The sequence below is a fragment of the Sphingobium sp. HDIP04 genome, assembly GCF_000445085.1.
Classification (GTDB): Bacteria; Pseudomonadota; Alphaproteobacteria; order Sphingomonadales; family Sphingomonadaceae; genus Sphingobium; species Sphingobium indicum.
Genome location: NZ_ATDO01000088.1, coordinates 1 through 55225, shown reverse-complemented (window position 1 = coordinate 55225; position 55225 = coordinate 1). Strand labels below are relative to the sequence as shown.

59 protein-coding genes (1 of these 59 cut by a window edge) are annotated in these 55225 nt (G+C 66.5%); 49 read left to right on the top strand and 10 right to left on the bottom strand.

Annotated elements, in window-relative coordinates; translation table 11 throughout:
- The 4 genes from rsmI to L286_RS36965 all read left to right on the top strand — a co-directional run.
- A protein-coding gene (gene rsmI, locus L286_RS36980; protein ID WP_021223530.1) for a 16S rRNA (cytidine(1402)-2'-O)-methyltransferase crosses the window boundary here: on the top strand, positions 1-417 show its 3' end. Its footprint begins 441 nt before the window's first position; 417 of the gene's 858 nt are visible here — the last part of the coding sequence; the start codon falls outside the window, past its left edge; it ends in the stop codon at positions 415-417.
- Positions 414-767, top strand: coding sequence for a YraN family protein (locus L286_RS36975; RefSeq protein ID WP_007685502.1), 354 nt, complete (start codon positions 414-416; stop codon positions 765-767). Before rsmI ends, L286_RS36975 begins: the two co-directional genes overlap by 4 nt.
- A gap of 141 nt (positions 768-908) precedes the next feature.
- Positions 909-1883, top strand: a complete 975-nt coding sequence (gene gshB, locus L286_RS36970) for a glutathione synthase (RefSeq protein ID WP_021223529.1) — start codon at positions 909-911, stop codon at positions 1881-1883.
- A 13-nt stretch (positions 1884-1896) separates the two neighbouring features.
- The gene (locus tag L286_RS36965; protein ID WP_021223528.1) at positions 1897-2496 is read left to right on the top strand and encodes a DedA family protein; all 600 of its coding nucleotides are present in this window, start codon (positions 1897-1899) and stop codon (positions 2494-2496) included.
- Between the two features lie 60 nt (positions 2497-2556).
- On the opposite strand, the gene L286_RS36960 is transcribed toward L286_RS36965, so the two are convergent.
- Complete coding sequence (locus L286_RS36960; RefSeq protein ID WP_021223527.1) at positions 2557-3450, bottom strand: tyrosine recombinase XerC; 894 nt, start codon at positions 3448-3450, stop codon at positions 2557-2559.
- 65 nt (positions 3451-3515) lie between these two features.
- On the opposite strand from L286_RS36960, the gene L286_RS36955 reads away from it, so the two are divergent.
- The 4 genes from L286_RS36955 (at position 3516) to nadC (ending at position 6748) form a co-directional block, all read left to right on the top strand.
- Positions 3516-4394 (top strand): MBL fold metallo-hydrolase, encoded by an 879-nt coding sequence (locus L286_RS36955; RefSeq protein WP_037445172.1) that lies wholly within the window; start codon positions 3516-3518, stop codon positions 4392-4394.
- A 133-nt stretch (positions 4395-4527) separates the two neighbouring features.
- Positions 4528-5517, top strand: a complete 990-nt coding sequence (nadA, locus tag L286_RS36950) for a quinolinate synthase NadA (RefSeq protein ID WP_021223526.1) — start codon at positions 4528-4530, stop codon at positions 5515-5517.
- Entirely contained in the window at positions 5514-5903 is a 390-nt protein-coding gene (locus tag L286_RS48560; protein WP_152522346.1) for a hypothetical protein, read from the top strand. Before nadA ends, L286_RS48560 begins: the two co-directional genes overlap by 4 nt.
- Entirely contained in the window at positions 5900-6748 is an 849-nt protein-coding gene (nadC, locus tag L286_RS36945) for a carboxylating nicotinate-nucleotide diphosphorylase (protein WP_021223525.1), read from the top strand. Before L286_RS48560 ends, nadC begins: the two co-directional genes overlap by 4 nt.
- Before the next feature lie 75 nt (positions 6749-6823).
- Here the strand turns inward: nadC and L286_RS36940 are convergent, their stop codons facing one another.
- A complete protein-coding gene (locus L286_RS36940; RefSeq protein ID WP_007685512.1) occupies positions 6824-7246 on the bottom strand; it encodes a DUF4112 domain-containing protein in 423 nt (140 codons plus the stop codon).
- Between the two features lie 32 nt (positions 7247-7278).
- Positions 7279-8793: an ABC transporter substrate-binding protein gene (locus tag L286_RS36935; RefSeq protein ID WP_031293335.1), complete on the bottom strand. Its 1515-nt coding sequence runs from the start codon at positions 8791-8793 to the stop codon at positions 7279-7281.
- 199 nt (positions 8794-8992) lie between these two features.
- On the opposite strand from L286_RS36935, the gene L286_RS36930 reads away from it, so the two are divergent.
- Both L286_RS36930 and L286_RS36925 read left to right on the top strand, forming a co-directional pair.
- Positions 8993-9931: a right-handed parallel beta-helix repeat-containing protein gene (locus L286_RS36930; protein ID WP_021223522.1), complete on the top strand. Its 939-nt coding sequence runs from the start codon at positions 8993-8995 to the stop codon at positions 9929-9931.
- Positions 9932-10029: 98 nt separating this feature from the next.
- Entirely contained in the window at positions 10030-10233 is a 204-nt protein-coding gene (locus L286_RS36925) for a hypothetical protein (protein WP_013040978.1), read from the top strand.
- A 248-nt stretch (positions 10234-10481) separates the two neighbouring features.
- On the opposite strand, the gene L286_RS36920 is transcribed toward L286_RS36925, so the two are convergent.
- Positions 10482-11879, bottom strand: a complete 1398-nt coding sequence (locus tag L286_RS36920) for a helix-turn-helix domain-containing protein (protein ID WP_021223521.1) — start codon at positions 11877-11879, stop codon at positions 10482-10484.
- Between the two features lie 150 nt (positions 11880-12029).
- Here L286_RS36920 and L286_RS36915 point away from each other — a divergent pair, with 150 nt between their 5' ends.
- From L286_RS36915 to L286_RS36875, 9 genes are all read left to right on the top strand, one after another.
- Positions 12030-13622: an isocitrate lyase gene (locus tag L286_RS36915; RefSeq protein WP_021223520.1), complete on the top strand. Its 1593-nt coding sequence runs from the start codon at positions 12030-12032 to the stop codon at positions 13620-13622.
- Between the two features lie 220 nt (positions 13623-13842).
- Positions 13843-14529 carry a glutathione S-transferase family protein gene (locus L286_RS36910; protein WP_021223519.1) on the top strand — a complete coding sequence of 229 codons (687 nt, stop codon included), beginning with the start codon at positions 13843-13845 and terminating at the stop codon, positions 14527-14529.
- A 102-nt stretch (positions 14530-14631) separates the two neighbouring features.
- A complete protein-coding gene (leuC, locus tag L286_RS36905) occupies positions 14632-16086 on the top strand; it encodes a 3-isopropylmalate dehydratase large subunit (protein ID WP_021223518.1) in 1455 nt (484 codons plus the stop codon).
- A 109-nt stretch (positions 16087-16195) separates the two neighbouring features.
- Entirely contained in the window at positions 16196-16789 is a 594-nt protein-coding gene (leuD, locus tag L286_RS36900) for a 3-isopropylmalate dehydratase small subunit (RefSeq protein WP_021223517.1), read from the top strand.
- A 60-nt stretch (positions 16790-16849) separates the two neighbouring features.
- Positions 16850-17173, top strand: a complete 324-nt coding sequence (locus L286_RS36895) for a DUF1476 domain-containing protein (protein ID WP_007685532.1) — start codon at positions 16850-16852, stop codon at positions 17171-17173.
- A 19-nt stretch (positions 17174-17192) separates the two neighbouring features.
- A complete protein-coding gene (locus L286_RS36890) occupies positions 17193-17426 on the top strand; it encodes a BolA/IbaG family iron-sulfur metabolism protein (protein WP_007685534.1) in 234 nt (77 codons plus the stop codon).
- 55 nt (positions 17427-17481) lie between these two features.
- Positions 17482-17814 (top strand): Grx4 family monothiol glutaredoxin, encoded by a 333-nt coding sequence (grxD, locus tag L286_RS36885; protein WP_007685536.1) that lies wholly within the window; start codon positions 17482-17484, stop codon positions 17812-17814.
- 367 nt (positions 17815-18181) lie between these two features.
- Positions 18182-18559: a BlaI/MecI/CopY family transcriptional regulator gene (locus L286_RS36880; RefSeq protein WP_021223515.1), complete on the top strand. Its 378-nt coding sequence runs from the start codon at positions 18182-18184 to the stop codon at positions 18557-18559.
- Complete coding sequence (locus L286_RS36875) at positions 18556-20061, top strand: M56 family metallopeptidase (protein WP_021223514.1); 1506 nt, start codon at positions 18556-18558, stop codon at positions 20059-20061. The genes L286_RS36880 and L286_RS36875 overlap by 4 nt, the downstream gene beginning before the upstream one ends.
- Positions 20062-20129: 68 nt before the next feature.
- Here L286_RS36875 and hemW read toward each other — a convergent pair whose 3' ends face one another.
- The gene (hemW, locus tag L286_RS36870; protein WP_021223513.1) at positions 20130-21305 is read right to left on the bottom strand and encodes a radical SAM family heme chaperone HemW; all 1176 of its coding nucleotides are present in this window, start codon (positions 21303-21305) and stop codon (positions 20130-20132) included.
- Here hemW and L286_RS36865 point away from each other — a divergent pair.
- On the top strand, positions 21304-21939 hold the full coding sequence (locus tag L286_RS36865; protein WP_013040969.1) for a CAP domain-containing protein: 636 nt from the start codon (positions 21304-21306) through the stop codon (positions 21937-21939). The genes hemW and L286_RS36865 overlap by 2 nt on opposite strands.
- Positions 21940-21951: 12 nt before the next feature.
- Here L286_RS36865 and rnhA read toward each other — a convergent pair whose 3' ends face one another.
- Genes rnhA through ispH form a run of 3 tightly spaced genes read right to left on the bottom strand, consistent with a single transcriptional unit; the run spans position 21952 to position 24339 of the window.
- Positions 21952-22398, bottom strand: coding sequence for a ribonuclease HI (gene rnhA / locus L286_RS36860; RefSeq protein WP_007685546.1), 447 nt, complete (start codon positions 22396-22398; stop codon positions 21952-21954).
- A complete protein-coding gene (gene thrB, locus L286_RS36855; RefSeq protein ID WP_007685547.1) occupies positions 22395-23387 on the bottom strand; it encodes a homoserine kinase in 993 nt (330 codons plus the stop codon). The genes rnhA and thrB overlap by 4 nt, the downstream gene beginning before the upstream one ends.
- A gap of 4 nt (positions 23388-23391) precedes the next feature.
- Positions 23392-24339: a 4-hydroxy-3-methylbut-2-enyl diphosphate reductase gene (ispH, locus tag L286_RS36850; RefSeq protein WP_021223512.1), complete on the bottom strand. Its 948-nt coding sequence runs from the start codon at positions 24337-24339 to the stop codon at positions 23392-23394.
- A gap of 154 nt (positions 24340-24493) precedes the next feature.
- On the opposite strand from ispH, the gene L286_RS36845 reads away from it, so the two are divergent.
- The 9 genes from L286_RS36845 (at position 24494) to tatC (ending at position 31868) form a co-directional block, all read left to right on the top strand.
- Entirely contained in the window at positions 24494-25102 is a 609-nt protein-coding gene (locus L286_RS36845; RefSeq protein WP_021223511.1) for a hypothetical protein, read from the top strand.
- A gap of 115 nt (positions 25103-25217) precedes the next feature.
- The gene (argS, locus tag L286_RS36840) at positions 25218-26945 is read left to right on the top strand and encodes an arginine--tRNA ligase (protein ID WP_021223510.1); all 1728 of its coding nucleotides are present in this window, start codon (positions 25218-25220) and stop codon (positions 26943-26945) included.
- A gap of 19 nt (positions 26946-26964) precedes the next feature.
- A complete protein-coding gene (locus tag L286_RS36835; protein WP_031293333.1) occupies positions 26965-27681 on the top strand; it encodes an SPOR domain-containing protein in 717 nt (238 codons plus the stop codon).
- Between the two features lie 257 nt (positions 27682-27938).
- Positions 27939-28952, top strand: coding sequence for a beta-N-acetylhexosaminidase (gene nagZ, locus L286_RS36830; RefSeq protein WP_021223508.1), 1014 nt, complete (start codon positions 27939-27941; stop codon positions 28950-28952).
- A gap of 37 nt (positions 28953-28989) precedes the next feature.
- The gene (locus tag L286_RS36825; protein WP_007685561.1) at positions 28990-29772 is read left to right on the top strand and encodes a segregation and condensation protein A; all 783 of its coding nucleotides are present in this window, start codon (positions 28990-28992) and stop codon (positions 29770-29772) included.
- Positions 29769-30362: an SMC-Scp complex subunit ScpB gene (gene scpB, locus L286_RS36820; protein WP_013040963.1), complete on the top strand. Its 594-nt coding sequence runs from the start codon at positions 29769-29771 to the stop codon at positions 30360-30362. The genes L286_RS36825 and scpB overlap by 4 nt, the downstream gene beginning before the upstream one ends.
- 29 nt (positions 30363-30391) lie before the next feature.
- Positions 30392-30622: a twin-arginine translocase TatA/TatE family subunit gene (locus tag L286_RS36815; protein WP_007685564.1), complete on the top strand. Its 231-nt coding sequence runs from the start codon at positions 30392-30394 to the stop codon at positions 30620-30622.
- A 29-nt stretch (positions 30623-30651) separates the two neighbouring features.
- Positions 30652-31086: a Sec-independent protein translocase protein TatB gene (gene tatB, locus L286_RS36810; RefSeq protein ID WP_021223506.1), complete on the top strand. Its 435-nt coding sequence runs from the start codon at positions 30652-30654 to the stop codon at positions 31084-31086.
- The gene (gene tatC / locus L286_RS36805) at positions 31083-31868 is read left to right on the top strand and encodes a twin-arginine translocase subunit TatC (protein WP_021223505.1); all 786 of its coding nucleotides are present in this window, start codon (positions 31083-31085) and stop codon (positions 31866-31868) included. The genes tatB and tatC overlap by 4 nt, the downstream gene beginning before the upstream one ends.
- Before the next feature lie 40 nt (positions 31869-31908).
- Here tatC and L286_RS36800 read toward each other — a convergent pair whose 3' ends face one another.
- Together L286_RS36800 and L286_RS36795 are read right to left on the bottom strand one after the other, a co-directional pair.
- Entirely contained in the window at positions 31909-32037 is a 129-nt protein-coding gene (locus L286_RS36800; protein WP_025160740.1) for an entericidin A/B family lipoprotein, read from the bottom strand.
- A gap of 390 nt (positions 32038-32427) precedes the next feature.
- On the bottom strand, positions 32428-33396 hold the full coding sequence (locus L286_RS36795) for a cell wall hydrolase (protein WP_031293331.1): 969 nt from the start codon (positions 33394-33396) through the stop codon (positions 32428-32430).
- A 174-nt stretch (positions 33397-33570) separates the two neighbouring features.
- On the opposite strand from L286_RS36795, the gene L286_RS36790 reads away from it, so the two are divergent.
- The 20 genes from L286_RS36790 to ftsZ form a co-directional block, all read left to right on the top strand.
- Entirely contained in the window at positions 33571-34566 is a 996-nt protein-coding gene (locus L286_RS36790; protein WP_013040959.1) for a cysteine synthase A, read from the top strand.
- A gap of 42 nt (positions 34567-34608) precedes the next feature.
- On the top strand, positions 34609-34914 hold the full coding sequence (locus tag L286_RS36785; RefSeq protein WP_020821203.1) for a hypothetical protein: 306 nt from the start codon (positions 34609-34611) through the stop codon (positions 34912-34914).
- A 51-nt stretch (positions 34915-34965) separates the two neighbouring features.
- Entirely contained in the window at positions 34966-36297 is a 1332-nt protein-coding gene (locus L286_RS0124700) for a Gldg family protein (RefSeq protein WP_238559316.1), read from the top strand.
- A gap of 185 nt (positions 36298-36482) precedes the next feature.
- Entirely contained in the window at positions 36483-36980 is a 498-nt protein-coding gene (locus L286_RS36780; protein ID WP_007685575.1) for a division/cell wall cluster transcriptional repressor MraZ, read from the top strand.
- A complete protein-coding gene (gene rsmH / locus L286_RS36775) occupies positions 36977-37957 on the top strand; it encodes a 16S rRNA (cytosine(1402)-N(4))-methyltransferase RsmH (protein WP_031293326.1) in 981 nt (326 codons plus the stop codon). The genes L286_RS36780 and rsmH overlap by 4 nt, the downstream gene beginning before the upstream one ends.
- On the top strand, positions 37954-38607 hold the full coding sequence (locus tag L286_RS36770) for a hypothetical protein (RefSeq protein WP_013040954.1): 654 nt from the start codon (positions 37954-37956) through the stop codon (positions 38605-38607). Before rsmH ends, L286_RS36770 begins: the two co-directional genes overlap by 4 nt.
- On the top strand, positions 38608-40308 hold the full coding sequence (locus L286_RS36765; protein WP_021223500.1) for a peptidoglycan D,D-transpeptidase FtsI family protein: 1701 nt from the start codon (positions 38608-38610) through the stop codon (positions 40306-40308).
- Positions 40308-41750 (top strand): UDP-N-acetylmuramoyl-L-alanyl-D-glutamate--2,6-diaminopimelate ligase, encoded by a 1443-nt coding sequence (locus L286_RS36760; RefSeq protein ID WP_021223499.1) that lies wholly within the window; start codon positions 40308-40310, stop codon positions 41748-41750. Before L286_RS36765 ends, L286_RS36760 begins: the two co-directional genes overlap by 1 nt.
- Positions 41751-41859: 109 nt before the next feature.
- Positions 41860-43236 carry a UDP-N-acetylmuramoyl-tripeptide--D-alanyl-D-alanine ligase gene (locus tag L286_RS36755; RefSeq protein WP_021223498.1) on the top strand — a complete coding sequence of 459 codons (1377 nt, stop codon included), beginning with the start codon at positions 41860-41862 and terminating at the stop codon, positions 43234-43236.
- Positions 43236-44309 (top strand): phospho-N-acetylmuramoyl-pentapeptide-transferase, encoded by a 1074-nt coding sequence (gene mraY, locus L286_RS36750; RefSeq protein WP_007685584.1) that lies wholly within the window; start codon positions 43236-43238, stop codon positions 44307-44309. The genes L286_RS36755 and mraY overlap by 1 nt, the downstream gene beginning before the upstream one ends.
- Positions 44310-44314: 5 nt before the next feature.
- Positions 44315-45703, top strand: a complete 1389-nt coding sequence (gene murD, locus L286_RS36745; RefSeq protein ID WP_021223496.1) for a UDP-N-acetylmuramoyl-L-alanine--D-glutamate ligase — start codon at positions 44315-44317, stop codon at positions 45701-45703.
- 25 nt (positions 45704-45728) lie between these two features.
- Positions 45729-46931 carry an FtsW/RodA/SpoVE family cell cycle protein gene (locus L286_RS36740; RefSeq protein ID WP_007685587.1) on the top strand — a complete coding sequence of 401 codons (1203 nt, stop codon included), beginning with the start codon at positions 45729-45731 and terminating at the stop codon, positions 46929-46931.
- Positions 46928-48094 carry an undecaprenyldiphospho-muramoylpentapeptide beta-N-acetylglucosaminyltransferase gene (gene murG, locus L286_RS36735; RefSeq protein ID WP_031293324.1) on the top strand — a complete coding sequence of 389 codons (1167 nt, stop codon included), beginning with the start codon at positions 46928-46930 and terminating at the stop codon, positions 48092-48094. The genes L286_RS36740 and murG overlap by 4 nt, the downstream gene beginning before the upstream one ends.
- A gap of 139 nt (positions 48095-48233) precedes the next feature.
- The gene (gene murC / locus L286_RS36730; protein WP_021223494.1) at positions 48234-49655 is read left to right on the top strand and encodes a UDP-N-acetylmuramate--L-alanine ligase; all 1422 of its coding nucleotides are present in this window, start codon (positions 48234-48236) and stop codon (positions 49653-49655) included.
- Positions 49655-49852, top strand: coding sequence for a hypothetical protein (locus L286_RS36725; protein WP_013040947.1), 198 nt, complete (start codon positions 49655-49657; stop codon positions 49850-49852). The genes murC and L286_RS36725 overlap by 1 nt, the downstream gene beginning before the upstream one ends.
- A complete protein-coding gene (gene murB, locus L286_RS36720) occupies positions 49849-50796 on the top strand; it encodes a UDP-N-acetylmuramate dehydrogenase (RefSeq protein ID WP_021223493.1) in 948 nt (315 codons plus the stop codon). The genes L286_RS36725 and murB overlap by 4 nt, the downstream gene beginning before the upstream one ends.
- Positions 50793-51758: a D-alanine--D-alanine ligase gene (locus L286_RS36715; protein ID WP_021223492.1), complete on the top strand. Its 966-nt coding sequence runs from the start codon at positions 50793-50795 to the stop codon at positions 51756-51758. Before murB ends, L286_RS36715 begins: the two co-directional genes overlap by 4 nt.
- Entirely contained in the window at positions 51751-52698 is a 948-nt protein-coding gene (locus tag L286_RS36710; RefSeq protein WP_007685597.1) for a cell division protein FtsQ/DivIB, read from the top strand. Before L286_RS36715 ends, L286_RS36710 begins: the two co-directional genes overlap by 8 nt.
- A gap of 6 nt (positions 52699-52704) precedes the next feature.
- Positions 52705-53991: a cell division protein FtsA gene (ftsA, locus tag L286_RS36705; RefSeq protein WP_007685600.1), complete on the top strand. Its 1287-nt coding sequence runs from the start codon at positions 52705-52707 to the stop codon at positions 53989-53991.
- A gap of 111 nt (positions 53992-54102) precedes the next feature.
- A partial coding sequence (gene ftsZ / locus L286_RS36700) for a cell division protein FtsZ (protein WP_021223491.1) occupies positions 54103-55225 on the top strand: 1123 nt, incomplete at its 3' end.

Here is a 55225-nt window from a genome sequence, read left to right as displayed (position 1 = left end):
CCGTCCAAGCAGAAGGCGCGGGGCGATGCGCTGGCTGAGGTCGCCGCGCTGCGCGCCACGCTGGTCTTCTACGAAAGCGGCCAGCGCCTGTCGGAAAGCCTGGCCGCCATGGCCGAGCATCTGGGCGACCGCGAGGCCGCCGTCTCCCGCGAGATCAGCAAGGCGTTCGAGGAAACCGCCACCGGCACCCTTACCCAACTGTCCGCCCGCTATGCCGACGCCCCGCCCAAGGGAGAAATCGTCGTCATCGTCGGCCCGCCCGGCGAAGCCCCGCCCGCCAGCGCGGAGGATGCCGACGCCGCGCTGCTCGAAGCCATGGAACGCCTCCCCGTCTCCAAGGCGGCGGGGGAGGTGGCCAAGAAACTCGGCCTCGACCGCCGCGCCCTCTACGACCGGGCGCTGGAACTCAAGGCGTGAGGCGACAGGCCGCCGAAAAACGCGGGCGGCAGGCGGAACGGATCGCCGGCTGGTGGCTGCGCCTGAAGGGTTGGCAGATCGTCGGCCGCCGGATGCGCACGCCCGCCGGAGAGGTCGATCTGGTCGCCCGGCGCGGTGGGATGCTCGCCTTTGTCGAGGTGAAGGCCCGCGCCACCGGCGCCGATCTCGACCTCGCCATCGACGAACGCCGCCTTTCGCGGGTCGCCGCGGCGGCGGAAATCCTGTTCCACGACCTCGCGAAACCGGGCGACGACATGCGAATCGACGTGATGCTCCTTGCACCGGGCCGCCCGCCGCGCCATCTGGCGAATGTCTGGCATGGGGGCTGACTCGACCTCCGTTCGCCCTGAGTAGCCCCTGAGCTTGGCGAAGGGGCGTATCGAAGGGCGGGTGCGGGACGGTGCTTCGATACGGGACTTCGACAAGCTCAGCCCTACTCAGCACGAACGGAAGAAGAGGAAAAGATTGCAGTGACCCAGCTCAACCCGCTCACCGTCGCCGTGCAGATGGACCCGATGGAGGGGATCAGGATCGGCGGCGATTCGACCTTCCACATCATGCTGGCGGGGCAGGCGCGGGGGCACCGGCTCTATCATTATCTCGCCCCCGACCTCACCTATCGCGACGGCCGCGTGCTGGCCAAGGCGCGCCCGGTGAAGGTGCAGAAGGTCGAGGGCGACCATTTCGTCTTCGGCGAGCCGGAGATGCTGGACCTGGGACGGGACGTCGACGTGGTGCTGATGCGGCAGGATCCGCCCTTCGACCTCAGCTACATCACCGCCACCCACCTTCTGGAGCGGGTGCAGGAGGAGACGCTGGTGGTGAACGACCCCGCCTCCGTCCGCAACGCGCCGGAAAAGCTGTTCGTGCTGGATTATGCACGCTTCATGCCGCCCACCATGATCACCCGCGACCTGGAGCAGGTGAAGTCCTTTCTCGCCCAGCATGGCGAGATCGTGGTGAAGCCGCTTTACGGCAATGCGGGCAACGCCGTCTTCCATGTCGGGCGGTCCGGCGCGAATCTGTCCGCGCTGGTGGAACTGTTCAACGCATCCTGGGTCGAACCGTTCATGGTCCAGGCCTTTATTCCCGGCGTCGCGGAGGGCGACAAGCGCATCGTGCTGGTCGACGGCGAAGTCGCGGGCGCGGTCAATCGCATTCCCGGCGCGGGCGAGATCCGCTCCAACCTCGCCGTCGGCGGATCGGCGGCCAAGACCGTCCTCACTGAACGCGAAATGGAAATCTGCGAAGCCCTTGGCCCGGAACTCAAGCGGCGCGGGCTTCTTTTCGTCGGGATCGACGTGATCGGCGGCGAATGGCTGACGGAAATCAACGTGACCTCGCCCACCGGCATCGTTTCCATCGACGCCTTCAACGGCACCGACACGGGCGGCATGATCTGGGACGCGATCGACGCCCGGCTGGCGGCGCGGGCGGCCGCCTGAGCCACGTCGCATCATGACCGACTGGGTTCTCCGCCTGATCGACGCGGGCGGCTATTGGGGCATTTTCGCCCTGATGGTGATCGAGAACATATTTCCGCCGATCCCGTCCGAGCTCATCATGGGCATCGGCGGCATCCGCGTCGGCCAGGGCCGGATGGAGATGGGATGGCTGCTGTTCGCGGGCACCGTCGGCACCACCGTCGGCAATTATTTCTGGTATCTGGTCGGCCATATATTGGGCTTCGGCCGGTTGAAGCCGCTCGTCGACCGCTATGGCCGTTGGGCGACGCTGGAGTGGAAGGATGTCGAGGCGCTCGACCATATCTTCGGCAAATATGGGCAGATCGTGGTGTTCGTCTTCCGCTTCATGCCCGCCTTCCGCACGATGATCTCGCTGCCCGCCGGTCTGTTCCGCATGGGGCATGTCCGCTTCCTGCTGTGGACCAGCGGCGGGGCGCTGGTGTGGAATATCGTCCTTGCCTATGCGGGCTACATACTCGGACAGAATTTCCGCGACATCGACAAATATGTGGGGCCGGTTGCCACGGCCTGCGTGGTGGGGGCGGTCCTCTTCTACCTCTGGCGGCTGGCGACCTGGAAACCCAGGGGCTGATCCGGGGATATCCCGTGTTCCTGCGAAGGCAGGAACCCAGTTCAGACGAGGGAATGGACTTCACGCCCGCGGATGCGCGTTCCGGTAAACGTCAAGCAGATGCGCGGCATCCACCTGCGTATAGATTTGCGTGGAGGACAGGCTGGCATGGCCCAGCAACTCCTGCAACGACCGCAGATCCGCCCCGCGCCCCAGCAGGTGCGTCGCGAAGCTGTGCCGCAAGGCATGGGGCGTCGTCCGGTCGGACAGCCCCAGCCTCCCTCGCGCCCCCTGCACGGCCCGGCGGATCAACGCAGGCGACAGCGGCCCGCCCCGCGCCCCCCGGAACAGCGGCGCGTCCTTCTCCTGCCCGAAGGGGCAGAGCGCCACATAGGCCTCCATCGCTTTCCGCACCTGGGGCAATAAAGGCACGATCCGCGTCTTGCCCCGCTTGCCGGTGACGCGCAAAGTCTCTCCCAGGGGCAGCGCCGCGCCGGTCAGCGCCATCGCCTCCCCGATGCGCAGTCCTGCCCCGTAAAGCAGCAGCAGCACCGCCCAGTCCCTGGCGCCGATCCATTCCTCCCGCGCCGTTTCGGCGATGTCCCCGGCCAGCGCCACCGCCTCGTCGGGCGAGACAGGGCGGGGCAGGCCGCGCTTCACGCGAGGCCCCTTCAGCATCGGCACTCGCGCATCCTCCCCGCCGACGAAGCGCAGGAAACCCCGCACCGCCGACAATTCCCGCGCCGCCGAGACATTGCCGATCCCGTCCAGCCGCCGCACCGTCAGGAAGGCGCGCAGGTCGGCCTGTTCGATCCCCGCCAGCATCGCCGCCGTCGCCGCTTCGCCGCGATGCTCCTCCAGGAAGGCCAGCAATCGCTCGGCGGTCGCCACATAGGCGCGCACCGTATGCACCGAGCGCCGCCGGTCGAGCGCCAGATGCCGCCGCCACTGCTCGCAAAGATCGTCCGCCGCCATGGCGCCATGATAGGGCAGGGGATCGCCCTTGAAAACCGCCCGGAAATGGGCACATGGGATGGGACATGGCAACTCCCTTCGATCTGGCCGACCTTCCGACCGGCGCGCTGATGCGGCTTTCCCCGCTGGTGGGGCGCGTGCTGGCGCCCAATCCGTCGCCCTTCACCTATACGGGCACGCAGACCTATCTGGTGGGCGCGGAGGATGTGGCGGTGATCGATCCCGGTCCGGACGATCCGGCGCATCTGGCCGCGCTGATCGAGGCGATAGGGGGGCGTCCGGTGACGGCGATCCTCTGCACCCACACCCATCGCGACCACAGCCCCGCCGCCGCGCCGCTGGGCGAGCGGACCGGCGCGCCGGTCATCGGTTGCGCGCCGCTGACGCTGGAGGATGATGGCCCCCGCGCCGACGCCGCCTTCGACGCGGCCTATCGCCCGGACCGCGTGCTGGCGGACGGCGAACGGATCGGCGGCCGGGGCTGGACGCTCGCCGCCGTGGCCACGCCCGGCCACACCTCCAACCATCTCTGCTTCGCCCTGCTGGAGGAAAAGGCCCTGTTCACCGGCGATCATGTGATGGGCTGGTCCACCAGCATCGTTTCCCCGCCCGACGGCGACATGGCGGCCTATATGGCCTCGATGCAGCGGCTGCTCGACCGGACCGACACCGTCTATTATCCGGCGCATGGCGATCCGGTCGACAATCCGCAGCGGCTGGTGCGCGGCATGATGGGCCATCGCAAGCAGCGGGAGGGCCAGATACTGCGCTTCCTGGAACGCAACGGCGCGTCGGAAATCCCCGACATGGTCGTGGAAATGTACAAGGGCGTCGACCCGCGCCTGCACAGCGCGGCGGGGCGTTCGGTGCTGGCGCATCTCATCGACCTCGACGGGCGCGGCATCGCCGCCGCGACGGGGGACGGGCGATGGCGGTTGCGCTGAGGCGCTTCACCTGGCGGACCGCAACCGGGACCGATGGGACGTGACGGCGGCCATCAACGAGGTACTGGCCAACAGGCGCAACGCCCGTTAGGGGGGCGCTGGATGAAGGCCCTTCAAGGAGCAGGGTAGGGACATGAACGCCATCACCGGAATCCCGCAGGGGATCGACCTGCGCGCGGAGATCGACCGGCTGCGCAAGGAACGCAACGCCGTCATCCTCGGCCATTATTACCAGAAGCCGGAAATCCAGGACCTGTCCGATTTCGTGGGCGATTCCCTGGAACTCTCGCGCAAGGCGGCGGAGACGGACGCGGACGTCATCGCCTTCTGCGGCGTGCGCTTCATGGCGGAAACGGCGAAAATCCTCTCGCCGGAAAAGATCGTGATCCTGCCCGACATGGACGCGGGATGCAGTCTGGAGGACAGTTGCCCGCCCGCCCAGTTCAAGGCCTTCCGGGAGGCGCATCCCGACCATATCGCGCTCAGCTACATCAACTGCTCGGCGGAGGTGAAGGCGCTTTCCGACATCATCGTCACCTCCTCCTCGGCGGAAAAGATCCTGGCGCAGATTCCGAAGGAGCAGAAGATCATCTTCGGCCCCGACAAGCATCTGGGCGGCTATCTGAAGCGCAAGCTCGGCCGCGACATGCTGCTCTGGCCGGGCGTCTGCATCGTGCATGAGGCGTTCAGCGAAACCGAACTGCTGAAGCTGAAGGCCCAGCATCCCGGCGCGCCCGTGGCGGCGCATCCGGAATGCCCGCCGCACATCGTCGACCACGCCGACTATATCGGCTCCACCAGCGGCATATTGGAATTTTCCAAGACCATGGCCGGCGACACGCTGATCGTCGCCACCGAACCGCACATCATCCACCAGATGCAGAAGGCGGTGCCGGAAAAGACCTTCATCGGCGCGCCCGGCGCGGACGGCAACTGCAACTGCAACATCTGCCCCTATATGGCGCTCAACACGATGGAAAAGCTCTATCTGGCGCTGCGCGACCTCCAGCCGCGCATCGAGATGGAGGAGGGGCTGCGCCTCGCCGCGAAGAAAAGCCTCGACCGCATGCTCGAAATGGCGAGCGGCACGGTCGGGCAGGGCGATCTGGGCGCGCGCTCGTGAAATACGGAGAGGCGTTCGGCAAGCTTGGATACAATCTAAGACTTCCTCGACTTCACTGGAGCGCTGCTGCGGAACATGGTGTTTGCGTAACGCTGTGGCATTGTGAAATCGATTGGCCTACTTTGAGCCTAAATTCGCTTTTAAACTGTGGCCCGATTGAGAACTGGAATGCAGCCGGTAAAAATAAAAGAGAAGAACATTTCCGGATGGCGGCTAGAAATTTTGATAATTGGTTGGATGCCATAGTAGTTAAAGGCGTACCGGGTCAGGGTGTTGAATCTGCATCTCCATGGGTTGTTAAAGAACGTAAAGGGCTGCGGTGGCGTTTGATGGCTTTTGATGAGACGACTGGCCATTTTGAGCTGAAGGCGCTTTCGTACTTATGACCTTCTCTCTCCCCGGCTTCGATCTCGACGCCTTCATCGCCTCCACCCTGGCGGAGGATCTTGGCCCGGACGGCCGCGACGTCACCAGCGAGGCGGTGATTCCCGCCGACGCGATGTTCGACGGCGTGATGGACAGCCGCGACGCCGTGACGCTGGCGGGCCTGCCCATCGCCGCCGCCTTCTTCCGCGCGCTCGATCCGGATGTGGAGATCGAACTGCTCCGGCAGGATGGCGACCGCGTGGCGGCGGGCACCGACATCATGCGCATCCGGGGCAAGGCCCGCGCCATGCTGACGGCCGAGCGGTCCGCGCTCAACACCGTCCAGCACCTGACCGGCATCGCCACCATGGCCCGCGCCTATGTCGACGCGATCCTGGGCACCGGCGCGACGCTGCTCGACACGCGCAAGACCATTCCGGGCCTTCGCGTGCTGGAAAAATATGCGACCCGCATGGGCGGCGCGACCAATCACCGCATGGGGCTTTGGGACGCGGCGATGATCAAGGACAATCATGTCGCCGTCGCCGGATCGGTGGAGGAGGCCGTCCGCCGCGCCGCCGCCGCCGGGATCGCCAGCATCATCGTGGAGGTCGACCGCGTCGACCAGATCGAACCCGCGCTTGCCGCCGGGGCCACGCACCTCCTGCTCGACAATATGGACGCGCCCACCCTGCGCGGGGCGGTGACGCTGGTCGGCGGGCGCGTCCCCACCGAAGCGTCTGGCGGCGTCACGCTGGACAGCATCCGCGCCAAGGCGGAAACCGGCGTCACCTATATCAGCGTCGGCCGCCTCACCCAGTCGGCCCCGGCCGCCGACATCGGCCTCGATTTCGCCTTTGCCTGAAGTCGCGCATGCGCCGCGGCGCTTGCCCACCGCTAGGCGCATTTGCAGGCCGCCAGGGCTGCATGTCGATACAGCCTAACCCTCGACGATCACCGTCGAAGGATGATGCCGGTCCAGATGCCTGCGGATGATGCGCAGATTCTTGCTGTTGGACTTGTAGAAGAAATCGAAAACGTCCCCGGCAAAGGGAATGGCGCCGATCAGCGTGTCGAAGCCGACATTGGCCGCCATGCGCGTGAGCTGCCATTTCGACATGCCCAGGTTCCGCGCTTCCCACACGATCCACGCCCCCATGGCGGCCGTGGCGAAATCGCCCACCACGGGGATCAGCCCCACCAGACTGTCCAGCCCGACCCGCCGGTTGGTGCCGGGAAGGACGAACAGCCCCTCCAGCATCGCCTCCATCATCTCGATCCGCCTGCGCACCGAAGCCGGATCGCGGCCGAATCCGGGCATGTCGCGCACGATCCGGTCGAACTGGTCCTGCGAAATCGCCATCATCCGTCCTCCAAGCATCGGCTTTCGATGCTCTAGTTGGTGCTCCTGAACAGATGGTTCAATGGGTGCCGCGCCCTGGGCGACGCCATGAAGCCGGTCAGCCGCCGCGCCACCAGAGACCAGCGCACCGGCGCGCCCAGCGCGATGAAGCCGTTATGCGCCTGCATCAGCGCCTCTGCCTGCGCCACGCGGGCCATGCGCTCGTCCAGGCTGGCGGCAAGGCTCGCCGCCTGCAATTGCGCCTCCGCCTCCGCCGAGCAATGCACCTTCCGCGCGCAGCCGATCCGCCCCAGATACCAGAGCGCGCTGTCATAGGCCGCGACCTCGTCGACCAGCCGCAGATCGGCGTCGGCCGTCAGGTCGACCCGCTCGACCGCCAGGCCGATCATGCCCAGGTCATGCCGCACCAGCCCGAACAGCAGGGTGGAGCCCGGCCCCCTGGGCAGGGCCACGCGCAAAACCGGCGGGTCGCCATGCTCGCTGCGCCAGCGCTTCATGACCGCCTGTCCCTGCGCCCAGCGTTCCTCCTGCGGCAGGCCGGACCAATCCGGCGCGGCGGGCGGTCCGGGCAGGTCGATCTGTCCCGGCACGATCTGCTCGGTCGTGGCCCAGCCGCCGACGGGGAACATCACCGGCAGGCGGCTGCGGTCGATCGCCATGTTGATCGCCCGCCGCACGCCGTCATCCTCCAGCAGCTTGCCGCTCGCCCCGCTCCGGCCCGTCACCGCCAGTCCCAGCAGCCCCTGCACCGGATCGATCCGCACATCGTCGCGGTCGACCCCCGCCGGCACCAGCAGCGGCAGGTCGGAAAAGCGCCCGCCCAGCACGAGCGCGGCCTTGCCCTGCTGGAAACGGGTGATGGCGAGCGCCGCCCGCTCCGCCCGGACGATCCGGGTCTGCCAGGCGGGCACCGGCAGTTCGTCGCCGGATTCGTTCGTGGCCCGCTCCACCGGCGTCAGCACCAGCGCCTTGTCCGGAATGCCGCCCCGGTTCTCCCGCCGATAGGGGCCGGTCCCGCCTTCCCGCGACAGGATCGCCATCTGCGGCTGGGCCAGCATCTGCAACACATAGGGGCGCGGCGCCGCCAGCCTGATCTCGATCACCTCGCCCGTCATCGCGACCACGTCCTGCACCGCATCCAGCGGCCCGGCGGGGTCCAGCCGGCGCAGCGCCTCTATCCGCGCCATCAGCAGCCGCCCGACATCCTTCGCCAGCACCTTGCGGCCGTCCGGCCAGAACGCCCGGCGCAGGCGGAAGATGTAGCTGCGGCCATCGTCCTCGACGATCCAGCGCTGGGCCAGGGCGGGCAATATCTCCCCCCCGGCGTCGAACGCCACCAGCCCCTGCGCGGTGGCTTCCAGAAACAGCTTCGATCCGGGATCGGGCAGATTTTCGAGCGGCTTGGCGAAATCGGCGGGGCTGCCGATCACGCTGACCGTGACCGGGCCGCTCCCCTCATTCGAGCAGCTTCCCGACATCGCCGCCATCAGGGCGGCTCCGCCAAGGGTCAGCCAGGCTGGAAAGGGACGGGAAGGGGCGGAAATCATGTCCGGACAAGGCTTAACCCGCAACCGCGCCTGCGCCAACCGTCATGATGCGCATTTGCGCGGCGCGGCCAAAGTCGCGGAATCGCGGGCGACGCGCCAAATGCAAGAGGCCTTTGCCCGCTGTCCCATAGCGGAACAAGATTTCGTTAACCATGACTCCGCATTGGCCGGGAAAGCGCCTTCTTCTATATCCTTCGATATGCGCCTTTTTTCCACCATCCTGCTGATCTCCGCCGCCGTGACGGCAACCGCGCTGGCGCAGGGCGTGACCTCGCCCTTCACCGTGGCGGAAAGCGGGCGAAGCTATGCGACGCTGGGGGAGGCGATCAGGGCGATCGGCGACGGCCGCGGCACGGTTCTGGTGGCGCCGGGCAGCTATGCGCAATGCGCGGTGCAGCAGGGCGGCGACGTCACCATCCGCGCGCAGAAGCCGGGCACCGCGATCCTGGACGGCGTGGCCTGCGAGGAGAAGGCGGCGCTGGTGCTGCGCGGACGGTCGAGCAGCATCGACGGCCTCATCTTCCAGAACCTGCGCGTGCCCGACGGCAACGGCGCGGGCATCCGGCTGGAAAGCGGCGACCTGACCGTCACCAACAGCCTGTTCCGCAACAGCGAGGAAGGGATCTTGACCGGCGACGCGCCGGGCAACGCGATCAGCATCGACAGGTCGACCTTCCGCCATCTGGGGCGCTGCGACCGCGCCCTCGCCTGCGCCCACGGCATCTATGCGGGCCGCTATGGCAGCCTGTCGGTCACGCGCTCGCGCTTCGACCAGGGCGATGGCGGCCATTATCTGAAAACCCGCACGCCCCGCGTCACCATCACCGACAACAGCTTCGACGACAGCGGCGGGCGGCTCACCAACTATATGATCGACCTGTCCAACGGGGCGAGCGGCACGATCAGCGGCAACGAGATGGTGCAGGGGCGCGACAAGGACAATTACAGCGCCTTCATCACCGTGGCGCCGGAGGGGCGGGAACAGGACAGCACGAACCTTTCCATCGCGAACAACAGCGCCTCCTTCGTACCGGGACTGCAGCGCAACAGCAGCTTCGTCGCCAATTTCACCGACGATGCGGTGAAGATCGGCCCGAACCGCCTGGCGAGCGGGATCAAGGTGACGGACCGGCGCTGACGGTTCCTGGATCGATTTCCAGGCGATCGGAAGGCATGTCCGCCCCGACCCGACGCATCCCGCTTGCATGCCGGCGCCGCGGCGCCGATAATCGTCCCATGCGCACCACCTATGGCTCAGCCACCGTCCGCCTCTACCACCTCAGCGACGCCGATGGCGGCGGCGGTGCGACGACGCTGTTCTACGGTCCCCTGAGCGAAGCCCTGCGCATCGCGGAGCGGCAGCCGCAGGACATGCAGGACGGCCTGTTCCTTGCCACCGACAATGATGTCGTCGCCTATCTCGACCTGATCGAGGGATAGGCGGCGTGGAAGACTCACGATCCGCCGGACCGGGCGATTTGGGTGGATTGCGGACGTTCCCCTATTCGTCACCCCTCCCCCCTATTCGTCACCCCGGACTTGATCCGGGGTCCCGCTGCCTTGGGCTGGGCGCGGTGTAGAGGCAAAAGCGGGACCCCGAATCAAGTCCGGGGTGACGAAAAACTAATGTCCGCTCATGGCCATTCCCGACATTTCCAAATTTGTCCGCATTGCCTGGCCCGGCCGCCTCAACCGTCCGCGAAGCCGAACGGCGCGTGGGTCCGCCGGAAATCCTCCGGCAGCATATCGCGCCCGATCGGCGGCGCGGACCGCGCCATGCACTGGCTGCGATGGCACAGGCGGCACGTCACCCCGATCGGCGTAGGCTCCGGCGGCGCTTCCCCCGCCGCATAGATCAGCCGATGCGCATGCTCCGCCGCGCAGCACAGCGCGATGGCCCGCTCGATCTTCGGCGCGCCCCAACCGCCGCCGCCCGCCGTCACCGTCCGCGCGATGGAGAAGAATCGCTGCCCGTCCGGCAGTTCCAGCCACTGCGTCAGCACCTCGCGGGGCCGCTCGAACGCATGATGCACCGACCAGAGCGGACAGGAACCGCCATGACGCGCAAAGGGAAAGCCCGCGCCGTCCAGCCGCTTGCTGACATTGCCCGCATGGTCGACCCGCAGGAAGAAGAAGGGGATGCGCTCCTGCCCCGGCTTCTGCAGCGTGGTCAGACGATGTGCGGTCTGCTCGAAACTCGCGCCGAACTGCCGGGCCAGCGCCTCCACATCGTAACGCCGCGCCTCCACCGCCCTGGCGAAGACGGTATAGGGCATCACTATCGCCGCCGCGCCATAGCTGGCCAGCGCCCGCCGCGTCAGCCGCCGCCCGCTCTCGCTGGCGAACTGGCCGTCCTTCAGCAGCGCGTCGAAATCGCGCCGCATCTCCAGATAGGCGATCTGCAAGGCAAGCTGGAACTGGGTGCTTGCCCCGTCCAGCGCGTCGTCCAGCAGCACCGCGTCGCGATGCCGGTCCAGCCGCCGCATCGACCCCGCCATCACGTCGGAGGGCAGGCGCCGGACCCGCAGGTTATGCTTCGCCTTCAGCCATCCGGCCAGGCCGCCCGCCGCCTCCACCTCCTGCGCCAGCTTCTCCCCGGCGTCGTCCAGCAGCGGAAAGCTGTTGCGCCGCGCCCCCAGGAAGCGCCGCGATTCGGCCACCGGATCGGGCGCTTCGGCGGCATCCTCCCGTTCCACCCCCCGATCCGCCAGCGCCAGTTGCTCCTCGCGATAGGCCGTGTGCAGCCGCAGCAAGGCCTCGGTGATTCCCGGATAATTGACCGCCACGTCCCCGGTCGCCAGCGCGGGCAGGTCGATGTCCGCGAACATCGGGTCTTTCAGCACCGCCTGCAACCGCGCCGTCTGCTCCGCGCCGCCGTCGCCCGCCAGTTCGCTCATGTCCATCTTGTAGGTGCGCGCCAGCCGCAACAGCATGTCGGCGGTCAGCGGCCGCTGGTTGCGCTCCAGCAGCGCGACATAGCTGGCCGAAATCTCCAGGTCCGCCGCCATGTCCGCCTGGGTCAGCCCCAGTTCCCGCCGCAGCCTGCGCAGGCGCGGCCCCATGTAAACCGGACGATCCTTGGCCATGTCGTAAAGCGCTCCTGTGCAGGCTTTACAACCTTACACGCAAATCTTGTAAACTTCTACAACTGAACTTCGCAGCCCCTGCCGCACCCGCGAAACCCCCTCTAGAAAACCGTCATCACTTCTCCACTTCGTTCATGGAATCGAGCCATCATGACCTACAGCCAGGAAATCACGAAAGCGGGCGCCACCATCGGCGGGCAAGGCCATTGGGATGGCATCGCCGCCGAATCGGTCGCCCGCATGCGCCTCCAGAACCGTTTTCACACCGGCCTCGACATCGCCCGCTACACCGCCGGCATCATGCGCCGCGACATGGCGGCCTATGATGCCGACCCGGCCAACTACACCCAGTCGCTGGGCTGCTGGCACGGCTTCATCGGCCAGCAGAAGATGATCAGCATCAAAAAGCATTTCGGCACCACCAAGGGCCGTTATCTCTATCTGTCCGGCTGGATGGTCGCTGCCCTGCGCAGCGAATTCGGCCCGCTGCCCGACCAGTCGATGCATGAAAAGACCAGCGTCCCCGCGCTGATCGAGGAACTCTACACCTTCCTGAAGCAGGCCGACGCCCGCGAACTGGGCATGATGTTCCGCGACCTCGACGCCGCCCGCGAAGCCGGCGACGAAGTCAAGACGCAGAAGATCCAGCACGACATCGACACCTACGAAACCCATGTCGTCCCCATCGTCGCCGACATCGACGCGGGCTTCGGCAATGCCGAGGCGACCTACCTGCTCGCCAAGAAGTTCATCGAAGCGGGCGCCTGCTGCATCCAGATCGAAAACCAGGTCTCGGACGAAAAGCAGTGCGGCCACCAGGACGGCAAGGTCACCGTGCCGCATGAGGACTTCCTCGCGAAGATCCGCGCCGTCCGCTACGCCTTCCTGGAACTGGGCGTCGACGACGGCATCATCGTCGCCCGCACCGACTCGCTGGGCGCTGGCCTGACCAAGCAGATCGCCTACAGCAAGGAAGAGGGCGACCTGGGCGACCAGTATAACAGCTTCCTCGACGTCGAGGAGGTCACCGACATCACCACCCTGCGCGGCGATGTCGTGCTGGCCCGCGACGGCAAGCTGTTTCGTCCCAAGCGCCTGCCGTCCAACCTGTTCCAGTTCCGCGCTGGAACCGGCGAGGACCGCGTCGTCCTCGACTGCATCACCTCGCTCCAGAACGGCGCGGACCTGCTGTGGATCGAAACCGAAAAGCCGCATGTCGAGCAGATCGCGGGCATGGTCGACCGCATCCGCGAAGTCGTCCCCAATGCGAAGCTGGTCTACAACAATTCGCCGTCGTTCAACTGGACGCTGAACTTCCGCCAGCAGGTTTTCGACCGCTGGACCGCCGAGGGCAAGGATGTCAGCGCCTATGACCGGGCGAAGTTGATGAGCGCCGATTACGACGCGACCGAACTGGGCCTTGAGGCCGATGAGAAGATCCGCACCTTCCAAAAGGATGCGGCGGCGCGGGCCGGCATCTTCCATCACCTCATCACCCTGCCGACCTACCACACGGCCGCCCTGTCGACCGACAACCTTGCCAAGGAATATTTCGGCGAGGCGGGCATGCTCGGCTATGTCGCGGGCGTCCAGCGCAAGGAAATCCGCCAGGGCATCGCCTGCGTCAAGCACCAGAACATGTCCGGTTCGGACATTGGCGATGATCACAAGGAATATTTCGCGGGTGAAGCGGCGCTGAAGGCGGGCGGCATCCACAACACGATGAATCAGTTTGCGGCCTGACCGCCGCGGGGGAATCAGTTCGCGGCCTGAAGCCGCTAAACAGTCCGGATTGCGGGGGTGCAAGCCCCGCAATCAGGGTGGAAGGACTTGACGGCCCGGAGCTTCGCGCTCCGGGCCGTTTTTTTCATAAGCGCAGCTTGTGAACGCTCCGCCCGTTCCAGCTTTTGCCGGGAAGCGAAGGCGATTATCCTTTGCGCCGTCCAGCAAAGGGGAAAAGCCGATGTCCTACACCCTCATCACCGCCAACCGGAACTATTCAAGCTGGTCGCTGCGCCCCTGGGTGCTGATGAAGGCTCTGGGCATAGCTTTCACCGACCGGATGGAGCCGTTCGCCGCCGCCGAGAATTACGCCGCCTTCCGCGCCTTTTCGCCCACCGGCCAAGTGCCCGTGCTGATCGACGGCGAGAGGACGGTCTGGGATTCGCTGGGTATCGCGCTTTATCTGGCGGATCGGCATGCGGAGGTCTGGCCAAAGGAAGAGGCGGCGCGGGCGTGGGCGCAATCGGCCGTGGCGGAAATGCACAGCGGTTTCGCCACACTGCGCAACGATTGCCCGATGAATGTCGGCGTGCGGGTGGAGCCGCATCTGCCCTCGCCCGCGCTCAACCGGAATATCGCCCGGCTCGCGGAAATGTGGGGGGAGGGGCTTTCCCGTTTCGGCGGGCCGTTTCTGGCCGGGTCCGCCTTTACCGCGGGCGACGCCTTTTACGCGCCGGTCGCTTTCCGGGTGCGCACCTATGGACTGAATGTCGGGCCGGCGGCGCAGGCCTGGGTCGATCATATGCTGGCGATCCCCGCGATGCGCGAATGGGAAAGCGCCGCCCTTGCCGAAACATGGCGGGAGGAAAGCCATGAAGCGGAAGTCGGCGCCGCCGGGCGCATCGTGGAGGACCATCGCGCCGCCTGACCGCCTGACCTTGCGCCCCCGCCGGGGCCGTCCGCGAAAAGCGGAAATTTGGCCGCTTTTCCCCTTTTCCCCTGTCCTGTCTGGGTCTAGGGGGAAATCACTATGGTCAAGCCTCGCACGCTCTATGAAAAGATTTGGGACGCGCATGTCGTCGAACGCCGTCCCGATGGCACCTGCCTGATCTATATCGATCGCCATCTCGTGCATGAGGTGACGAGTCCCCAGGCGTTCGAAGGACTGCGCCTTGCGGGCCGCAAGGTGCGTCGCCCCGATCTGACGCTGGCGGTGCCCGATCATAACCTGCCGACCACGGCGCGCCGCGATGCGGCGGGCAAGCGCATCCCGATCACCGATCCGGAAAGCGCGCAGCAGCTTGCGGCGCTGGAACGGAACGCGCCGGAATTCGGCGTCCGCCTGATCGGGGACGCGGACCCGGAACAGGGCATCGTCCATGTCGTGGGGCCGGAACAGGGCTTCACCCTGCCGGGCACCACCTTGGTTTGCGGCGACAGCCATACCAGTTCGCACGGCGCGCTGGGCGCGCTGGCCTTCGGCATCGGCACGTCGGAGGTCGAGCATGTCCTCGCCACCCAGACGCTGCTTCTGAAGCAGTCGAAGACGATGGAGGTCGTGGTCGAGGGCGAGCTGGGCTATGGCGTCACGCCCAAGGATGTCGCGCTCGCGATCTGCGGCCGCATCGGGACGGCGGGCGGCACCGGCTATGTCATGGAATATCGCGGTTCCGTCTTCCGCGACATGTCGATCGAGGGTCGACTGACCGTCGCCAACATGTCGATCGAGGCGGGCGCGCGATCCGGCCTGTTCGCGCCCGACGAAAAGACCTTCGCCTATCTGGAAGGCCGCCCCATGGCCCCCAAGGGCGCGGAATGGGAGGCGGCCGTCGCCTATTGGAAGACGCTGGCGACGGACGAAGGTGCGGTGTTCGACAAGAGCGTCGTCATCGACGCCGCCGACATCGTCCCGAACGTCACATGGGGCACCAGCCCGGAGGATGTCGTGCCGGTGACGGGTGCGGTGCCCGATCCGGAGAGCTTCGCCGACGCCTCCAAGCGGGCGGCCGCGCAGAAATCGCTCGACTATATGGGGCTTTCCGCCGGGCAGCGGATGGAGGATGTAGTCATCGAACATGTCTTCATCGGCAGTTGCACCAACAGCCGGATAGAGGATCTGCGCGCCGCCGCCGCCCTGCTCAAGGGCCGCCATATCGCCAGCGGCATCAAGCATGCCATGGTTGTGCCCGGTTCCGGGCTGGTCAAGCGTCAGGCGGAAGCCGAAGGGCTGGACCGCATCTTCGTGGAGGCCGGTTTCGAATGGCGCGAGCCGGGCTGTTCCGCCTGCCTGGGCATGAACCCGGACAAGGTGCCCGCGGGCGAGCGCTGCGCCTCCACCAGCAACCGCAATTTCATGGGTCGGCAGGGGCCGGGGTCGCGGACGCACCTCGTCTCGCCCGTCATGGCGGCCGCGGCCGCCATCACCGGACATCTGACCGACGTGCGCGAATTGATGGGTGAAAAAAGGGGAGAGGCGGTCGCATGAAAAAGGTATTCTGGCTGCTGGCGCTGGGCGCGCTGGCAAGTGCCGCCATGGCGGCGACCCTGGGGCGCGCGGAAGACACGCCGCGCCCGGAGAGCAAGCAGGCGCATTGATGGACAAGCTGAATATCGTCGAAGGCCGCGCCTATCCGTTCGGGATGAAGAATGTCGACACGGACATCGTCATCCCGGCGCATTGGCTGAAGACCATTTCCCGCGCCGGCCTGGGCCGGGGCGCCTTCGAAGTGCTGCGCAAGGAGCCGGGCAATGTCTTCGACGATCCGGAATATGCGGGCAGCCCGATCCTGATCGCGGGCGACAATTTCGGCTGCGGGTCCAGCCGCGAGCATGCCGCCTGGGCGCTGGCCGACCTGGGCATCAAGGTGGTGATCGCGCCCAGCTTTTCCGACATATTCTCCGGCAACGCGTTCAAGAACGGCATATTGACGGTGGTCCTGCCGCAGGAGGCCATCGACCGGCTGATGGAGGTCGCCCGGACGGACCCGATCCATGTCGATCTGGAGCATCAGACGGTCACGACGCAGTTCCAGGACCGCTTCCAGTTCGAGATCGATCCCTTCCGCAAGCATTGCCTGCTGGGCGGTCTGGACGAGATCGGACTGACGCTGGGGCAGGCGGACGCGATCGGCGCGTTCGAGGCGAAGGACGCCGGCGCGCGTCCCTGGCTGGCGCCCGCCGTTGCGTAAGCGTCGCGATCTTCCTATTTCGGATCGGACGATCCGTTTCACCTTTTACGGGGCACAGGCATGACCACTTTCGACGACCGCGAAAAGGCCTTTGAAAACATGTTCGCGCACGACCAGGAGATGCAGTTCCGCATCCAGGCGCGGCGCAACCGGCTGCTCGGCGAATGGGCAGCGGCGAAGATGGGCCTGACGCCCGAAGAAACGGACGCCTATGCCAAGGCGGTCGTGCAGGCCGATTTCGAGGAAGCAGGCGACGAGGATGTCATCCGCAAGCTGATGGGCGACATGACCCAGGCCGGAATCGACATCGACGAAGCAGGCGTCCGCGCCGCGCTGGACGAGCAGCAGGTCATCGCCCGCCGCATGTTCATCGAAGCCCAATAAGCGTCAGGACCGTTCCGCCATGCCGATGGCTGCCGAAGAAATAGCGGACATGATCCGCGCCGCGATCCCCGATGCGCAGGTCGAGATCACCGACCTTGCCGGCGACGGCGACCATTATGCGGCGCGCGTCGTGGCGGAGAGTTTCCGGGGCATGAGCCGCATCGCGCAGCAGCGGGCGGTCTATGCCGCGCTGGACGGGCGCATGGGCGGGGTGCTCCACGCCTTGCAACTGACAACCGCCGTCCCCAATTAACCGCCATTGGACAAAGCCCGCGCCGTTTTGGCGCCTGACAGGAATGGACCAGATAATGACCGACGCCGTGCAGCAGCGGATCGCCGACATCGTGAACGGCAATGACGTCGTGCTTTTCATGAAGGGCACGCCGCTCTTTCCGCAATGCGGCTTTTCCAGCCGCGCCATTGCGATCCTGGAGCATCTGGGCGTCGCCTATGACAGCGTGGACGTCTTGCAGGATCAGGCGATCCGTCAGGGGATCAAGGCCTTTTCCGACTGGCCGACCATTCCCCAGCTTTATGTGAAGGGCGAATTCGTCGGTGGCAGCGACATTATGATGGAGATGTACGAGGCCGGCGAATTGCAGCAGTTGATGGCCGACCAGGGCGTCGCCGCAGCCAACTGAACGGCTGGACGAAACGAATGTGGCAGGCGGTCCGGGTCATACGGGCCGCCTTTTTCATGTCCTCCTGTCATTGAGGCCGCCTTTTGCGTCGCCGGTCTGGTTTGGCGCTCGCTCGACCTGAGGAAGACCGGGTGGGAGGATGCGGCGGAGACTGGTGCCGCATCCTCCCGGGCAGTCAAACGACGGGTATGGCAAAGACAACGCAAAGCCCGTGCCAGCCGTCGGGAATCAGCCCTATCAGCGTCGCGGAAAGGTTAACGCCGCCGGAGCCGGTCGTCAGGCTGTAAACCCCGCCGACGGTCCGTGACCGCACGCTTGACTACAGATGTAATCAATGCGATTACGTCTGTAGTCGATTCTGGTGCGGATGATGGTCGTGAGCGAGAAGATCAGCGAGGCGGAACTGGTGGTGATGGAGGCGCTGTGGGAGCGCGCGCCGCAGACCGCCGCCGATGTGGCGGACCGGGTCGCCGCCGGGCGCGACTGGAGCGTCCAGACCGTCAAGACGCTGCTGTCCCGGCTGATGGCCAAGGATGTCATCGCCGCCGACCAGGACGGCCGCCGCTTTTTATATCGCCCGCTCGTCGCGCGGGAGGAGTATGTTGCCAGCGAGTCGGGGCGCTTGGTGAACCGACTGTTCGGCGGGCGGGTGTCGCCTCTGGTGGCCCAGCTCGCCAGCCAGGACCAGTTGACGGCGGAGGACATCGCCGAACTTGAGGAAATCCTGAAGGGGTTGAGATCATGAGCGTGTGGATCGCCGAAACGCTGATCGCGACGACCCTGCTGATGGCGCTGGTCATGCTGCTGCGGCGTCCGGTGGCGCGCTGGCTGGGGGCGGGGGCGGCCTATTGGCTGTGGCTGCTGCCGCTCGCCCGCATGGCGTTGCCCGCCCTGCCGCGGGATGTCGCCAGCCCCTCGCCCCTGCAGCGGGCGGTCGACCAGGCGGGCCTGCCCCGCTTGCTGGATGCGGCGCCGGCGGGGCTCCCGGTCCGGTCGGAATGGAGCATTCCCTGGCTGGAGATCGCGGCCTCGCTCTGGCTTCTGGGTGTCGTCCTTTTCCTGGCGGTGCAGGCGATCGGCTATGTCCGCTTCCGCCGCTTCATCCTGAAGGGCGCGACGCCGATCGGGGAAGAGGGCCGGATACGCATCGTCAGCAGCCCGCAGGCGGGCGGACCGCTCGCCTTCGGGGTGTTCCGCCCCGTCATCGTCCTGCCCGTCGACTTCGCGCTGCGCTTCGACCCGCAGGAACAGGCCATGGCGATCGCCCATGAGCGCGCCCATCATCAGGGCGGCGACCTGGCCGCCAATATGGTCGCGCTGCTGCTGCTGGGCCTGCACTGGTGCAATCCGGTCGCCTGGATCGCCTATCGCGCCTATCGGGCGGATCAGGAGCAGGCCTGCGATGCGCGGGTCTTGTCGCTCCACGGCCGGGATCAGGCGCATGTCTATGGCCGGGCCATCCTGAAGGCCGCCGGTGGCCGCCAGTTTGCCGGCGCCTGTCATCTCAATCGCATAACCGCGCTCAAAGGGAGGCTGAAAATGCTGTCTGCCCATGAAATGTCGCTGCGCCGCATCAGTTGGGGCATGGCGGCCGTCGCCCTGGTGACGGCATCCGGCCTGGCGCTGACCGCGTCCGGCAGGCGGGCGGCGCAGCAGGTCGCCGCGATCACCGACAAGGTGGATTCGATGAACTTCGGCAGGCTGGCCGATCTGGTCGCGCAGCCCGCCTCCGCCAGCGAGATCGCGCTGCCCGAAGCGCCGGAAGTCGCCGTTCCGACGCCCTCCCCGTCCGATCCGAAGGACGCCGGGGGGATGGCCGCCCTGCCGCCTGCTCCTCCCGCGCCGCCTGCTCCTCCGGCGCCCGTGGCCGACATGGTCCCGCCTGTCCCGCCGGTTCCCCCGGCGCCGCCCGCAGGCCTGCGCGACCGGGGCGACCGCGCCCTGTCCCACGCCGTGCCGAACGAAGCGGAAATCCGCCGCATGGTGCCGCATGTCGATGTCGCCAATGGCTGCGAGAGCGGCAAGGGCGTGAGCCAGCGGGAGACGGTGGACGCCGATGGCCGCCGCCATATCCGCGTCCGCATCTGCCAGGAGGAGATCGAGGCGCAGGCCCATCGCGCCGCCCGCGCCGGATTGATCGCAGCCCGCGCCCAGATCGCCGCGGCCGCCCGGATGTCGGACAAGGTCCGGGCCGAGGTGTTGCGCGATCTGGACCGGGAGATCGCGCATATGGACGGAGAGGATTGACGGGCCGGGTCCAAGGCGCGCCGCGACCTGCCCCATGACGGCTTTGGCGCGGCTGCCGCGCCCATGGTTCAGACCGCCACGATCTCCGGCAGGATGGCGTCGAGCAGCAGCATCCCGGCAGGCTCGACGCAAAGCCGCTGACCTTCTTGCCGCACCAGGCCATGGCCGGCCAGCCGCGCTAGCGCCTCCGCATCGACCAAATCCTCCACCGGCAGGCTCGACAGCCGCGCGATCCTCTCCAACTCCACGCCCTCGGCAAGCCGCAGCCCCATCAACAGCGCTTCCCTGGCCCGGTCGCGCCCGTCGAGCGGCTCCTCGCCTTGCAGGCCATGGCCATTGCGCGCCACGGCATTCATCCAGTTTTCCGGCTTCCTGTGCCGCAGCGTCGCCAGCCCATCGCGGCGGCCATGCGCGCCGGGGCCCACGCCGACATAGTCGCCATAGCGCCAGTAGGTGAGGTTATGCCGGCTTTCCTGCCCCGGCCGGGCGTGGTTGCTGATCTCATAGGCGGGCAGGCCGGCGGCCGCGGTCATCGCCTGCGTGGCTTCATAGAGATCGGCGGCATGGTCCGGATCGGCCGGCTTCAGCCTGCCCTGCGCCGCCAGCGTCGCGAAGCGGGTGCCCGGTTCGATGGTGAGCTGGTAGAGGGAGAGATGGCCGGTGCCGAAGGACAGCCCCCGCGCCAGTTCGCTTTCCCAATCCGCCAGGCTCTGGCCGGGGCGGGCATAGATCAGGTCGAAATTCACCCGGCCAAACACTGATTGCGCTACGTCCAGCGCCGCCAACCCCTCCCGCACGTCATGGGCGCGGCCGAGGAAATGCAGCGCCTCATCCTCCAGCGCCTGAAGGCCCAGCGATACCCGGTTCACCCCGGCCGCCGCCAGGTCCGCGAAGCGGGCGGCCTCCACCGAACTGGGATTGGCTTCCAGCGTGATCTCGATGTCGTTTGTCGGCCGCCAGTGGCGCGTGGCCGCGTCGATCAGCGCCTCCACGATGTCGGGCAGCATCAGCGACGGCGTGCCCCCGCCGAAGAAGATCGAGGAGAGCGGCCGGCCGCCGCTCAGCGCCGCTTCATGGGCAAGGTCGCTCAGCAGCGCCGCGCGCCAGGCGTCGTTGTCGATCTGCGCCCGGACATGGCTGTTAAAATCGCAATAAGGACATTTGGAAACGCAAAATGGCCAATGCACATATAAGGCCAGGGGTTCATCGGGCGCGGCAGCGGAGATAAAGGGGTCGGGCGACATGAGTGGGGGCGTTCTTAAACGGCTTTGGCCTGCGCGGCTAGCGCTGCTGGGGATATTGGCGGCAGCGGCAGGGCAGGGCGGCGCGGAGCCGTCGCCTGGGGCGAGGCCGTTGCCGCCCGCCATGCCCGCTTCCTATTACGGCCTTGAGGAAGCGGACCGGGACGAGGGGCTGATGCGCGACGTCGTGCTGGGCATGCACAATGAGGAGCGCGAATCGCTGGGGCTTTCGCCATTGGCCTGGGACAGCGCCCTGGCCGCCGATGCGGCCCGCTATGCGCGGCAGATGGCGCAGACCAACATCTTCCGCCATTCCGCCCGCGCCAGCCGCGCCGTTCCCAGCGGCGAGAATCTGTGGATGGGATCGCGTGGCCTGTACGATTATGAGGTGATGGTCGGCTCCTTCCTCGATGAGAAGCGGCTGTTCCGGCGGAGCGGCAAGCTGCCCGACCTCAGCGTCACCGGCCGATGGGAGGATGTCGGCCATTACACCCAGATCATCTGGCGCGGCACCCGCAAGGTCGGCTGCGCCCTGGCCGAAGGACAGAGCTACGATTATCTCGTCTGCCGCTATTATCCGGCGGGCAATGTCTTCGGCCGCAATCCGCTGGATGGGGAGGATGGCGCCCAATCCTGACGGGACGGCGGCCTATTTCCGAAATTGCTCCGCCGCCGCGCAGGCGAGTTGGTCGGCCCGCTCATTTTCGGGGTGGCCGGCATGGCCCTTCACCCACTGCCACGTCACCTTGTGGCGCGCCGCGGCCCTGACCAGCTCCTGCCAGAGTTCCGCATTCTTCACCGGCTTCCTGTCAGCGGTCTTCCAGCCATTCTTCTGCCATCCGAAGACCCATTTCGTGATGCCGTCCATCACATATTTGCTGTCGGTATGGAGCGTCACCCGGCAGGGGCGCTTCAACGTCTCCAGCGCCTGCACGGCCGCCATCATCTCCATACGGTTGTTGGTCGTCTGGGCTTCCCCGCCGGAGATTTCCTTCTCCTTCTCCCCGAAGCGCAGCACCGCGCCCCAGCCGCCGGGGCCGGGATTGCCCTTGCACGCGCCGTCGGTGAAGATTTCGACCTGCGGAAGGTCGCTCATGCGCCGAGCAGCACGGCCGGATCGGCGCTGGCGTAGAATTCCAGGCGGCGCAGATAGGCGAGCGGATCCTTGCGCGTCACCAGCGCGTCGGCGGGCGTGTTGATCCAGTCATAGGCGCGGGTCAGCAGGAAGCGGAGCGCCGCGCCCCGGCAGAGGACGGGAAAGGCGGCGCGTTCCGCTTCGGTCAGCCCATGCGTTTCCCGATAGCCGGCGCAGAGCGCCGCCGCCCGATCCCCATGGCAGGTCGCGCCGTCATGGCTGAACGACCAGGCGCTGTGCGTGACGGCCAGGTCGTAGGCGCGGATGTCGGTGCAACTGAAATAGAAGTCGATGAGGCCCGTCACTTCATCGCCCAGCATCAGCACATTGTCGGGGAAGAGATCGGCATGGATCACCGACCGGGGCAGGTCGGCGGGCCAATGCGCGTCGAGGAAGGCCAGTTCGTCCGCCACCCGCGCACCCAGGCCGGGGGCGATCCGGTCGAAATCCTCGCCGCATTTCGCCGCCAGTTCATGCCAGCCGGGCAGGTCGAGGGCATTGCGCCGCTCGCCGGTGAAACCCTCCGCCGCGCGATGCATCTCGCCCAGCGCGGCGCCCGCTGCGCGGGCCTGGCCCACGGTCGGCTCGGTCACGGAGATGCCGGTCAGGAATTCGATCAGGCAGGCGGGGCGGCCGGCGAGCTGCTGAAGTCGCTTCCCCTCCCGATCCGCGATGAAGCGCGGGACCAGGCAGCCGCGCGCGCCCAGATGGTCGAGCAGGTCCATGAAGAAGGGCAGGTCCGCCTCGTCCACCCGCTTTTCATAGAGGGTCAGGATATAGCGGTGGCCTCCCCCGGAACCCAAGGCGCCGTCATGGCCGGTGGTTTCGAGCAGGTAGTTGCTGTTCTCCACCCCCTCCGCGATGCCCTTGGCGGAAACGAGGCGTCCGGCGTCGTAGCGGGTGAGGAAAGCGTCGATCTCTTCGGCGGGAACCTGGGTATAGACGGCCATGGAGCTACGCCGCCTCCAGTCCGCGGGGGAGCTTGAAGGCAATGCTTTCGCGGGCGGTTTCGACCTGTTCCTCGACCACGCGGAATCGCTCGCCGATCCGGCCCACCACCTCGCGCACCAGCACTTCGGGGGCGGATGCCCCGGCTGTGAGGCCCAGCGTGCCGACGCCCTCCAGCCAGGCGAAGTCGATCTCGTCAGCCCGCTGGATCAGGCGGGCCGGCGTGCCTTCGCGCTCCGCCACCTCGACCAGCCGCAGCGAATTGGAGCTGTTGGGCGCGCCGATCACATAGACGGCGTCGCATCGGGCGGCGATGGCCTTCACCGCCGCCTGCCGGTTGGAGGTGGCGTAGCAGATGTCCTCCCCCTTGGGCGCTTGGATGGCCGGGAAGCGGCGCTGGAGCGCGGCGACGATGGCGGCGGTGTCGTCGACCGACAGCGTCGTCTGCGTCAGGAAGGCGAGATTGTCGGGATCGGCAGGGGTGAAGGCCTCTGCATCCTCCACCGTTTCGATAAGGGTCATATGCCCCGGCTCGACCTGGCCGAAGGTGCCGATCACCTCCGGATGGCCCCGGTGCCCGATGAAGAGGATATGGCGTCCCGCCTCCACCTGCCGTTCGGCCTGGCGGTGAACCTTGCTGACCAGCGGGCAGGTGGCGTCCAGATAGTCGAGCCCGCGCTGCTCCGCCTGGGCCGGCACCGTCTTGGGCACGCCATGGGCGGAAAAGACCACGGGCACGCCGTCGGGAACCTGGTCCAGTTCCTCCACGAAGATCGCGCCCTTCGCCTTCAGCCCGTCGACCACATATTTGTTGTGGACGATCTCATGCCGGACATAGACCGGCGCGCCATATTTCTCGATCGCCCTTTCGACGATCACGATGGCGCGGTCGACACCGGCGCAAAAGCCGCGCGGGGCGGCGATCAGCAGCTTCATGGGCGGAAGGGCGGTCATCCCTGCCGCTTAGGCCAATGTGGCCCTGGAGGAAAGCCGCTTCCTTGCGGCCCTGTGCAGTTTGAGTTGCGTGGTGGACGGGCTATGGATAAGAAGCCCAACGCCTGTTCCCAAGGGATTGCCTGTGACCTTTTCTCGATTTGCGTTGACCGGAATGATCGCCATGGCCCTTGCGGGCTGTTCCCAGCGGGGCGAAATCGATCCCACGGGCGGCATCGTGGCCGTGCGATCGGCCTGTCCCGTCGCGGCCATCCCGGCGCAGACCGGCGACATCACCCTGTTCAACCCGGCGGGCAGCACGGATGCCCGCGCGATCGACGTGGTGGCGGAGATCACCAATCTGCGCTCGACCTGTTCGGAAGGGGACCAGCTTTACACGGAGGCGACCTTCACCGTGAACGCCCGCCGCAGCGACGCGGGCGCGGCGCGGCAGGTGATGCTGCCTTATTATTCCGCCGTGGTGCGGGGCGGCAACGCCGTCGTCGCCAAGCGCGTGGGCCAGGTGGTTCTCGACTTCCCGGCCGGGCAATATCGCGCCACCACGACCGCCAAGGCGGGCTCCTATGTGAACCGGGCCGCCGCGACGCTGCCGGCCGACATCCAGCGCAAGATCACCGAGAAGCGCAAGGCGGGGGATGCCGACGCGGCGATCGACCCCTTCGCGCAGCCGGACGTCAAGGCGGCCTTGCAGCGAACCAGCTTCGAGCTGCTCGTGGGTTTCAACCTGACCCAGGATCAGTTCCGTTACAACGCGACCCGCTAAGCTCAGTTCATTCCCCCGTTCGGGCCGAGCTTGTCGAAGCCCTTGTTTCTTGAAGAAAAAGGGCGGCCCTTCGACAGGCTCAGGGTGAACGGGTCCTGTTAGAAAGTTCGCCCCAGTGTCTCTTTACAACCGCTTCACCGTCCATCTCGACGCCGTGCTCGACGCGCTGGAGGCCGACGGCACGCTGCCCGCCGGCCTAAACCGCAAGCCGGTGACGGTCGAGCCGCCGCGCGATGCCAGCCATGGCGACCTGGCCACCAACGCCGCCATGGTGCTGGCCAAGCCCGCCGGCAGCAATCCGCGCGCGCTGGCGGAGAAGATCGTCGCCGGCCTGGAGAGGCTGGACGAGGTGGAGGGCGCGTCCATCGCCGGACCCGGCTTCATCAACCTCAGGCTGACCGACGCCACCTGGCGCGCCGAACTGGCCGCCATTCATGCCGAGGCGGAGGATTATGGCCGCTCCTCGACAGGCGCGGGCGTGACGGTGAACGTCGAATATGTCTCCGCCAATCCGACCGGACCCATGCATATGGGTCATTGCCGGGGCGCGGTGGTGGGCGACGCGCTCGCCACGCTGCTGGAGCATGTCGGGCACAAGGTGATCCGCGAATATTATATCAACGACGCGGGCGGGCAGGTGGACGTGCTCGCCCGGTCTGCGCATGTCCGCTATCGCGAGGCATTGGGCGAGACCGTGGGAGAGATTCCCGAAGGCCTCTATCCCGGCGATTATCTGGTGCCGGTGGGGCAGGCGCTGGCCGCCGAATATGGCGACAGATATGTGGGCGCGCCGGAGGGCGAATGGCTGGTCCTCTTCCGCACAAAGGCGGTCGCCGCGATGATGGAGATGATCCGCAGCGACCTGGCGCTGCTGGGCATCCATCATGACATATTCTCTTCCGAGGCCGAGTTGCAGGCGGCAGGCAAGCCCGAAGCGGCCGAAAAATGGCTGCGCGAGCATGATCTGGTCTATGACGGCGTGCTGGAAGCGCCCAAGGGCGAAACGCCGGAGGATTGGGAGCCGGTCGAGCTGCCGCTGTTCCGCTCGACCAGGTTCGGCGACGATCAGGACCGCCCGATCAGGAAGTCCAACGGAAGCTGGACCTATTTCGGCGCCGACATGGCCTATCATTACCAGAAGGCGCAGACGGCCGACCAGTTGATCGACATCTGGGGCGCCGACCATGGCGGCACGGTGAAGCGCATCCAGGCCGCCGTCGCCGCGCTGACGGAGGGCAAGGCGCGCTTCGACGTCAAGCTGATCCAGATGGTCCGCCTGCTGCGCGACGGTGAGCCGGTGAAGATGTCCAAGCGCGCCGGCAATTTCGTGACTTTGGCCGATGTGGTGCGCGAAGTCGGCAAGGATGTGGTCCGCTTCACCATGCTGACGCGCAAGGCCGATGCGCAGATGGACTTCGACTTCGCCAAGGTGGTGGAGGCGTCGAAGGACAATCCCGTCTTCTACGTGCAATATGCCCATGCGCGGATTAGCTCGCTCGGACGCCGGGCGGAGGAGGCGGGGATGGACCTGCCCGCGCCCGACCTGTCCCGCCTTGGGACGGAGGAATTGGGGCTGGTGAAGCTGACCGCGCAGTTCCCCCGCGTGGTGGAGGGGGCTGCCCTGGCCCGCGAACCGCATCGTATTGCCTTTTATCTCAACGACTTGGCCTCGGCCTTCCATGGCTGGTGGAATCTGGGCAACGACAACCCGCGGGCGCGTGTCATACTGACGGACGATCCGGCCACCACCTCTGCGCGGCTTTTCTTGAGCCGTGGAATCGGGCAGATCATCCGCAACGGGTTGGCGCTGATGGGCGTTGCGGCCCTGACAGAGATGCAATGACCGGCGGAGTTTGATCGAGATGGGCGATTATGCGCGGGGAAGGCTGGACCTGGACGACGAGGAACGTCTGCCCTGGCTGGAACCCGCCATCGAGGATGAGGAGGAGCCGGGGCTGTCGCCGTTGCGGCTGCTGGGCTTCATCCTCTTTGGCCTGGTGCTGATCGGGGCGGTCGTCGCCGGGGTCTGGCTGATCCAGAACCGGACGGGCGGCGCCGGGGGCGAGGGCAAGCTGATCGCCGCGCCTGCCGGCGACTATAAGATTCCGGCCCAGGAAGCCGACGCCAGGAAGTTCGATGGCGAGGGCGACGCCAGCTATGCCGCGAGCGAGGGCGTGGCGCGCGACGGGCGAATCGATCCGACCCGCGTGCCGGAGGCGCCGATCACGCCGACCGGGACGGCGGACAATGCGCGCCCCGCCGTAAAGGGCAAGCCGTCGCAGAGCGTCACGGCGCGAGTGGCGGACGAGACCAGCGCCAGGCCGGCGACGGCGGCTGCGCGGCCTGCGAGCGGCGGCATGATCCAGCTCGGCGCCTATGGCAACCAGGCTTTCGCCAAGGATGCGTGGAAGCGGCTGTCCAAGCGCTTCACCTATCTGGAGCCGTTGCCGATGTCGATCGAGCAGGCCGAGGTGGGCGGCAGCACCGTCTATCGCCTGCGCGCCGCGGCCGGCGGGCAGGCCAGCACGCTATGCGGCAAGCTCAAGGTCGCGGGCGAAAGCTGCATGGTGGTGAATTAGGGGGGAAGGGATTTGGCCTGAAATGGCCATGAGCGGACATCAGTTTCCGTCACCCCGGACTTGATCCGGGGTCCCGCTTTTGCCTCTACACCGCGCCTCGGCCAAGGCAGCGGGACCCCGGGTCAAGCCCGGGGTGACGAAAGGAGGATTGGCGGCTTCCCACCCCTTTGCGTCCCTTGGCCAAAATCCCGCAAATCCCGTCAATGCCGGAATAACCCCTTCGACAGGGCCTCTTTCAGCCGCTACCATCGCCCCGCATGAAACCCGTTATCTTCGGCCTTTCCGGCGAGACCCTGACTTCCGACGAACGCGCCTTCTTCGCGGACGCCGATCCGGCGGGTTACATCCTCTTCCGGCGCAATATCGTGGATCGGGCGCAGCTTCGCGCCCTGACCGACTATCTGCGCGCCTTGCATGGCCGCGACGATCTGCTCATCATGATCGACCAGGAAGGCGGCCGGGTGGCGCGGATGCAGGCGCCGGTCTGGCCCAGCTTTCCCCCCGGCGCGGCGTTCGACCGGCTCTATGAAATCGCCCCGTCCAGCGCCATCGCGGCCGCCCGCGCCAATGCGCGGGCCATTGCCGCGACATTGGCGGAAGTCGGCATCACCGTGGACGCGCTTCCGCTGCTGGACGTGCGGCAGGAAGGGGCGAGCGACATCATGGGAGACCGGACGCTGGGCGCGGAGCCGATGCGGGTCGCGGCCTTGGGGCGGGCCGTGATCGAAGGGCTGGCCGACGGCGGCGTGGTCGGCATCGTCAAGCATATGCCGGGCCATGGCCGGGCGATGGTCGACAGCCATCATGAACTGCCCATCGTCACCGCCGACGAGGATGCGCTGGCGATCGACCTCGCGCCGTTCCAGGCGTTGAAGGACGCGCCCATGGGGATGACCGCGCATGTCGTCTATACCGCCTGGGATCCCGACCTGCCGGCCAGCCTATCCCCTTCCGTGATCGAGACGATCATTCGCGGGCGGATCGGTTTCGACGGGCTGCTGATGTCCGACGACCTCGACATGAAGGCGCTCAAGGGCAGCATCCCCGAACTGGCGGCGGCGACGGTCGCGGCGGGTTGCGACCTGGCGCTCAACTGCTGGGGACGGATGGATGACATGGTCGGCATTGCCGGCCTTCTGCCGGACATCGGGGCGGCGGCGAAGGCACGGCTGGACCGGGCGATGGCGTCGAGGCGCACCCTGCCGGACGGCCCGCCGCTGGAGGAACTGATCGCCACCCGCGACGCCCTGCTGGCGATGGCGCCGGCATGAGGGGGCGCGCCGATTGCCGGAAGGCGCCGCTTTAGCGATGGAGGATTTCTTCACTCCTCCCGCTGCGTCCCGGCCCGACATGCTGACCGTCAGCTTCGAAAGCTGGGAGGGGCCGCTCGACCTGTTGCTGGCGCTGGCGCGGACGCAGAAGGTCGACCTGCGCGAAATCTCCATCCTTGCGCTGGTCGAACAATATCTCGCCTATATCGAGGGCGCGCGGAAGCTGAAGCTGGAACTGGCGGCCGACTATCTGGTGATGGCGGCGTGGCTGGCCTATCTCAAATCCTCGCTGCTGCTGCCCAGGGAGGCGCAGCCCGAACCCAGCCCGGAGGAACTGGCGCTGCGGCTGCAATTGCGGCTCCAGCGGCTTCAGGCGATGCGGGAGGCGGGCGCCCGGCTGATGGCGCGCGACCGCATCGGCCGCGACGTGTTCGTCCGCGAAAAGCCCGAGGGGTTGCGGCTCGTCCGCAAGGCGAAATGGGCGGCCGGCCTGTTCGACCTCATCCAGTCCTATGGCCAGGTCCGCGCGCGGACTCAGCCAGTGGTGCACATGGTCGCGGTGCGGCCGGTCATGACCCTGGACGAGGCGATCCAGCGCGTCGGCGCGCTGGTGGGGGCGGCGATCGACTGGACCGCGCTTGAAGCCTTCCTGCCGAGCGGGCAGGATGGGCCGATGGCACGGTCGGCGCTGGCCAGCAGTTTCGTCGCCGCGCTGGAACTGGCGCGGCAGGGACGGCTGGAAATCCAGCAGGACGGGATTTTCGAACCCATATTCCTGCGCGCCGCCGTGCCCGAAACGACTGCGGGGCGCCTATTGTGATCGAGGAACAGGATGATTTCCTTCGCGCGGTGGAGGCGGTGCTGTTCGTGTCGGAACAGCCGCTGACGCCGGGCGAATTGAAGCTCCACGTGGGGGAGGCGGGCGACCTGGCTGCCGCGCTTGCGGCATTGAGCGCCCATTATGCGGGGCGCGGCGTCAATCTGGTCGAGCGGGGCGGGCGCTGGCATTTCCAGACGGCGGGCGACCTTTCCCATATCCTTCGCCGGGAAAAGGACGAGACGCGCAAGCTGTCCCGCGCCGCCATGGAGACGCTGGCGATCATTGCCTATCACGAACCCGTCAGCCGCGCGGAGATAGAGGCCATTCGCGGCGTCCAGGTGGCGAAAGGCACGCTGGACGTGCTGATGGAGGCGGGCTGGATCAGGCCCGCTGGGCGCCGGGAGGTGCCGGGAAGGCCGCTGATCTACGCCACCACGGTGGAATTTCTGTCCCATTTCGGCCTTGGCAGCCGTCGCGACCTGCCGGGGATCGACGATCTGCGGGCTGCCGGCCTGCTCGATCCGGTCGATTTGGCGCTTGAGGGTCTGGGCGCCCAATCCGTTGTGGAAAATGACGAGGAAGACGCCTAGATAAGGCTGAGTTTCAGGAGAAAGTTAAAATGGGTTCCTTTTCGCTGATGCACTGGGTCATCGTTCTCCTGGTGGTCATGCTGCTGTTCGGCGGCGGCCGCATTTCCGGGCTGATGGGTGACGTAGCCAAGGGCATCAAGAGCTTCAAGAAGGGCATGGAGGACGACGACGTCCCCACCAAGCCCGCCACGCGCATAGAGGGCCATCGCGTGCCCGAACAGGACGCGCCCACCGCGACGGAAGAAAAGACCAAGGCCTGATTTTCCTTCGGCCGGGGCGGTAGGCAAGCATGTTTGGCATCGATTCGTCTGAACTTCTGGTGATCGTCATCATCGCGGTGATCGTCATCGGCCCGAAGGATTTGCCCCGCGCGCTTTACAAGATCGGGCAGATCGTGGGCAAGGCGCAGGGCATGGCGCGCCATTTCCGCACCGGCATCGACGCGATGGTGCGCGAGGTCGAGCTGGAGGAGCTGGAGAAGAAATGGGCCGCGCAGAACAAGCGGATCATGGAGGAGCATCCCCCGGAAACCGTCGCGGCTGAAAGCGTCGGCGAAGCCGTCGCATTGCCTGCCCCCGCCGCCGCGTCGGCAGCCGGGGAGGCGCTCTTCATCGCGGACCCGGAGCCGGCAGGCGAGGGGCCGCCCCCTATTGCTCGGCCCGCCGCGGAAGGGCCGCCCTATGTCGCGCAGGAACCCGCGCAGAAGGGCGGCGCTGCGGCATGAAGGACATCGACGACAGCAAGGCGCCTTTGCTCGACCATCTGATCGAGTTGCGCGGACGGCTGCTCAAATGCGTCTATGCGCTGTTCATCACGGGCGCGATCTGCTTCTATTTTTCCGAACAGTTGTTCGCGATCCTGGTCCATCCGCTCAAGGAAGCCTTTGGCGATGCCGGCGGGCGGCTGGTCTACACCAAGCTCTATGAAGCCTTTTTCGTTCAGGTGAAGATCGCGGTCTTCGGCGCTTTCTGCCTGTCCTTCCCGATCATCGCGAACCAGCTATGGGCCTTTGTCGCGCCGGGGCTTTACGCGAAGGAAAAGAAGGCGCTGCTGCCCTTCCTGATCGCCACGCCCTTCCTCTTCGCCATGGGCGCGTCGCTCGCCTATTTCGTGGTGATGCCGACGGCCTTCCACTTCTTCCTGGAATTCCAGGGGAACAGCAGCGGATTGCAGGTAGAGGCGCTGCCGAGCGCGGACAGCTATCTGGGGCTGGTGATGCAGTTCATCCTGGCCTTTGGCATCAGTTTCCTGATGCCGGTGCTGCTGATGCTGCTCAATCGCGCGGGTTTCGTGAGCCGGGCGCAGCTGATCGGCCTGCGCCGCTACATGATCGTGGCCGCCTTCGTGCTGGCGGCGGTGCTGACGCCGCCGGACGTGGTGTCGCAGCTCATGCTCGCGATCCCGCTGCTCGCGCTTTATGAAATCGCCATCGTCGCCATCTGGTTCACCGACCGGAAGCAGTCGAAGGATCTGGCTACCAGCGAAGCGGCGGACGCCGCGGGGTGAAGAAAAAGGCTCGCCGGGAAGCGAGCCTTTTCCATTCGGATCAGTCGGCGGCGTTCTCGACCGCCTGGCCGGCGCTCTGCACGTCCTTGCCCGCGCCCTCGACCGTGTTGCAGGCCGCGACCATCAGCGAACCTGTCAGCAGAAGGGCGGCTAATATCTTCCTGGTCATCATCGTCTCCTTTTTTCAGAGCCTGTGTCCCGCATCCCTGGCAGGATGCCTCAACCGAACCTCATGCCGGCGACCAGGGAACAACCCGCCGCCCGGAAAAGCGTTCCGAGAGCGAAAATATCCTGGATTTCCGTGGGATAGCCCAAAAAATTCTGAGCCCGGAACGCGTCGGGGGGGGGAGATGCGTTCCGGGCTCATGTTTTTTTGGATAGCAAGAGCGGGGGGCAAAAGATTTGCTATCCGCAGTGCAGAACTGCCGAAGGAAGGATTAGGTTCCCCATGCCCGAAAAAATGATCAGAAATATATTTCGTTCATTTTCAGTGAGTTGAATGATTTATGAGGCGGAAACCGTAAAATATTCGGCATTTTCCCGAAAAAAAAACGGCGCGTCAGATCAGCGGGCGACCGCTGTTGCGATATTCGGGGCGGACCGCCGACTGGGGAAGACCCGGCGCGTCGGCGGGCGGAGCGCCGGCGGTTCCGGCAAGGGGCAGAGCCGCGGAGGGCGGCGCGATAATGGGCGTCGCCACGGCCGCATCGAACATGGGGGGCTTCGCGGGCCATGCCGACCGGGCAGGCCCCGACTGCGTTTCCCGCCCCGAATAGGCCATGCGGAAAGCGGCGGCCGTGCCGCCTGCCCCGGCTGGACGGTAGAAGATATGCGCACCGATCACCGCCACCGGCCGCATCGCCCCGGCCCATTCCGGCCGCACCGCCAGCGTATGGTAATAGGTGGCGAGGCCCACGGGCCGGTAGATCAAGCCGGACAGCGCCTGGGCGGCGATGCGGCGGGCGCGCGCCCATCCTTCCGCGCTCGCCATGCGCGCCATGGCGCCGTCGCAACTGAAGGTGAACTGGCAGCGATAGTCGGTGCGTTCAGACCCCTGATAGATGACGCCGCAGACGCTCCTGGGCCAGGCGGGGTTGCGGACGCGGTTCAGCACCACCTGCGCGACGGCGCGCTGGCCGTCCTCCGGCTCGTTCCCCGCCTCATAATAGATGGCGGACGTCAGGCAGTTGAGCGCCCGATAGCTGTCCAGCGCGGTCAGGCCGCGGAAGGCCATGGCGGGGGCGGCCTCCACGGCGTCGAGTCCCAGCACATGCTTGCTTTGCAGCGTCGCGGCGCCGGGCGCTGGATCGAAGGCGCCCTGCGCGAAGAAAAAGGCCGATCCGGGGAAATTCTCGCCCGGCTTCTCGGCGGGGTCATCCTGCGCCTGAGCGGCGGCCAGCATGTCGAGCGGCGCCGCCGTGATCAGGCGCGGCGCGGCGAGCGCGATCAGCGCCAACGCCGCGACGACGCCGTGCCTCGCTCCCGCCCGCTGGCCCTTAAAAGCCCCATTTGCGCCGAAAATCCGCATGTTGCCGCTCCTCATAGGGGAAAAGCCTTGCCGGTTCCCCTGCGGAATCCGGCCTGTCCCGCTTTGAGACGGCGGGCAAGGCAATGCTTAACGAGCCTGACGACAATCCCGACTTTCGCGCGCCCATCAATCCGTTGCTTGGCAAGCGCGTATCTGGTCCGCTATGCGGTGGCCATGCTGGTTCAGAAAGATAGCCTCGCCCTGATTGGCAACACGCCGTTGGTGCGCCTTGCCGGCCCTTCGGCGGAATCGGGTTGCGACATTTACGCCAAGTGCGAATTCGCCAATCCCGGCGCTTCGGTGAAGGATCGCGCGGCGCTGTTCATCGTCAATGATGCCGAGGAAAGGGGGCTGTTGAAGCCCGGCGGCACCATTGTCGAGGGGACGGCGGGCAATACCGGCATCGGGCTGGCGCTAGTGGCCAATGCCAAGGGGTACAGGACGATCATCGTCATGCCCGAGACGCAGAGCCGGGAGAAGATGGACACGCTGCGCGCCCTGGGGGCGGAACTGGTGACGGTGCCGGCGGCGCCCTATTCCAACCCCGGCCATTTCGTGCACACCTCCCGTCGTCTGGCGGAGGAGACGGAGGGCGCGATCTGGGCCAATCAGTTCGACAATATCGCCAACCGCAAGGCGCATATCATCGGCACGGCCGAGGAGATCTGGACCCAGATGGACGGGCAGATCGACGGCTTCACCTGCGCGGCGGGGACCGGCGGGACGATTGCGGGCGTCGGCCTGGGGCTGAAGGCGCATGATGAGAATATCACCATCGCCTTGAGCGATCCACATGGCGCGGCGCTCTATAATTATTACGCCCATGGCGAGTTGAAGGCGGAAGGGTCTTCGGTGGCGGAGGGCATCGGGCAGGGCCGCGTCACCGCCAATCTGGAGGGCGCGCCGATCGATACCCAGTTCCGCATTTCCGATGAGGAGGGGCTGCTCTGGGTGCGGCGTCTGCTGGCGGAGGAAGGGCTGTGCCTTGGCCTGTCGTCGGGCATCAATGTCGCGGGCGCGGTGGCGCTGGCGAAGCAGCTTGGGCCGGGCAAGCGGATCGCCACGATCTTGTGCGATACCGGATTCCGTTATCTTTCAACGCTCTACAATCGCGAATGGCTGGAATCGAAGGGCTTGACTGTCTTCCCCTGGCTCGCGCACACTCGTTGACTGCCGATACGGGTCTCGGCGGTAAAAGAAAAAGAGCGCTTCATGGCTGAAACACCCCGCCAACAGGAAGGGTTGCAGCGTGTCCAGATCGGCCTCACCGGGCTGGCGGGCGTGGTGCTGCTCGTGGGTCTGGCGAATATCGTGATCGACAAGGCGCGGATCGACGATCCGGCGGTGCCGCCGCCGACAGTGCCGACTCTGGACGTCAATGCCGTGTCGCCCAAGGAGCCGCTGGCGGAACTGGGCGTGCAGCCCGCGCCGGAACAGGCGCCGATCGTGCCGGACCTGCAACCGGACCCCAATCTCAAGAAACCCATGGATCGCGAGATTCCGCCGGCTTCGCGCTGATTGGCCGTGGCTTTGGCCTTGAGGGCTGCGTTTCGGACATTTTTGCTTCTGTTGGCGCCGATCCTGCTGGTGCTGCTCGGCGGGTTGCCCGCGCTGTTGCGCACGGGACAGGTCGATCCGCGTGGGTGGATGGTTCCGGCGTTGCTGCTGGTGCTGCTCGGCGGGTTGCCCGCGCTGTTGCGCACGGGACAGGTCGATCCGCGTGGGTGGATGGTTCCGGCGTTGCTGCTGGTGCCGGCGACGGCTCTGCTGCGGGCGCGGCGGGGTGAGGGGGCGGCCTGGTGGGTGGGGGTGGGAACGGTCGGGACGGTGCTGTCCTGTGCATTTCTGGCAACGTGGCGAGTGCCGGGATTGGTATCGGTGGCTTGGCTGCTCGCTGGGGTTCTGGCGGCGACGGTTGCGGGATTGATGTTCCGTGTTCCTGCGAAGGCAGGAACCCAGTTCAAATGGTCGGACTGGGTTCCTGCTTTCGCAGGAACACGGCAGATGGCGGGACTGGGGTTCGCGCTTCTCGCCTTGGCGATTAGCTGGTTTGCGCGAGAGCATCGCATTGAACCCTCGCCGGGGAAGCGAGCAGAGCTGGAGGTCATCAGCGGCCTGCCGTTATTCTGGCGGGAAAATGGCGTAAAAGCTGACGCGCCGATCATCACGGTCCTGCGCCAGCGCTTCGACGTGCGACCTGTCGACAGTCCGCTGGCTCTCGAAAAGGGCGGCGCCGGAATGCTGCTGCTTGCCCAGCCACGCGCTTTTTCCCTGGACGAGCAGGTTGCTCTCGACGCCTGGATCGGCAAGGGCGGCAAGGCGCTGATCCTGGCCGACCCGCAATTGCGTTGGCCGATGGACTGGCCGTTGGGGGACCGGCGCAGGCCGCCGGCGGTGACCCTGCTCGCCGCGATGATCGAATATTGGGGCGTGCGGATGACGCCGCCTTCTCCCGGCGAACAGCGCCATTTCCTGGGCGATGGGCGGGTGCTGACCATTTATTCCGCCGCCGTTTTCGAGAATGCGGGACCGGATTGCCGCATCGTCGGGCGCGGGCTGGCGGCGCGGTGCATGGTGGGGAAGGGCAGCGTGACCATCGTCGCGGATGCCGACCTGATCGATGACCGGCTCTGGCTGGCGGATCCCGCCGCGCCGCTGGAGCCGGCGCAATGGACCGCCGATACGCCGCAATTCGTGGCGGAAGCGCTGGGCGCGCCGCTTCCGGCAGGACGGCGCTGGGTGCGGTCGGGCGAGGCGCTGGTCAACGCCCTCCGCTGGGCGGTGGTCGTCGGGATTTTCTGGGCAGCCTTGGGAACGGTGCTTTTCCGGCGGCGCGCGGCGGCTCCTTCCGGCCTTTCTCCGCCACGGCCCGACCGGCCAAAGCCTGTTAAAGAAGGTTAATTACCAGAACAAAACAGGATTTCCCGGCTTTTCCCAAAATATCCCTTTTCTTGAACCCCGCGGCTTGGTATTTGAAAGCCATAGGGGTTTGTCAGGCTTTGCTAGTCCTGTGAGCCGGTTCGCCTCTGCGCGAATCCGGCTGGCGACGGCCTGCGCCCTGGGAACAGAGGGGCAGCAGTCGAAAAGTGTCGGACGTCATTCTCTACACGGGCAACGCGTTCAGCGTCGCGGACGGCAAGGGCCGTTTCGTGCTGCCCCTGGAGATGCGCCGGCAGGTCAAGCTGTCCAGCGGCAATGAAACGCGGCTTTTCCTTTCGGTCCATGGCGGCAACCCCTGCGCCACGGCCTTTGGCGAATCGCACCGCCGCCACCTGTTCACCGAGGTCGAGGAACTGGCCCGCGAAGCGCGCGCCGCTGGCCGCGATTACGACGCCGATCTGGAACTGGAACGGCGGCTCGGCACCATCGAGGAAGTGAATTTCGACGAAGGCGGCCGTTTCGCCATGCATCCCGACATCAAGGATGAGTATGGCATCGCCGACGCCGTCTTCTTCTATGGCGTGGGTCGCTACATCCAGATCTGGAAGCCCGAAACGCTGGTCGACAGCAAGGACCGGCCGGAACTGATCCGCAACAAGGTCCGCCGCTGGCTGGACCAGCGGGCGGCGGGAGAGGGCAAATGAGCGCTTCCGCCGACCATGCCCAAAGCCCTGAGCGCCACATTCCGGTGCTCATCGACGAAGTGCTCGACGCCCTCGCCATCAACCCCGGCGAGGTCCATGTCGACGGCACGTTCGGCGCGGGCGGCTATTCGGGCGCGATGGCGGACAGGGGGGCTAGGGTCTTCGCCTTCGACCGCGATCCCGATGCGATTCGCGAAGGACAGGCGCTGGCCGAGGAAAAGGGCGTCACGCTGATCGCTGGCGAATTTTCGCGGATGGAGGAATTGCTGGCGGAACGGGGCGTGACATCGGTTTCCGGCGTCACGCTGGACATCGGCGTGTCGTCCATGCAGCTCGACCGGCCGGAGCGGGGCTTTTCCTTCCAGGGCGACGGGCCGCTCGACATGACGATGAGCCGGAGCGGGATGAGCGCCGCCGATTTCCTGAACAACGCCCCTGAGCAGGAGATTGCCGACATCCTCTATCGCTATGGCGAGGAACCGCGCTCGCGCCGCGTGGCGAAGGCGATTGTCGAAGCGCGCCCGCTGGAACGTACCGGCCAGTTGGCGAACGTCGTGCGCAAGGCGCTGGGCCACAAGCCGCATGACAAGAAGGATCCGGCCACCCGCACCTTCCAGGCGATCCGCATCCATGTGAATCGCGAACTGGAGGAACTGGAGCGCGGGCTGGAGGCGGCCGAGGCGATTCTGGAGGAGGGCGGCCGGTTGGCGGTCGTCACCTTCCACAGCCTGGAGGACCGTATCGTCAAGCAGTTCCTGCGCAACCGCAGCGGCAGCGAGGCGAGCGGTTCGCGTCACCTGCCCCAGCGCCAGTCCGGTCCCGCGCCGACCTTCGAAAGGCCCGCCAAGGCGGTGCGGCCCGGCATGGTGGAACTGGCGCGCAACCCCCGCTCCCGATCCGCCACGCTGCGCAGCGCCGTTCGCACGTCCGCCCCTGTTTCGTCCCTCCCGATCTCAACCAGGAATCTCCGCTCATGATCGCGGTCAAGAGATTGCAGAGCCTGATCTGGATCCTGCTCGTCGCGCTGGGCGCGCTCGGCGCCTATATGGTGTCGCTGAAGGTCGCGACCGAGCGCAACGAATTGATGAAGGTGCGGGCGCAGATCGCGCGGGCGAAGGCCGACATCCGCTATCTGGAGACGGAGTTCGGCGCCAGGGCGAACATGCGGCAGCTTGAGCGCTGGAACCAGGACGATTTCCTGTATGCGACGCCCACCGCCCAGCAATATCTGGCGGGCGAGCGGGCGCTCGCGCATCTGGACGGGGTACAGCCCAACGGGCCGGACTATGTCGCGCCGCCGGTGATGGTGGCGATGGTGCAGACCCCCGCCGACCTGCCGTCCGCGCCGCAGGCCGCCCCCGCCAGCCCCGCGCCGACGCAGATTCGCAGCGACATCGCCGTCATCAGGGAAGCGCATGCGGCGGACAATGTCGACAAGATCGCCAAGGCCGCGCCGGTCAAGACGCCCAAGGAAAAGGCGAAGGACGACGCCGACACGACGAAACCCAACCCCGTCGCCCGCCGCGCGGAGCGGATGGCGATGCTGGACGCGAAGCTGCTGGACGACAGCACGCTGGGCGACATCAGCGCCAAGGCGAAGCGCGAGCGCGCCAGGGGGGACCGCTAGATGGCGACGATCATCGTTCAGCCGGGCGGCGCGAGGGCGGGCAAGCAGCGCGTCGACCTGACGGCGATCGCGCATAACCGCCTGATGCTGCTGCTGATCCTGTTCATGGCGATCACGGCGGTGTTGATCCTGCGCCTGACCTGGGTAGGGGTCTTCGCCGGCAACGGGCGCGGCGGCGACGCGATGGGCGGGCTTCCGGCGCGGGCGGACATCGTCGACCGCAACGGCGTGCCGCTGGCGCGCACCATGGACGCCTATTCGATTGCGGTGCGACCGTCCAAGCTGATCGGCGACCCGTCCGAGCTGGCGCGCAAGCTGCACGAGATCTTCCCCGACGAACCGGCGGCAACCTTCTACAAGAAGCTGACCGGGCGCGGCTGGGCCTATCTGCGCCGTCGCGCGCTGCCGGAAGAGGTGGCGGCGGTGAACGCCCTGGGCGAGATCGGTATCGAATTCCCGCGAGAGAAGGAACGGCTCTATCCGCAGCGCACCCTGGCGGCCCATGTCATGGGCTTTGCGCCCAATGCGGACGGCAAGGGCGGCATGGGCGTGGAAGCGGCGTTCAACGACCGGCTGACCGACGCGGCGATGCGCGGTCAGCCCTTCGCCATGTCCATCGACAGCCGGGTGCAGGGCGCGCTGGAGAGCGAGCTTTACGCGCAACTGGTGCAGACGCGGGCCAAGGGCGCGAGCGGCGTGATATTGGACGCCAATAGCGGCGAAGTGATCGCCATGGCGTCGATTCCCGTCTTCGATCCCAACAAGCTGCAAAATTATGCGGGCAAGTCGTGTAGCGAATCGCCGCTCTGCAACCATATGGTGCAGGCGCGCTACGAACTGGGATCGGCGTTCAAGCCGCTGTCGATTGCCGCGGCGATGGATCGCGGCGTCGTCACCTCCATGTCGAAGACCTATGATGCGACGGCGCCGCTGGGCATTGCAGGTTTCCGCATCAAGGACGACCATCCGCTCGGCCGCTGGATCAACGTGCCGGAGATACTGGTGCACAGTTCCAACATCGGCACGGCGCGGATCGCCGACCAGATGGGCGCGGAGCCGTTGCAGCATCTTTTCCGGGAGTTGCATTTCGACCAGCGCGCGCCGATCGAACTCAACGAACGGGCGGGCACGCTGTGGCCGGCCAATTGGGGGCGCATAACGACGCTCACTGTTTCCTACGGCCATGGCATCGCCGTGACGCCTTTGCATCTCGCTTCGGCTTATGCGGCGCTGGTGAATGGCGGGCTGTGGCGGCCTGCCACGCTGCGCAAATTGAAGGCGGAAGAGGTGCCGGAGGGCCGCCGCGTCTTTTCCGCCGCGACCAGCGCGCGCATGCGCCAACTGTTGCGCATGATCGTGGCGGCGGGTACAGGTCGCAGCGCCGACGCCAAGGGATACCGGGTGGGCGGCAAGACGGGTTCCGCCGAAAAGCCCCAAGAGGGCCGGTACAACAAGACTTCGCTGGTGACGACTTTCGCTTCTGCCTTCCCGATGGACAATCCGCGCTATGTAGTCCTCGTCACCATGGACGAGGCGACGGGCCAATATGGCCTGCGCACGGCCGCCTGGACAGCGGCGCCGGTGGTGAAGCGGGTGGTGGAGCGCACCGGGCCGATGCTGGGCGTGCTGCCCGACGAGCGGCGCGACGTCGACATTTCCGACCTCATGCCGCTGTTGCACGGCGACAAGGAGAAAGAATAATGCGCCTCGGGTCGCTGATCGAGGGGCTGGATGCAAAGCCCGATGCCGGGGCGTCGCTGGACGTTCCGGTGTCGGGCTTTGCGATCGATAACCGGAAGGTGGCGCCGGGCACGGTGTTCGGCGCCTTCCAGGGAGCGCGGGTGAATGGCGAGGATTTCATCCCCGCCGCCGTGCAGGCCGGGGCCGTGGCGGTCGTCGCCCGGCCCGAAGCGAGGGTCGAGGGCGCGATCCATATCGCGTCGGACAATCCGCGCCGCCTGTTCGCGCAGCTTGCCGCCCGCTATTTCGCCCCATTTCCGGAGGTGACCGTTGCCGTCACCGGCACCAACGGCAAGACCTCCACGGTCGAACTGACCCGGCAGATCTGGCGGATGCTGGGGCATAAATCCGCCTCCATCGGCACCTTGGGCGTCACCACTTCCGTCGATCAGGTGTCCACCGGGCTCACCACGCCGGACATCGTGACCTTCCTCGCCAACATGTCGGGCCTGAAGCGCGAGGGCATCACCCATGCCGCGTTCGAGGCGTCGAGCCATGGCCTTGCCCAATATCGCACCGAAGGGCTGCCGGTTTCGGTGGCGGCCTTCACCAACCTGTCGCGCGATCATCTCGACTATCATGGCGACATGGACAGCTATTTCGAGGCCAAGATGCGCCTGTTCGACGAAGTGGTCGCTCCGCAGGGCGCCGCAGTCGTCTGGGCCGATGACGAGTGGTCGGACAAGGTCATCCAGCGGGCTACGAAGCGGGGGCTTCGTGTGCTGAGCGTCGGGGTGCAGGGGCAGGCATTGCGTCTTGCCAACCGCACCCCGACCCAGTTGGGCCAGACGCTGGACATCGAGGTCGAGGGCAAGAACTACAAGGTCAACCTGCCGCTGATCGGCGCTTATCAGGCGGCCAATGCGCTGACCGCCACGGGTCTGGCGATCGCGGGCGGCGAGGATGCGGGCAAGGTTCTGGAACTGCTGGGCCGGGTGCAGCCCGTGCGCGGGCGGCTGGAGCGTGCCGTCATCACCAAGGCGGGGGCGCCGGTCTATGTCGACTATGCCCATACGCCCGATGGGTTGCGCGCCGCCATAGAGGCGCTGCGACCGCATACGCGGGGCCGGCTGATCGCGCTGTTCGGCGCTGGCGGGGATCGCGATGCGGGCAAGCGGCCGCAAATGGGCAAGGTGGCGGCGGACCTCGCCGACCATGTGATCGTCACCGACGACAATCCCCGTTCGGAGGAGCCATCCGCCATCCGCGCCGCCGTGATGGCCGGCGCGCCGGGCGCGGAGGAGATCGGCGGTCGCCGCGCCGCCATTGCCGCCGCCATCGCGCAGGCGGGCGCGGACGACATCGTCCTGCTCGCGGGCAAGGGGCATGAGCAGGGCCAGATCATCGGGGACCGGGTGCTGCCCTTCGACGACGTGACGGTGGCGCGGGAATGCGCCGGATGATGCATTTTCCCGCCAGCCTTTCGCGTCTAGCCTTTCGACTGCCTGCCAAGGTCGAAGCGGTAATGCGCAGCGGTTCTCGACTTCGCTCGAACCGAATGGAGGGCGGTGAATGACTGACCTCTGGACCTCCGAAGAGATTGCGCAGGCCACGGGGGGCGTCGCTTCGGCGCCCTTCGCCGTTTCTGGCGTGGCGTTCGACAGCCGCGAAGTGACGGGCGGCGACCTGTTCGTCGCGATGAAGGGCGAGGCGACCGATGGCCATCGCTTCGTCGACAAGGCGTTCGGCCAGGGCGCGGCGGGCGCGATCGTCAGCCAGCCCATCGCCCAGCCCCATGTGCTGGTGCCTGACAGCGCGGCGGCGCTGGAGGCGCTTGGCCGGGCCTCTCGCGCGCGGATGCAGGGCAAGGTGGTCGGCGTCACCGGATCGGTCGGCAAGACCGGCACCAAGGAGGCGCTGTTCCATGCGCTCGACCGCGTCTGTCCGGGGGAGGTGCACCGCTCGGTCAAGAGCTACAACAATCATGTCGGCGTGCCGCTGAGCCTGTCGCGCATGCCGAGGGAATCGGCCTTTGGCGTGTTTGAAATGGGCATGAACCATGCGGGCGAACTGGCCGCGCTGACCCGGCAGGTGCGGCCCCATGTCGCCATCGTCACCGCCATCGCGCCCGCCCATATCGAATTTTTCGGCACGGAAGAGAAGATCGCCGAGGCCAAGGCCGAGATTTTCGAAGGGCTGGAGCCGGGCGGCACGGCGGTCATCCCCTATGACAGCCCGCATGTCGCGACCCTCTATGCCAAGGCAGAGAAGCATGCGGCGCGCATCCTGACCTTCGGCTTCGATCCGCAGGCCGACGTTCGCGCCCGCGAAACCGTGCCGGCGGCGGGCGGCGGCACGCTGGTCACGGCGGCGCTGCCGGGGGTGGAACTGTGCTTCACCGTGGGCGCGCCGGGCGAACATTGGGTTTCCAACGCGCTGGCGGTGCTGGCGACGGTCGAGGCGCTGGGCGGCGATCTGGCGGCGGCGGGGCTGGCGCTGGCGGAAATGCCCGGCCTGCCGGGCCGGGGTCAGCGGAGCGTCCTGCCGGTCGAGGGCGGCGAGGCGTTGCTGATCGACGAAAGCTATAACGCCAATCCGCTGAGCATGGCCGCCACGCTCAAGCAGTTGGGCCGCGAGCAGGCGGAGCGCCGCATTGCCGTGCTGGGCGGGATGCGCGAGTTGGGCGACCGCAGCCGCGAACTGCACGCCGGGCTGGTCGAGCCGCTGACGGCGGGACAGGTGGATTATGCGGTCCTGGTGGGGGAGGAGATGGACCCGCTGGCCCAGGCGCTGGGCGGCGTCATGGCCTTCGACCATGTGCCTGACGCCGCCAGGGCCACCGATCTCATTCGAAATGAAATGCGCGCTGGCGATGCGATCCTGGTGAAGGGGTCGAACGGCATCGGTTTGTCGCGCCTGGTCGCCGCGCTACAGGAAGCGAAGAACTGATGCTCTACTGGCTTGCCCAGACCATGGATTTCGCGGGTGTTTTCAACCTCATCCGCTATTTGAGCTTCCGGGCCGGGGCGGCCATCGCCACCGCGCTGGTCATCGGGTTGCTGATCGGCCCGCGCTTCATCGGATGGCTGCGCGTGCGGCAGGGCAAGGGGCAGCCGATCCGCGACGACGGCCCGCAGACGCACCTCGCCAAGCGCGGCACGCCGACCATGGGCGGCCTCATGATCCTGACTTCCATGGTGTCGTCGGTGCTGCTGTGGATGGACCTGTCCTCCATCTATGTCTGGGCCTGCCTGTTCGTGACGCTGGGTTTCGGCGCCATCGGTTTCCTCGACGATTATGACAAGGTGACAAAGGCCAGCCATAAGGGGCTTTCGGGCAAGATGCGCCTCGCCTTCGAGTTCCTGATCGCCGGTTTCGCGGCGTGGCTGATCGTCAGCCAGCATGGCAATACCGCGCTTTACGTGCCCTTCTACAATGGTCCGGCCATCGAATTGGGGCCCTTCTATTTCCTGTTCGCCGCTTTCGTGATCGTGGCGTTCGGCAATGCGGTGAACCTGACCGACGGTCTGGACGGGCTTGCGACGATGCCGGTCATCATCGCCTGCATGGCGTTCATGGCCATCGTCTATCTGGTGGGGCGCGCCGACTTTGCGGGCTATCTTGGCATTCCGCATGTGCCGGGGGCGGGCAACCTCACCATATTGTGCGGGGCGATCATCGGCGCGGGGCTGGCCTTCCTCTGGTTCAACGCGCCGCCCGCCGCCGTCTTCATGGGCGATACGGGCAGCCTGGCGCTGGGCGGCACCATCGGCGTGATCGCCGTCACCGCGCATCATGAGATCGTGCTGGGCGTGATCGGCGGGCTGTTCGTGGTGGAGGCGATGTCCGTCATCATCCAGGTCTTCTTCTACAAGCGCACCGGCAAGCGCGTATTCAAGATGGCGCCGATCCACCATCATTTCGAACAATTGGGCTGGGCCGAACCCACGGTCGTGATCCGCTTCTGGATCATCTCCTTCGTGCTGGCGCTGGCGGGCCTCGCCACGTTGAAGCTACGGTGAGCGCCATGGGGATCGTCTCCGACGTCTTCGCGGGCAGGAAATATGCGGTGCTGGGCCTGGCGCGGTCCGGCCTCGCCACGGTGGAATGCCTGGCGGGGAGCGGAGCGCAGGTCGTGGCATGGGACAGCCGCGAGGAAGCGCGCGAGGCGGTCGCGGACAAGGCGGAACTGGCCGATCCCACCGAAATCGACCTCAAGGGCTTTGACGGCGTGGTGGTGTCGCCCGGCGTGCCGCTCAACAAGCATCCCATCGCCATGCATGCGAAGCTCGCGGGCGTGCCGGTCATTGGCGACATAGAGCTGTTCGCGCTCGCCCGGCCCAGCCTGCCGAAGCATCGGGTGGTCGGGATCACCGGAACCAACGGCAAGTCGACCACGACCGCGCTGGTCCATCATATCATCGAGACGGCGGGCATCCCGACGCGCATGGGCGGCAATATCGGCCTGCCCATTCTTGGGCAGGATCCGCTGCCGGAAGGCGGCGTCTATGTGCTGGAACTGTCGAGCTATCAGATCGACCTGACGCAGAGCCTCGATTGCGACGTGGCGGTGCTGCTCAACATCACGCCGGACCATTTGGATCGCTATAATGGCTTTGAGGGCTATGTGGCGTCCAAGGCGCGGCTGTTTGCGATGCAGTCGGCCGGCCATGTCGCGGTAATCGCGACGGAAGATGAACCGAGCCGGGGGATATTCCATTCCATCCGTCATTCCCGCGGAGGCGGGAATCCATCTCCGGACCTTGCATCTGGACGCGACGATGGGGAGATGGATCCCCCCCCTCGCGGGGATGGCGGGGTTGTGGGGGTGCAGTCGAGCGACATCGACCCCTCCGCTCAGGCCGGCTGGCCCGCATTGCAAGGCCCGCATAACGCCCAGAACGCCGCCGTCGCCATCGCGGTCGCCCGCGCGCTGGGCATCGACGAAGCGACCATCGAACAGGGCCTGCAAAGCTATGCCTCCCTCCCGCACCGGATGCAGCGGGTGCGGGAGTTGAACGGCGTCCTCTACGTCAACGACAGCAAGGCGACCAACGCCGCCTCGACCGCGCCCGCCCTCGCCGCCTATCCCCCGGTCGACGGGCGCAAGCGGCTGCACTGGATCGTCGGCGGCCTTGCCAAGACGGACAATCTGGACGAGTGCGCGCCCTGGTTCGGCCATGTCGCGCAGGCCTATACCATCGGCGAGGCTGGCCCCATGTTCGCGGAACTGCTGCGCCCGCATATGGCGGTGGACGATTCCGAAATGCTGTCCGCCGCCGTCCGCCGCGCGGCGCGGGTGGCCCAGCCGGGGGACGTGGTGCTGTTGTCGCCCGCCTGCGCGAGTTTCGACCAGTTCCGCGATTTCGAGGCGAGGGGCGATGCCTTCGCCGCTGCCGTCGCCGCGTTGGAATAGAGGAAAGCGGAGGAGCTTGGGAGGCATGTCGAGGGCAGGCGACCTTGTAAAGGAGTTCAGGAACCGCACCGTCCCGCGCGAGCGCACGGCGCTGGCCATCTGGTTCTGGGAAATCGACCGCGTGCTGTTGTCGCTGATCGTCGCGCTGATGGCGATCGGGCTGGTCGCCGTGGCGGCGGCTTCCCCCGTGGCGGCGATCGATCGGTCGACCAGCACGGTTTCGGTGACGCCGCTCATCTATTTCTACCGCCAGTTGATGTGGGTGTTCATCGGCCTGCCGATCATGCTGGTGATCTCCATGCTCCCCCGGACGCAGGCGCGCAGGCTGGCCTTCATCCTGTGCATCGTCTTTGCCGTGGCGCTGCTGCTGGTGCCGGTGCTTGGGTCCGTGGTGAACGGGGCGAAGCGCTGGATCGACCTGCCGGGCTTCCGCTTCCAGCCGTCGGAGTTCCTGAAGCCCGTCTATGTCGTCACCATGGCCTGGCTGCTGTCGCTGCGCGGCAAGGACATGACGCTGCCCGTGATCCCGCTGACCGGCGTGCTGACATTGCTGATCGCGGCGATCCTGATGAAGCAGCCCGACTTCGGCCAGACGGTGATCTTCCTCGCCTGCTGGGGCGGCCTGCTGCTGCTGTCGGGCGTGTCGATGCGCTTCATCGGCGCGATGGCGGGCGCGGGACTTGGCGGGCTGGTGCTGATGTACATGTTCTATGAAAATGGCCGTCAGCGCATCAACGACTTCCTGGGCATCGGCGTGGCGCAGGATGTCGGACCAGACCAGACCGAGCTTGCCTTCCGCACGATCACCCATGGCGGCTTTCTGGGCGTGGGGCCGGGCGGCGGGCAAAACAAGTTCCGCCTGCCCGAAGCGCATACCGACTATATCTTCTCCGTCATCGGGGAGGAGTTCGGCCTGCTCGCCTGCATCGGCATTGCCTGCGTCTATCTGGCCATCGTCGTGCGGGTGTTCCTGCGCATGCTGGACGAGGACGATAATTTCACCATCCTGGCGGCGGCGGGCCTGACCACCCAGTTCGGGCTCCAGGCGATCATCAACATGGGCGTCAATGCCCAGATATTTCCGTCCAAGGGCATGACGCTGCCCTTTATCAGCTATGGCGGCTCCTCTATGCTGGCGCTTTGTATCGGCGTCGGCCTGTTGCTCGCGTTCACGCGGCGCAATCCCTTCATGGGTCGGCACACGGTCGTCAAATGGAGTGGTCGATGAGCATTTCCCGACACTTCGTCCTCGCCGCGGGCGGGACGGGTGGGCATATGATTCCGGCGCATGCCGTCGCTGAGGAGCTGATGCTGCGCGGGCATCATGTCGCGCTGGTCACGGATGAGCGCGGCGCGAAGATTCCCGGCATTTTCGATAAGGCTCAGGTCCATGTCATGCCCGCCGGGCGGATGACCAGCAATCCGAAAAGCTGGCCGGGCGCGGTGAAGGCGATCCTGGCGGGCCGGGCGATGGCGCGGCGGCTGAACGAGACGTTTCGGCCCACCGCCGTGGTCGGTTTCGGCGGCTATCCGGCGATGCCCGCCTTGCTGGGGGCGCTGGCCGACGGGATTCCGACCGCGATCCATGAGCAGAATGCGGTGCTGGGCCGGGTGAACCGCTATCTGGCGGGGCGGGTGGACGCCATCGCCACCGCCTATCCGGATGTCGAGCGCCTGAAGGACAAATATGCCGGGAAGGTCCATCTGATCGGCAATCCGGTGCGCGAGGAGGTGAAGCAGCTTCGCGAGGAGGAATTTCCCGCGCTGACCGATGAGAGCGTCTTCCGCGTTCTGGTGATCGGCGGCAGCCAGGGCGCGACGATCCTTTCCAGCGTCGTGCCCGATGGCCTGGGCATGTTGCCCTTGAGCCTGCGTCGTCGGTTGCAGGTGACGCAGCAATGCCGGGCGGAGGATATTGAGCGGGTGCGCCGGCTCTACGCTGACCTGGAAATCCCGGCGGACCTTGCGACCTATTTCAACGACGTGCCGGAAAAGCTGGGCTGGTCGCATCTGGTGATCGCGCGGGCGGGGGCGTCGACGCTGGCGGAACTGACCTGCGCGGGGCGGCCGGCGATCCTGATCCCGCTGCCGAGCGCGATGGACGACCACCAGACCGCCAATGCCCGCGAGATGACGGAGGCGGGCGGAGCGCGCACCATCCCGCAGGCGCGCTTTACCGCGGTGGAGCTTGCCAAGCAGATGCAGAAAATGGCGCTGGAACCCGGCGCCCTCCAGAATGCGGCGAAGCGCGCCCGCGCCTGCGGCCGTCCCGATGCGGCCCGCGACATGGCGGACCTGCTGGAAAGCATCGGGCCGGCGCCGATCATGAACGATCCGCTGAAAGTCGGCCCGACGCCGACCAGCCTGAATTTGCAGGGCGTCCCTGCGTGAAGAGCTTCAACCTCTCCCCGTTCGGGCTGAGCCTGTCGAAGCCCTTTGCCGAGAGGAGCGAGGCGACTTCGCCTGCGGCTCAGCGTGGCCCTTCGACTTCGCTCAGGGCGAACGGACATTGGAACAAGGAATATCAGGCATGAAGGGTGTCGGCACCGACATCGGCACGATCCATTTCATCGGCATTGGCGGTATCGGCATGTCCGGCATTGCCGAGGTGATGCACAATCTGGGCTACAAGGTCCAAGGGTCCGACGTCGCCGAAGGCTATGTCGTGGAAGGGCTGCGCAAGAAGGGCATCCCGGTAATGATCGGCCACAAGGCCGAAAATCTGGGCGATGCGGCCGTGGTCGTGACCTCCACCGCGATCAAGAAGGGCAATCCCGAAGTCGATCTGGCGCTGGAACGCCGCGTGCCCGTCATCCGCCGCGCCGAAATGCTGGCGGAACTGATGCGCCTCAAATCCACCGTCGCGGTCGCGGGCACCCATGGCAAGACCACGACCACCTCCATGGTCGCGGCGCTGCTGGACGCGGGCGGTGTGGATCCGACCGTCATCAACGGCGGCATCATCAACAGCTACGGTTCCAACGCCCGCCTCGGCAACAGCGAGTGGATGGTGGTGGAGGCCGACGAGAGCGACGGCAGCTTCCTGCGGCTGGACGGCACGCTGGCGGTCGTGACCAATATCGATCCGGAGCATCTCGACCATTATGGCAGCTTCGACAAGGTGAAGGACGCCTTCGTCGAATTCGTCGAGAATGTGCCCTTCTACGGCGCGGCGATGCTGTGCCTTGATCATCCGGAGGTGCAGGCGATCCTGCCCCGCGTTCAGGACCGGCGGATCGTGACCTATGGCTTCTCGGCGCAGGCCGATATTCGCGGCGAGAATGTCCAGCCGATCCCCGGCGGCAACCGCTTCGACGTGCAGATTCGCGAGCGGGACGGTTCGCTCCGCCGGATCGAGGGCATCGAAATGCCGATGCCGGGCCGCCACAATGTACTGAACGCCATGGCGGCGATCGGCGTGGCGTTGCAGATGGGCATCGATGACGCGACGATCCAGACCGGCTTCGCCAAGTTCGGAGGCGTGAAGCGGCGCTTCACCAAGGTCGGGGAAATCGCCGCCGGCGGCGGGACCGCGACCGTGATCGACGATTACGGCCACCATCCGGTGGAGATCAAGGCGGTGCTGGCCGCCGCCCGCGAAGGGGCGAAAGGCCGGGTCATCGCCGTGGTCCAGCCGCACCGCTTCACCCGCCTGCGCGACCTGATGGATGAGTTCCAGCAGGCCTTCAACGACGCCGACATCGTCTACGCCGCCCCGGTCTATCCGGCGGGCGAGCAGCCGATCGAGGGCGTGGACAGCGCGGAACTGGTCGCGGGCCTCAAGCGCCGGGGTCATCGCAACGCCGCGACGGTCGAGGGCGCGGACGACCTTGCCCGCCTGATCGCCGCCGATGTGCAGGCGGACGACATGATCATCTGCCTGGGCGCGGGCGACATCACCAAATGGGCGGCGGGGCTTGCCTCCGCCGTTGCGGAGAAGGAAGCCGCCTGATGTTCGAACTCTTCAATGTCGGCCTCGAAATGCAGAAGCGGATGATCGACATCCAGATGCAGGGCGTCGAAGCCGCGCGGCAGATGGTCGACGCGGCCCAGCGCAATGCGGAGGCGGGACTCGCCGCGACCAGGGCCGGCGAGGCGGGGATGAAGGCGATGAAGGGCTGGATGCGGCTCTGGGGGATGCGCGATTGACGCTGGCGACCACGTCCCTTCCTGCGGTTCGCGGCTCGCTCAAGGCCGATGCGCCGCTTGGCCCCCTCGTCTGGTTCAAGGCGGGCGGTGTCGCGCAATGGCTGTTCGAGCCGAAGGATGCGGACGATCTTTCCGATTTTCTGGCGCGGCTTGACCCGGCGATTCCGGTGATGGCGCTGGGGCTTGGCTCCAACCTGATCGTGCGGGACGGCGGCGTTCCGGGCGTGGTGGTCCGCCTTGGCAAGCCATTCGCCAGGGTGGAGCAGGTCGATGCGACCAGCCTGCGCTGCGGGGGAGGAGCATCGGGCATCCTCGTTTCCTCGACCGCGCGGGATGCGGGCATAGCGGGGCTTGAATTCCTGCGCTCCATTCCAGGAACGGTGGGTGGCTTCGTGCGGATGAACGGGGGCGCCTATGGGCGCGAGACTTGCGATATTCTGGTGGAGTGCGAGGTCGTGCTGCGTTCGGGCGAACGGGTGACGATGCCGCTCGATGCGCTGGGCTATACTTACCGCCACAGCATTCTGCCTGAAGGCGCGGTGGTGGTGAGCGCTGTCTTCCGGGGCGTTCCGGGCGAACCGGCCGCGATCCAGGCAGAGATGGACCGCATCGCCGCCGCCCGCGAGGAAAGCCAGCCGTTGCGGAGCAAGACCGGGGGTTCGACCTTCAAGAATCCCGACGGCCACAAGGCCTGGCAGTTGGTGGACGATGCCGGGTGTCGCGGCCTGCGACTGGGCGGCGCGCAGGTTTCGGAAAAGCATACCAATTTCCTCCTCAACCTGGGCGATGCGACCAGCGCGGACATCGAGGCCCTGGGCGAGGAGGTCCGCCGCCGCGTGAAGGCAAAGAGCGGCATCGACCTTGAATGGGAAATTCAGCGGGTGGGCGTCCAGTCCCCCTCCCGCAAGTGGGAGGGGGACTATTTGAAGGAACAGAAATCATGACCCGTGGCACCTGGCATGTAGCCGTCCTGATGGGCGGCTGGTCCGCCGAGCGGCCGGTTTCGCTCTCGTCGGGCGAGGGCGTCGCCAGGGCGTTGGAATCGCGCGGCCACAGGGTCACGCGCATCGACATGGACCGCGACGTCGCGCTGCGGCTCTCCGAAACCCGACCCGATGTCGTGTTCAACGCCCTCCACGGCGTGCCCGGAGAGGACGGCACGGTCCAGGGCATGATGGACCTGATGGGCCTCACCTACACCCATTCCGGCCTTGCGACTTCGGTCATCGCCATCGACAAGCAGCTCACCAAGCAGGCGCTGGTGCCCCATGGCATCCCCATGCCCGGTGGTCATATCGTCCCCAGCGAAAGCCTGTTCGAGGGCGATCCGCTGCCGCGTCCCTATGTGGTGAAGCCGGTCAATGAGGGCAGTTCGGTCGGCGTCGCCATCGTGACGGAGGGGGGCAATTACGGTTCGCCCATCGGCCGCGATGTCGAGGGGCCGTGGCTGCATTTCGAGGAACTGTTGGCCGAACCCTATATTCGCGGGCGGGAACTGACCACCGCCGTGCTCGGCGACGAAGCGCTGCTGGTGACGGAATTGCGTCCCAAAAGCGGCTTCTACGATTTCGACGCCAAATATACCGATGGCATGACCGAGCATGTCTGCCCCGCCGATATTCCGCCGGAGATCGGCGAAGCCTGCAAGGCCATCGCGCTGCGCGCGCACCAGTTGCTGGGGTGCAAGGGCGCTTCGCGCTCCGATTTCCGTTGGGATGACGAGCAGGGCATCGAGGGGCTGTTCCTGCTGGAAGTGAACACTCAGCCGGGCATGACGCCGCTCAGCCTGGTCCCCGAACAAGCGGCCAGGCTGGGCATTGACTATGCCGAACTGGTGGAGCGTATAGTCGAGGACGCGCTGAACGGCGCCCGAATTGCAGCCAATGGGGGGGCGAAGCATGGCTGAAGCACGCATCCGGCGTGGCGGAACGGCGCGGCTGACGCGCACGACCGGCGCGCGCGGCCGCAGCGGGGGACGAGGGCGTTCGGCCAGGCAGCGAAGCTGGATCGACGGCCTGATCGACCTGCTGCCGGTCAGCGAGGAGACGCTCCAGCGCATGGCGAGCTGGACCATCGTCGGCATCGTGCTGGCGGCTCTGGTCGGCATCGCCATGCTGATGGGCGTTCCCGCCATGGCGGGGCAGAAGGCGTCCGAACTTGCCGCCCAGGCCGGTTTCGAAGTCGAGAAGGTCGAGGTACGCGGCGTCGAGCGGATGGATGAACTGCCCATCTACAATATCGCCCTGGGCCAGGTGAGCCGGTCCATGCTCTCGCTCGACCTGCCCAAGGTGCGCGCCGACATGCTGAAGCTGGGCTGGGTCAAGGATGCGCGCATTTCCCGCCGCCTGCCCGATACGCTGGTGGTCGACATCGTCGAGCGCGATCCGGTCGCGGTGTGGCAGCATGACGGCCAGCTTCACCTGATCGACGTGACTGGCGTTGTGCTGCAATCCGTGTCCGCCGGGGCGATGCCGGACTTGCCTTTGGTGGTCGGTCCCAACGCCAATCTCCAGACCGCCGGCCTCAACAAGCTGATGGAAAATGCGCCCGCGCTCAAACCCATGCTGGCGGGCGCCACCTGGGTCGGGAACCGGCGCTGGGACTTGCGCTTTCAGTCGGGCGAGACGCTTTCCCTGCCCGAAGGCGACAGGCCGTCCGCCACCGCGCTGGTCAATTTCGCGCGGATGGACGGGGTGAACCGCCTGCTGGGCCGGGGCATCGTCAAGTTCGACATGCGCGATCCCGACCGTTTCGTGCTGCGCCTGCCGCAGGGCCAGGGAAGCGGGTCGTCCGGCGACGAGCCAGCCGCGAGCGCCGAAGCGCCTGCCAAGGGCGAGGAAGGCTGAACCCCCATGGCCCAGCCCAAGGTCGATAAGTTCGTCACCGCGATCGACATCGGATCGTGGAAGGTGTCCGCGCTGATCGCGGGTCGCACCGAAAATGGCGAACTGGCGATCCTGGGCACGGGCCAGCGCGAAAGCCGGGGCGTGCGGCGCGGCTTCATCGCGGACATGGAGCGGACCGAACTCGCCGTCCGGGAAACCGTGGAGCAGGCGGAACGCGTCGCGGGCACCAATATAGAGGATGTGTGGGTCAGCTTCTCCGGCGGCTCGCTGGTCAGCGACGTCGTCACGGTCGAGCGCGACATGGGCGGCTATCGCGTCGAACAGGCGGACATCGACGACCTGCTGACCACCGGCCAGCAGGGGATCGATCCCGACGGTCGCGTGGTTCTGCACGCGCAGCCGACCTGCTTCACCATCAACGGCCGGGTGCCGGTGAAGAAGCCGCTCGGCATGCATGCGGACCTGCTGGGCGTCGACATCCATGTCGTGCTGGCCGACGGGGCGCCGCTCGCCAATCTCGACCTTTGCGTGCGCGGGGCCTATCTCAACGTCAACTCCATCGTGGCCTCTCCCATCGCCACCGGCCTCGCCTGCCTGTCGGAGGAGGAGCGCGACCTGGGTGTCGCGCTGGTCGAACTGGGCGCTGGCGTCACCAATGTCTCGCTCTATGCGGGCGGCATGCTGGTCGGGCTGCACAGCATTCCCATCGGCGCGTCCGACATCACGGACGACATCGCCTCCGCCTTCGGCATCCGCCGCAGCCAGGCGGAGCGGATCAAATGCTTCTATGGGTCCGCCATGCAGAACCGTCGCGATTTCCGCGACATGATAGAGATCGCCGCCCCCCATGGCGACGTCGCCATTCCGGGACAGAGCGCCGGTCCCAATGCCGACGGCGGCAAGATCACCCGCGCTGCTTTGGTGGCGGTGATCTGCGAGCGGCTCAACCAGATCATGGTGGAGGTGAACGCCGCGCTGGCCGGCATGGGCTTCAACACCCCCACCGGGCGGCAGGTCGTGCTGACCGGCGGCGGCGCGGAAATGAAGGGCATTGCCGACTATGCGCAGGGCGCGCTGGGCCGCGCGGTGCGGATCGGGCGGCCGAGAGGTCTTGCCGCCATGCCGGAGGCGCATAGCGGCCCGGCCTTCGCGACGCTGGCCGGACTTGCGCTTTACGGCGCTTCGAACCCGGTTGACCTTAGAACGATAGCGCCCGCTCCCCAGACCGTTCATCGTATCGGCGCGCCAGCATGGTGGCAGAGAATGGTGAAGGCGATGAAGACGAACTATTGAAATAAAACACAGGTCAGACGAATTTTACTGGTGAAATACGCCATTATCTGTTGCATTAACCTTCGATGACAGTTTCGCTCACGTCACCGAAGCTGGAGGGAGCTAAAGTTTATGAGCATTGAAATCAGCCCGCCGCATGTGGACGAGTTGAAGCCACGCATCGCGGTGATCGGCGTCGGCGGCGCGGGCGGCAACGCCATTGCGAACATGATCGCCGCCTCCGTCGAGGGCGTGGATTTCATCGTCGCCAACACCGACGCGCAGGCGCTGAACGCGTCGCCCGCCGAACGGCGCATCCAGCTTGGTCCGCAGATCACCGAAGGGCTGGGCGCCGGCTCCCGCCCCGAAATCGGCAAGGCGGCGGCGGAAGAGACCATCGCCTCGGTCGAGCAGGCGCTGGACGGCGCGCATATGTGCTTCATCGCCGCCGGCATGGGCGGCGGCACCGGCACCGGCGCCGCGCCCGTCATCGCCAAGGCGGCGCGCGATCGCGGCATCCTGACGGTCGGCGTGGTGACCAAGCCCTTCACCTTCGAGGGCAATCGCCGCATGAAGTCGGCGGAGGCGGGCATCGAGGAACTGCAGAAGCATGTCGACACCCTGATCGTCATCCCGAACCAGAACCTGTTTCTGATCGCCAACCCCAACACCACCTTCAAGGAAGCCTTCCAGATGGCGGACGAGGTGTTGCAGCAGGGCGTGCGCGGCATCACCGACCTGATGGTCATGCCGGGCCTCATCAACCTCGACTTCGCGGACGTTCGTTCGGTGATGGGCGAGATGGGCAAGGCGATGATGGGCACCGGCGAAGCCGAGGGCGACGGCCGCGCGCTGCAGGCCGCTGAAAAGGCGATCGCCAATCCGCTGCTGGACGGCGTGTCGATGCGCGGCGCGAAGGGCGTGATCGTCTCCATCGTCGGCGGCGACGACATGCGCCTGATGGAAGTGGACGAGGCCGCCAACCATATCCGCGAACTGGTCGATCCCGACGCGAACATCATCTGGGGTTCGGCGTTCAACGACAATCTGAACGGCAAGATCCGCGTCTCCGTGGTCGCCACCGGCATCGACAGCGATGCCGCCGCCAATGCCGCGCCGCTGACCCAGCCGTTCAGCTTCGCCAGCCGTCCGGCCGTCGCCGTGCCGACCGCCGCCGCGACCAAGCCCGCGCCGCAGGCCGCTCCGGCTCCGGTGGCGGCTCCCGATCCCGCGCCCGAAGCCGAGCCTGAAACGC

Coding starts and splice junctions, on each gene's coding strand:
- L286_RS36915 (WP_021223520.1), top strand. CDS start 12,030: ATGACCTACAGCCAGGAAATCACGAAAGCGGGCGCCACCATCGGCGGG.
- leuD (WP_021223517.1), top strand. CDS start 16,196: ATGGACAAGCTGAATATCGTCGAAGGCCGCGCCTATCCGTTCGGGATG.
- rsmH (WP_031293326.1), top strand. CDS start 36,977: ATGAGCGCTTCCGCCGACCATGCCCAAAGCCCTGAGCGCCACATTCCG.
- hemW (WP_021223513.1), bottom strand. CDS start 21,305: ATGTCGCCCGACCCCTTTATCTCCGCTGCCGCGCCCGATGAACCCCTG.
- L286_RS36770 (WP_013040954.1), top strand. CDS start 37,954: ATGATCGCGGTCAAGAGATTGCAGAGCCTGATCTGGATCCTGCTCGTC.
- murC (WP_021223494.1), top strand. CDS start 48,234: ATGAAGGGTGTCGGCACCGACATCGGCACGATCCATTTCATCGGCATT.
- L286_RS36710 (WP_007685597.1), top strand. CDS start 51,751: ATGGCTGAAGCACGCATCCGGCGTGGCGGAACGGCGCGGCTGACGCGC.
- L286_RS36955 (WP_037445172.1), top strand. CDS start 3,516: ATGGCAACTCCCTTCGATCTGGCCGACCTTCCGACCGGCGCGCTGATG.
- L286_RS36895 (WP_007685532.1), top strand. CDS start 16,850: ATGACCACTTTCGACGACCGCGAAAAGGCCTTTGAAAACATGTTCGCG.
- L286_RS36880 (WP_021223515.1), top strand. CDS start 18,182: ATGATGGTCGTGAGCGAGAAGATCAGCGAGGCGGAACTGGTGGTGATG.
- L286_RS36785 (WP_020821203.1), top strand. CDS start 34,609: ATGGCTGAAACACCCCGCCAACAGGAAGGGTTGCAGCGTGTCCAGATC.
- ftsA (WP_007685600.1), top strand. CDS start 52,705: ATGGCCCAGCCCAAGGTCGATAAGTTCGTCACCGCGATCGACATCGGA.
- L286_RS36875 (WP_021223514.1), top strand. CDS start 18,556: ATGAGCGTGTGGATCGCCGAAACGCTGATCGCGACGACCCTGCTGATG.
- L286_RS36960 (WP_021223527.1), bottom strand. CDS start 3,450: ATGGCGGCGGACGATCTTTGCGAGCAGTGGCGGCGGCATCTGGCGCTC.
- murG (WP_031293324.1), top strand. CDS start 46,928: ATGAGCATTTCCCGACACTTCGTCCTCGCCGCGGGCGGGACGGGTGGG.
- tatB (WP_021223506.1), top strand. CDS start 30,652: ATGTTTGGCATCGATTCGTCTGAACTTCTGGTGATCGTCATCATCGCG.
- L286_RS36800 (WP_025160740.1), bottom strand. CDS start 32,037: ATGACCAGGAAGATATTAGCCGCCCTTCTGCTGACAGGTTCGCTGATG.
- L286_RS36835 (WP_031293333.1), top strand. CDS start 26,965: ATGGGCGATTATGCGCGGGGAAGGCTGGACCTGGACGACGAGGAACGT.
- L286_RS36965 (WP_021223528.1), top strand. CDS start 1,897: ATGACCGACTGGGTTCTCCGCCTGATCGACGCGGGCGGCTATTGGGGC.
- L286_RS36760 (WP_021223499.1), top strand. CDS start 40,308: ATGCGCCTCGGGTCGCTGATCGAGGGGCTGGATGCAAAGCCCGATGCC.
- mraY (WP_007685584.1), top strand. CDS start 43,236: ATGCTCTACTGGCTTGCCCAGACCATGGATTTCGCGGGTGTTTTCAAC.
- L286_RS36940 (WP_007685512.1), bottom strand. CDS start 7,246: ATGGCGATTTCGCAGGACCAGTTCGACCGGATCGTGCGCGACATGCCC.
- ispH (WP_021223512.1), bottom strand. CDS start 24,339: ATGACCGCCCTTCCGCCCATGAAGCTGCTGATCGCCGCCCCGCGCGGC.
- L286_RS36920 (WP_021223521.1), bottom strand. CDS start 11,879: ATGGCCAAGGATCGTCCGGTTTACATGGGGCCGCGCCTGCGCAGGCTG.
- L286_RS36890 (WP_007685534.1), top strand. CDS start 17,193: ATGCCGATGGCTGCCGAAGAAATAGCGGACATGATCCGCGCCGCGATC.
- nagZ (WP_021223508.1), top strand. CDS start 27,939: ATGAAACCCGTTATCTTCGGCCTTTCCGGCGAGACCCTGACTTCCGAC.
- L286_RS36755 (WP_021223498.1), top strand. CDS start 41,860: ATGACTGACCTCTGGACCTCCGAAGAGATTGCGCAGGCCACGGGGGGC.
- L286_RS36845 (WP_021223511.1), top strand. CDS start 24,494: ATGATCGCCATGGCCCTTGCGGGCTGTTCCCAGCGGGGCGAAATCGAT.
- rnhA (WP_007685546.1), bottom strand. CDS start 22,398: ATGAGCGACCTTCCGCAGGTCGAAATCTTCACCGACGGCGCGTGCAAG.
- L286_RS36790 (WP_013040959.1), top strand. CDS start 33,571: ATGCTGGTTCAGAAAGATAGCCTCGCCCTGATTGGCAACACGCCGTTG.
- L286_RS36815 (WP_007685564.1), top strand. CDS start 30,392: ATGGGTTCCTTTTCGCTGATGCACTGGGTCATCGTTCTCCTGGTGGTC.
- L286_RS36925 (WP_013040978.1), top strand. CDS start 10,030: ATGCGCACCACCTATGGCTCAGCCACCGTCCGCCTCTACCACCTCAGC.
- L286_RS36715 (WP_021223492.1), top strand. CDS start 50,793: ATGACCCGTGGCACCTGGCATGTAGCCGTCCTGATGGGCGGCTGGTCC.
- L286_RS36725 (WP_013040947.1), top strand. CDS start 49,655: ATGTTCGAACTCTTCAATGTCGGCCTCGAAATGCAGAAGCGGATGATC.
- grxD (WP_007685536.1), top strand. CDS start 17,482: ATGACCGACGCCGTGCAGCAGCGGATCGCCGACATCGTGAACGGCAAT.
- L286_RS36825 (WP_007685561.1), top strand. CDS start 28,990: ATGGAGGATTTCTTCACTCCTCCCGCTGCGTCCCGGCCCGACATGCTG.
- murD (WP_021223496.1), top strand. CDS start 44,315: ATGGGGATCGTCTCCGACGTCTTCGCGGGCAGGAAATATGCGGTGCTG.
- L286_RS36740 (WP_007685587.1), top strand. CDS start 45,729: ATGTCGAGGGCAGGCGACCTTGTAAAGGAGTTCAGGAACCGCACCGTC.
- L286_RS36795 (WP_031293331.1), bottom strand. CDS start 33,396: ATGCGGATTTTCGGCGCAAATGGGGCTTTTAAGGGCCAGCGGGCGGGA.
- L286_RS36910 (WP_021223519.1), top strand. CDS start 13,843: ATGTCCTACACCCTCATCACCGCCAACCGGAACTATTCAAGCTGGTCG.
- nadA (WP_021223526.1), top strand. CDS start 4,528: ATGAACGCCATCACCGGAATCCCGCAGGGGATCGACCTGCGCGCGGAG.
- L286_RS36865 (WP_013040969.1), top strand. CDS start 21,304: ATGAGTGGGGGCGTTCTTAAACGGCTTTGGCCTGCGCGGCTAGCGCTG.
- leuC (WP_021223518.1), top strand. CDS start 14,632: ATGGTCAAGCCTCGCACGCTCTATGAAAAGATTTGGGACGCGCATGTC.
- L286_RS36930 (WP_021223522.1), top strand. CDS start 8,993: ATGCGCCTTTTTTCCACCATCCTGCTGATCTCCGCCGCCGTGACGGCA.
- L286_RS36935 (WP_031293335.1), bottom strand. CDS start 8,793: ATGATTTCCGCCCCTTCCCGTCCCTTTCCAGCCTGGCTGACCCTTGGC.
- tatC (WP_021223505.1), top strand. CDS start 31,083: ATGAAGGACATCGACGACAGCAAGGCGCCTTTGCTCGACCATCTGATC.
- nadC (WP_021223525.1), top strand. CDS start 5,900: ATGACCTTCTCTCTCCCCGGCTTCGATCTCGACGCCTTCATCGCCTCC.
- L286_RS36765 (WP_021223500.1), top strand. CDS start 38,608: ATGGCGACGATCATCGTTCAGCCGGGCGGCGCGAGGGCGGGCAAGCAG.
- thrB (WP_007685547.1), bottom strand. CDS start 23,387: ATGGCCGTCTATACCCAGGTTCCCGCCGAAGAGATCGACGCTTTCCTC.